66 protein-coding genes, 2 tRNA genes and 2 pseudogenes (1 of these 70 running past the window's edge) are annotated in these 53,491 nt (G+C 62.9%); 49 read left to right on the top strand and 21 right to left on the bottom strand.

The window, feature by feature from the left end; genetic code table 11:
• Positions 1-44: the start of a helix-turn-helix transcriptional regulator gene (locus LDB26_RS16115; RefSeq protein ID WP_257539165.1), read on the bottom strand. The gene continues 817 nt to the left of window position 1, outside the view; only the first 44 of its 861 coding nucleotides appear in the window; its start codon is at positions 42-44; the stop codon falls past the left edge of the window.
• Between the two features lie 340 nt (positions 45-384).
• Between LDB26_RS16115 and LDB26_RS16110 the strand changes: the two genes are divergently transcribed.
• The 4 genes and pseudogenes from LDB26_RS16110 (at position 385) to LDB26_RS16095 (ending at position 3,210) form a co-directional block, all read left to right on the top strand.
• Positions 385-1,776 carry a phosphotransferase family protein gene (locus LDB26_RS16110; protein WP_257539164.1) on the top strand — a complete coding sequence of 464 codons (1,392 nt, stop codon included), beginning with the start codon at positions 385-387 and terminating at the stop codon, positions 1,774-1,776.
• Between the two features lie 78 nt (positions 1,777-1,854).
• A pseudogene (locus LDB26_RS16105) lies at positions 1,855-2,454 on the top strand (phytanoyl-CoA dioxygenase family protein); the annotation flags it as partial.
• Between the two features lie 8 nt (positions 2,455-2,462).
• Positions 2,463-2,648, top strand: a complete 186-nt coding sequence (locus tag LDB26_RS16100; protein WP_257539163.1) for a transcriptional regulator domain-containing protein — start codon at positions 2,463-2,465, stop codon at positions 2,646-2,648.
• A 25-nt stretch (positions 2,649-2,673) separates the two neighbouring features.
• Positions 2,674-3,210 (top strand): DUF2285 domain-containing protein, encoded by a 537-nt coding sequence (locus tag LDB26_RS16095; protein WP_257539162.1) that lies wholly within the window; start codon positions 2,674-2,676, stop codon positions 3,208-3,210.
• A 19-nt stretch (positions 3,211-3,229) separates the two neighbouring features.
• On the opposite strand, the gene LDB26_RS16090 is transcribed toward LDB26_RS16095, so the two are convergent.
• Positions 3,230-3,436, bottom strand: a complete 207-nt coding sequence (locus tag LDB26_RS16090; protein ID WP_257539160.1) for a helix-turn-helix domain-containing protein — start codon at positions 3,434-3,436, stop codon at positions 3,230-3,232.
• Positions 3,437-3,525: 89 nt separating this feature from the next.
• On the opposite strand from LDB26_RS16090, the gene LDB26_RS16085 reads away from it, so the two are divergent.
• The 8 genes and pseudogenes from LDB26_RS16085 (at position 3,526) to LDB26_RS16050 (ending at position 9,799) form a co-directional block, all read left to right on the top strand.
• Positions 3,526-3,789, top strand: coding sequence for a hypothetical protein (locus LDB26_RS16085; protein WP_257539159.1), 264 nt, complete (start codon positions 3,526-3,528; stop codon positions 3,787-3,789).
• A 443-nt stretch (positions 3,790-4,232) separates the two neighbouring features.
• Positions 4,233-4,466, top strand: a pseudogene (locus LDB26_RS16080) (hypothetical protein); the annotation flags it as partial.
• 4 nt (positions 4,467-4,470) lie between these two features.
• Positions 4,471-5,226 carry a P-type conjugative transfer protein TrbJ gene (trbJ, locus tag LDB26_RS16075; RefSeq protein ID WP_257539157.1) on the top strand — a complete coding sequence of 252 codons (756 nt, stop codon included), beginning with the start codon at positions 4,471-4,473 and terminating at the stop codon, positions 5,224-5,226.
• Between the two features lie 112 nt (positions 5,227-5,338).
• Positions 5,339-6,637 (top strand): P-type conjugative transfer protein TrbL, encoded by a 1,299-nt coding sequence (gene trbL, locus LDB26_RS16070; protein ID WP_257539156.1) that lies wholly within the window; start codon positions 5,339-5,341, stop codon positions 6,635-6,637.
• 3 nt (positions 6,638-6,640) lie between these two features.
• Positions 6,641-7,453, top strand: coding sequence for a conjugal transfer protein TrbF (trbF, locus tag LDB26_RS16065; protein WP_257539155.1), 813 nt, complete (start codon positions 6,641-6,643; stop codon positions 7,451-7,453).
• On the top strand, positions 7,450-8,379 hold the full coding sequence (trbG, locus tag LDB26_RS16060; protein WP_257539154.1) for a P-type conjugative transfer protein TrbG: 930 nt from the start codon (positions 7,450-7,452) through the stop codon (positions 8,377-8,379). The genes trbF and trbG overlap by 4 nt, the downstream gene beginning before the upstream one ends.
• Positions 8,376-9,569, top strand: coding sequence for a TrbI/VirB10 family protein (locus LDB26_RS16055; RefSeq protein ID WP_257539153.1), 1,194 nt, complete (start codon positions 8,376-8,378; stop codon positions 9,567-9,569). Before trbG ends, LDB26_RS16055 begins: the two co-directional genes overlap by 4 nt.
• Positions 9,570-9,577: 8 nt before the next feature.
• Positions 9,578-9,799, top strand: a complete 222-nt coding sequence (locus LDB26_RS16050; RefSeq protein ID WP_257539152.1) for a DUF2274 domain-containing protein — start codon at positions 9,578-9,580, stop codon at positions 9,797-9,799.
• A gap of 352 nt (positions 9,800-10,151) precedes the next feature.
• On the opposite strand, the gene LDB26_RS16045 is transcribed toward LDB26_RS16050, so the two are convergent.
• Positions 10,152-10,238, bottom strand: a tRNA-Leu gene (locus LDB26_RS16045).
• A 134-nt stretch (positions 10,239-10,372) separates the two neighbouring features.
• Here LDB26_RS16045 and LDB26_RS16040 point away from each other — a divergent pair.
• Positions 10,373-10,858 (top strand): hypothetical protein, encoded by a 486-nt coding sequence (locus LDB26_RS16040; protein WP_062061274.1) that lies wholly within the window; start codon positions 10,373-10,375, stop codon positions 10,856-10,858.
• Between the two features lie 13 nt (positions 10,859-10,871).
• Here the strand turns inward: LDB26_RS16040 and gltB are convergent, their stop codons facing one another.
• From gltB to LDB26_RS16005, 7 genes are all read right to left on the bottom strand, one after another.
• The gene (gene gltB / locus LDB26_RS16035; RefSeq protein ID WP_257542166.1) at positions 10,872-15,413 is read right to left on the bottom strand and encodes a glutamate synthase large subunit; all 4,542 of its coding nucleotides are present in this window, start codon (positions 15,411-15,413) and stop codon (positions 10,872-10,874) included.
• Positions 15,413-16,162, bottom strand: coding sequence for a DUF2059 domain-containing protein (locus LDB26_RS16030; protein ID WP_257539150.1), 750 nt, complete (start codon positions 16,160-16,162; stop codon positions 15,413-15,415). Before LDB26_RS16030 ends, gltB begins: the two co-directional genes overlap by 1 nt.
• Positions 16,159-17,610, bottom strand: coding sequence for an NAD(P)-dependent oxidoreductase (locus tag LDB26_RS16025; protein WP_257539149.1), 1,452 nt, complete (start codon positions 17,608-17,610; stop codon positions 16,159-16,161). The genes LDB26_RS16030 and LDB26_RS16025 overlap by 4 nt, the downstream gene beginning before the upstream one ends.
• A gap of 166 nt (positions 17,611-17,776) precedes the next feature.
• Complete coding sequence (locus tag LDB26_RS16020) at positions 17,777-18,586, bottom strand: undecaprenyl-diphosphate phosphatase (RefSeq protein ID WP_257539148.1); 810 nt, start codon at positions 18,584-18,586, stop codon at positions 17,777-17,779.
• A 143-nt stretch (positions 18,587-18,729) separates the two neighbouring features.
• The gene (locus LDB26_RS16015; RefSeq protein ID WP_257539147.1) at positions 18,730-19,665 is read right to left on the bottom strand and encodes a complex I NDUFA9 subunit family protein; all 936 of its coding nucleotides are present in this window, start codon (positions 19,663-19,665) and stop codon (positions 18,730-18,732) included.
• 82 nt (positions 19,666-19,747) lie between these two features.
• The gene (locus tag LDB26_RS16010) at positions 19,748-20,323 is read right to left on the bottom strand and encodes a TMEM165/GDT1 family protein (protein WP_257539146.1); all 576 of its coding nucleotides are present in this window, start codon (positions 20,321-20,323) and stop codon (positions 19,748-19,750) included.
• A 288-nt stretch (positions 20,324-20,611) separates the two neighbouring features.
• A complete protein-coding gene (locus LDB26_RS16005; RefSeq protein ID WP_062061259.1) occupies positions 20,612-21,145 on the bottom strand; it encodes a DUF962 domain-containing protein in 534 nt (177 codons plus the stop codon).
• 200 nt (positions 21,146-21,345) lie between these two features.
• Between LDB26_RS16005 and LDB26_RS16000 the strand changes: the two genes are divergently transcribed.
• Positions 21,346-21,858 (top strand): hypothetical protein, encoded by a 513-nt coding sequence (locus tag LDB26_RS16000; RefSeq protein ID WP_257539145.1) that lies wholly within the window; start codon positions 21,346-21,348, stop codon positions 21,856-21,858.
• A 303-nt stretch (positions 21,859-22,161) separates the two neighbouring features.
• Positions 22,162-23,520, top strand: a complete 1,359-nt coding sequence (locus LDB26_RS15995; RefSeq protein WP_197672717.1) for a transposase — start codon at positions 22,162-22,164, stop codon at positions 23,518-23,520.
• A gap of 23 nt (positions 23,521-23,543) precedes the next feature.
• Here the strand turns inward: LDB26_RS15995 and LDB26_RS15990 are convergent, their stop codons facing one another.
• The 4 genes from LDB26_RS15990 to LDB26_RS15975 form a co-directional block, all read right to left on the bottom strand.
• Positions 23,544-23,966, bottom strand: a complete 423-nt coding sequence (locus tag LDB26_RS15990; protein WP_062061254.1) for a hypothetical protein — start codon at positions 23,964-23,966, stop codon at positions 23,544-23,546.
• 118 nt (positions 23,967-24,084) lie between these two features.
• A complete protein-coding gene (locus LDB26_RS15985; RefSeq protein WP_257539144.1) occupies positions 24,085-24,666 on the bottom strand; it encodes a hypothetical protein in 582 nt (193 codons plus the stop codon).
• 12 nt (positions 24,667-24,678) lie between these two features.
• Positions 24,679-25,239 (bottom strand): demethoxyubiquinone hydroxylase family protein, encoded by a 561-nt coding sequence (locus LDB26_RS15980; RefSeq protein ID WP_257539143.1) that lies wholly within the window; start codon positions 25,237-25,239, stop codon positions 24,679-24,681.
• Positions 25,236-25,724 carry a disulfide bond formation protein B gene (locus LDB26_RS15975; protein WP_257539141.1) on the bottom strand — a complete coding sequence of 163 codons (489 nt, stop codon included), beginning with the start codon at positions 25,722-25,724 and terminating at the stop codon, positions 25,236-25,238. The genes LDB26_RS15980 and LDB26_RS15975 overlap by 4 nt, the downstream gene beginning before the upstream one ends.
• A 189-nt stretch (positions 25,725-25,913) precedes the next feature.
• On the opposite strand from LDB26_RS15975, the gene LDB26_RS15970 reads away from it, so the two are divergent.
• The gene (locus tag LDB26_RS15970; RefSeq protein ID WP_257539139.1) at positions 25,914-26,558 is read left to right on the top strand and encodes a glutathione S-transferase family protein; all 645 of its coding nucleotides are present in this window, start codon (positions 25,914-25,916) and stop codon (positions 26,556-26,558) included.
• Positions 26,559-26,780: 222 nt separating this feature from the next.
• Positions 26,781-27,470 carry a hypothetical protein gene (locus tag LDB26_RS15965; RefSeq protein ID WP_257539138.1) on the top strand — a complete coding sequence of 230 codons (690 nt, stop codon included), beginning with the start codon at positions 26,781-26,783 and terminating at the stop codon, positions 27,468-27,470.
• Here the strand turns inward: LDB26_RS15965 and LDB26_RS21680 are convergent.
• From LDB26_RS21680 to LDB26_RS15950, 4 genes are all read right to left on the bottom strand, one after another.
• Positions 27,351-27,935: a biosynthetic peptidoglycan transglycosylase gene (locus LDB26_RS21680; protein WP_373886124.1), complete on the bottom strand. Its 585-nt coding sequence runs from the start codon at positions 27,933-27,935 to the stop codon at positions 27,351-27,353. The two genes, LDB26_RS15965 and LDB26_RS21680, sit on opposite strands and share 120 nt — an antisense overlap.
• Positions 27,936-28,255: 320 nt before the next feature.
• A complete protein-coding gene (locus LDB26_RS15960; protein ID WP_257539137.1) occupies positions 28,256-28,528 on the bottom strand; it encodes a holin family protein in 273 nt (90 codons plus the stop codon).
• 11 nt (positions 28,529-28,539) lie between these two features.
• Positions 28,540-29,079, bottom strand: a complete 540-nt coding sequence (locus LDB26_RS15955; RefSeq protein ID WP_062061233.1) for a glycoside hydrolase family 108 protein — start codon at positions 29,077-29,079, stop codon at positions 28,540-28,542.
• Positions 29,080-29,225: 146 nt separating this feature from the next.
• Positions 29,226-29,302 (bottom strand) — tRNA-Pro (locus LDB26_RS15950).
• A 187-nt stretch (positions 29,303-29,489) separates the two neighbouring features.
• Between LDB26_RS15950 and yajC the strand changes: the two genes are divergently transcribed.
• From yajC to LDB26_RS15915, 7 genes are all read left to right on the top strand, one after another.
• Positions 29,490-29,825 (top strand): preprotein translocase subunit YajC, encoded by a 336-nt coding sequence (yajC, locus tag LDB26_RS15945; RefSeq protein WP_062061230.1) that lies wholly within the window; start codon positions 29,490-29,492, stop codon positions 29,823-29,825.
• Positions 29,826-29,832: 7 nt separating this feature from the next.
• Positions 29,833-31,431 carry a protein translocase subunit SecD gene (gene secD / locus LDB26_RS15940; protein WP_257539136.1) on the top strand — a complete coding sequence of 533 codons (1,599 nt, stop codon included), beginning with the start codon at positions 29,833-29,835 and terminating at the stop codon, positions 31,429-31,431.
• Positions 31,432-31,449: 18 nt separating this feature from the next.
• Positions 31,450-32,433 (top strand): protein translocase subunit SecF, encoded by a 984-nt coding sequence (secF, locus tag LDB26_RS15935; RefSeq protein WP_257539135.1) that lies wholly within the window; start codon positions 31,450-31,452, stop codon positions 32,431-32,433.
• Between the two features lie 56 nt (positions 32,434-32,489).
• Positions 32,490-32,828, top strand: coding sequence for an Mth938-like domain-containing protein (locus LDB26_RS15930; RefSeq protein WP_082635056.1), 339 nt, complete (start codon positions 32,490-32,492; stop codon positions 32,826-32,828).
• Between the two features lie 94 nt (positions 32,829-32,922).
• Positions 32,923-34,032: a Ppx/GppA phosphatase family protein gene (locus LDB26_RS15925; RefSeq protein ID WP_257539134.1), complete on the top strand. Its 1,110-nt coding sequence runs from the start codon at positions 32,923-32,925 to the stop codon at positions 34,030-34,032.
• Positions 34,029-34,703: an RlmE family RNA methyltransferase gene (locus LDB26_RS15920; RefSeq protein WP_062061219.1), complete on the top strand. Its 675-nt coding sequence runs from the start codon at positions 34,029-34,031 to the stop codon at positions 34,701-34,703. The genes LDB26_RS15925 and LDB26_RS15920 overlap by 4 nt, the downstream gene beginning before the upstream one ends.
• A gap of 30 nt (positions 34,704-34,733) precedes the next feature.
• Positions 34,734-36,242: a YifB family Mg chelatase-like AAA ATPase gene (locus LDB26_RS15915; protein ID WP_257539133.1), complete on the top strand. Its 1,509-nt coding sequence runs from the start codon at positions 34,734-34,736 to the stop codon at positions 36,240-36,242.
• A gap of 2 nt (positions 36,243-36,244) precedes the next feature.
• On the opposite strand, the gene LDB26_RS15910 is transcribed toward LDB26_RS15915, so the two are convergent.
• The 3 genes from LDB26_RS15910 to LDB26_RS15900 form a co-directional block, all read right to left on the bottom strand.
• Positions 36,245-36,673: a polymer-forming cytoskeletal protein gene (locus LDB26_RS15910; RefSeq protein WP_257539132.1), complete on the bottom strand. Its 429-nt coding sequence runs from the start codon at positions 36,671-36,673 to the stop codon at positions 36,245-36,247.
• Entirely contained in the window at positions 36,612-37,805 is a 1,194-nt protein-coding gene (locus LDB26_RS15905) for a M23 family metallopeptidase (RefSeq protein WP_257539131.1), read from the bottom strand. The genes LDB26_RS15910 and LDB26_RS15905 overlap by 62 nt, the downstream gene beginning before the upstream one ends.
• A gap of 163 nt (positions 37,806-37,968) precedes the next feature.
• Positions 37,969-38,313, bottom strand: coding sequence for an EAL domain-containing protein (locus LDB26_RS15900; RefSeq protein ID WP_373886123.1), 345 nt, complete (start codon positions 38,311-38,313; stop codon positions 37,969-37,971).
• A gap of 366 nt (positions 38,314-38,679) precedes the next feature.
• On the opposite strand from LDB26_RS15900, the gene rpsL reads away from it, so the two are divergent.
• From rpsL to rplO, 25 genes are all read left to right on the top strand, one after another.
• Entirely contained in the window at positions 38,680-39,051 is a 372-nt protein-coding gene (gene rpsL / locus LDB26_RS15895) for a 30S ribosomal protein S12 (protein ID WP_026002556.1), read from the top strand.
• A gap of 18 nt (positions 39,052-39,069) precedes the next feature.
• Positions 39,070-39,540, top strand: a complete 471-nt coding sequence (gene rpsG / locus LDB26_RS15890; RefSeq protein ID WP_062061191.1) for a 30S ribosomal protein S7 — start codon at positions 39,070-39,072, stop codon at positions 39,538-39,540.
• Positions 39,541-39,747: 207 nt separating this feature from the next.
• The gene (gene fusA / locus LDB26_RS15885; RefSeq protein WP_062061188.1) at positions 39,748-41,820 is read left to right on the top strand and encodes an elongation factor G; all 2,073 of its coding nucleotides are present in this window, start codon (positions 39,748-39,750) and stop codon (positions 41,818-41,820) included.
• A gap of 137 nt (positions 41,821-41,957) precedes the next feature.
• Complete coding sequence (tuf, locus tag LDB26_RS15880) at positions 41,958-43,148, top strand: elongation factor Tu (protein ID WP_062061185.1); 1,191 nt, start codon at positions 41,958-41,960, stop codon at positions 43,146-43,148.
• 203 nt (positions 43,149-43,351) lie between these two features.
• On the top strand, positions 43,352-43,660 hold the full coding sequence (rpsJ, locus tag LDB26_RS15875) for a 30S ribosomal protein S10 (protein ID WP_004208724.1): 309 nt from the start codon (positions 43,352-43,354) through the stop codon (positions 43,658-43,660).
• 256 nt (positions 43,661-43,916) lie between these two features.
• A complete protein-coding gene (gene rplC / locus LDB26_RS15870) occupies positions 43,917-44,675 on the top strand; it encodes a 50S ribosomal protein L3 (RefSeq protein ID WP_062068266.1) in 759 nt (252 codons plus the stop codon).
• Between the two features lie 3 nt (positions 44,676-44,678).
• Positions 44,679-45,302, top strand: coding sequence for a 50S ribosomal protein L4 (gene rplD, locus LDB26_RS15865; RefSeq protein WP_062061183.1), 624 nt, complete (start codon positions 44,679-44,681; stop codon positions 45,300-45,302).
• Positions 45,295-45,609 (top strand): 50S ribosomal protein L23, encoded by a 315-nt coding sequence (locus tag LDB26_RS15860; RefSeq protein ID WP_021244946.1) that lies wholly within the window; start codon positions 45,295-45,297, stop codon positions 45,607-45,609. The genes rplD and LDB26_RS15860 overlap by 8 nt, the downstream gene beginning before the upstream one ends.
• Before the next feature lie 10 nt (positions 45,610-45,619).
• Entirely contained in the window at positions 45,620-46,456 is an 837-nt protein-coding gene (gene rplB, locus LDB26_RS15855) for a 50S ribosomal protein L2 (protein ID WP_062061180.1), read from the top strand.
• 5 nt (positions 46,457-46,461) lie between these two features.
• The gene (gene rpsS / locus LDB26_RS15850) at positions 46,462-46,737 is read left to right on the top strand and encodes a 30S ribosomal protein S19 (protein ID WP_021244948.1); all 276 of its coding nucleotides are present in this window, start codon (positions 46,462-46,464) and stop codon (positions 46,735-46,737) included.
• Complete coding sequence (rplV, locus tag LDB26_RS15845; RefSeq protein WP_021244949.1) at positions 46,737-47,123, top strand: 50S ribosomal protein L22; 387 nt, start codon at positions 46,737-46,739, stop codon at positions 47,121-47,123. The genes rpsS and rplV overlap by 1 nt, the downstream gene beginning before the upstream one ends.
• A 4-nt stretch (positions 47,124-47,127) precedes the next feature.
• Positions 47,128-47,823, top strand: a complete 696-nt coding sequence (gene rpsC / locus LDB26_RS15840; protein ID WP_062061177.1) for a 30S ribosomal protein S3 — start codon at positions 47,128-47,130, stop codon at positions 47,821-47,823.
• A 21-nt stretch (positions 47,824-47,844) separates the two neighbouring features.
• Positions 47,845-48,276 (top strand): 50S ribosomal protein L16, encoded by a 432-nt coding sequence (gene rplP, locus LDB26_RS15835; RefSeq protein ID WP_037472393.1) that lies wholly within the window; start codon positions 47,845-47,847, stop codon positions 48,274-48,276.
• 3 nt (positions 48,277-48,279) lie between these two features.
• Positions 48,280-48,483 carry a 50S ribosomal protein L29 gene (rpmC, locus tag LDB26_RS15830; RefSeq protein ID WP_021244952.1) on the top strand — a complete coding sequence of 68 codons (204 nt, stop codon included), beginning with the start codon at positions 48,280-48,282 and terminating at the stop codon, positions 48,481-48,483.
• Between the two features lie 14 nt (positions 48,484-48,497).
• Positions 48,498-48,761 carry a 30S ribosomal protein S17 gene (gene rpsQ, locus LDB26_RS15825; RefSeq protein WP_062061174.1) on the top strand — a complete coding sequence of 88 codons (264 nt, stop codon included), beginning with the start codon at positions 48,498-48,500 and terminating at the stop codon, positions 48,759-48,761.
• A 185-nt stretch (positions 48,762-48,946) separates the two neighbouring features.
• On the top strand, positions 48,947-49,315 hold the full coding sequence (gene rplN, locus LDB26_RS15820; protein WP_021244954.1) for a 50S ribosomal protein L14: 369 nt from the start codon (positions 48,947-48,949) through the stop codon (positions 49,313-49,315).
• The gene (rplX, locus tag LDB26_RS15815) at positions 49,315-49,626 is read left to right on the top strand and encodes a 50S ribosomal protein L24 (RefSeq protein ID WP_062061171.1); all 312 of its coding nucleotides are present in this window, start codon (positions 49,315-49,317) and stop codon (positions 49,624-49,626) included. Before rplN ends, rplX begins: the two co-directional genes overlap by 1 nt.
• A complete protein-coding gene (gene rplE / locus LDB26_RS15810) occupies positions 49,626-50,201 on the top strand; it encodes a 50S ribosomal protein L5 (protein ID WP_062061168.1) in 576 nt (191 codons plus the stop codon). The genes rplX and rplE overlap by 1 nt, the downstream gene beginning before the upstream one ends.
• 53 nt (positions 50,202-50,254) lie before the next feature.
• Complete coding sequence (rpsN, locus tag LDB26_RS15805; protein WP_007686564.1) at positions 50,255-50,560, top strand: 30S ribosomal protein S14; 306 nt, start codon at positions 50,255-50,257, stop codon at positions 50,558-50,560.
• 12 nt (positions 50,561-50,572) lie between these two features.
• Positions 50,573-50,968: a 30S ribosomal protein S8 gene (rpsH, locus tag LDB26_RS15800; RefSeq protein ID WP_062061165.1), complete on the top strand. Its 396-nt coding sequence runs from the start codon at positions 50,573-50,575 to the stop codon at positions 50,966-50,968.
• A complete protein-coding gene (rplF, locus tag LDB26_RS15795) occupies positions 50,968-51,501 on the top strand; it encodes a 50S ribosomal protein L6 (RefSeq protein ID WP_062061158.1) in 534 nt (177 codons plus the stop codon). Before rpsH ends, rplF begins: the two co-directional genes overlap by 1 nt.
• A gap of 1 nt (position 51,502) precedes the next feature.
• Complete coding sequence (gene rplR / locus LDB26_RS15790) at positions 51,503-51,856, top strand: 50S ribosomal protein L18 (RefSeq protein ID WP_062061154.1); 354 nt, start codon at positions 51,503-51,505, stop codon at positions 51,854-51,856.
• 2 nt (positions 51,857-51,858) lie between these two features.
• Complete coding sequence (gene rpsE / locus LDB26_RS15785) at positions 51,859-52,569, top strand: 30S ribosomal protein S5 (RefSeq protein ID WP_082635052.1); 711 nt, start codon at positions 51,859-51,861, stop codon at positions 52,567-52,569.
• Positions 52,570-52,574: 5 nt separating this feature from the next.
• Complete coding sequence (gene rpmD, locus LDB26_RS15780) at positions 52,575-52,766, top strand: 50S ribosomal protein L30 (protein ID WP_062061151.1); 192 nt, start codon at positions 52,575-52,577, stop codon at positions 52,764-52,766.
• A gap of 131 nt (positions 52,767-52,897) precedes the next feature.
• The gene (gene rplO / locus LDB26_RS15775; RefSeq protein ID WP_062061148.1) at positions 52,898-53,419 is read left to right on the top strand and encodes a 50S ribosomal protein L15; all 522 of its coding nucleotides are present in this window, start codon (positions 52,898-52,900) and stop codon (positions 53,417-53,419) included.
• Positions 53,420-53,491: the final 72 nt, after the last annotated feature.

Raw genomic sequence — 53,491 nt, 5'->3', positions numbered from 1 at the left:
CCGGCGTACAGCCGTTCTCCCTTAAACGCTCGCTCCTGCTCCATATGCCTGCTCCTACCTCATCACCGGAGCTTATCGTTCCGGTGAGGCGACCGCCGAACCCGCCACTCGCCATTATCGAACCTTGATAATAGGATAACGGTGTTCACTCAAGGCATTTCAAACAGGCGGGCTTTCAGCGATTTGGGCCGATGCGAGTCCCAATACGGGCCCGATCTGTCTTGCCCCACGCGACGTTCCTCAAGATCGGGCTAAACGCTGCTTCAGCGATGCCTTCTTGAGATTCACCGATACAAGTCCGGATTGCAAAGGCAGCCGAACCAAGGGGAATATCGCGCGCACTTTGCTTGTGGTCATCGGGCCGCGGAAATGAAGGACCTGGGAATGAATGCCATTACGGCCGTCGAACTTGATGCCTATGATGACGTGGGGATGGAAAGGCTTAGGAAATTTGTCGAGACCGCAACCGGCGGCGTGATTGTCGAAATGGAGCGGCAAGTGCGTTGGCGTCCGTCCTGGTATGCAAAGCTGCTGAAAGATGGACGGACGGAGCAAATTTATCTGCGGGGCGACCGCACGGGCGATGCCGCCATTTTCCCCGATCTCAAGCGCGAAGCGGACATCCTCGGCATCCTGGAGCGGCACGGCATTCCCGTGCCGCATGTCTACGGTTATTGCGCCGATCCGCCCTGCATCGTCATGGAGACGCTCCCCGGCACGCGCGATATGGCCAGCGAAGAGGATGCGGTAGCGCGAGCGGCCATCGGCCAGGAATATATTCGTGCGATCGCGGCGATGCATGATCTGCCGCTCGACCCGTTCGTGGAGGCCGGGGTGAACCGGCCGTCGAGCCCCGAAGAGATAGCGTTGGTCGGCATCAGCGCTTATATGCCGCTCTATCGACGGACAAAGGCAAAGGCCGAACCTTTGCTGGAATTTGCGATTGGGTGGATGCGCCGCAACGTGCCTGCAAACCGCACGGACGCGCGCTTCGTGCAGTTCGACTGCGGGCAGTTTCTGTTCGACAAGGGCCGCCTGACGGGCCTTTATGATTTCGAGTTCGCGATGATCGCCGATCCTATGATGGATCTCGCAACGATGTTCATGCGCGAAGCCGTTGAGCCGTTGGGAAGCCCCTTCGAGGAACTTTGCGAGGAATATGCGCGCGCGTCCGGCAAGGCGGTGGACATGCGTGTAGTGCTTTTTCACACCTTACAGTTCGCGACCCTGGGCACGATGCAGTTCGCGGGTACGGTCGCGCGAGGCATAGCTGGCGACCCTCATTCCATCTATCTGGAATGGGACATCTCCCTGCGCGAGGTGATAGTCATCGCTTTGTCAAAGCTCATGGGGCAGTCATTACCGAATGTCCCCGCACTCGAAGCATGCAATGGAGAGCAAGCCGGACTGATCGCCAAGATCAACGATACGCTATCCAGCCTCAAAGGCGCGGAACCGATCGATCAGAGCTATAAGGAGCAGTTGCAAGCTATGCTGTCATTGCTGGCGCGTGTTGACAGCGTCGGCCCTGCCGCGCGCGATCTCGACCGGAAGGAGATCGGCGCGTTGCTCGGCGCGGACTTTGCCGACTTCGCAGAGGCGGAGCAAGCGTTGGAAACCCATATTCTGCAAGCACCTCCGGAGGAGGATGCCGCATTATTCCAAATGCTTGCGTCGATGCATGCCCGCCAGTTTCAGATTGCTGCGCCGACTGCGATCGCCAAATCCGCGCACGAAGTAACCCGAAGACAAAGTGCGGCTTGGGCGGGCATATAAAACACGCATGCGGACGAACGACACCGTGGATAAATAAGGAGAATAAGGCCGTGCGAACTCATGAAACAGCGCGCGGTTGAACGCATCGCGCTCAATCTCACGCAGGCGATCGAGATCCAGCCCGGAGCATTGCCGCAGCTTCCGCACCGGGATCAGGACATGTGGCGGGGTCCCAAGGGCAGCCTCGAATATCTCGTCAATGTGATGTGGCCGCTGACGGCCTTTACGCGAGAGAACGGCGGCACGCGGCTCTGGACCGGGAGCCATGGTGAGCAGGATATGCCTGTGCTTCCGGAAGAGGAGGCGGTGGTGCCGGTAGCCATGCCGGGTGACGCTCTGATCTTCCTTGGGTCGACCTTGCATGGTGGTGGTCGCAACGCCAGCATCGCGCCGCGTCGGGGCATAGTCATCAGCTATTGCCTCGGCTGGCTCAAGCCTTTCGAGTTGCAGTGGCTGGTTTATCCGCCGCAGGTCGCACGACACTTTTCGCCGGAACTGGCGGCCTTGGTCGGCTATGCCCAGCATCGCCCCAATCTCGGCAATGTCGAAGGCCAATGTCCATCGATCCTGCTGGGTGACCATGTTCCCGACCATTTGCCGGCGATCGATGCGCTGCGTCCCGACCAGGCCGAGGCCGCCGCGACGTTCGTGCGATCCCAGTTGGGTGAGATGGACTGAGGGTGGGCATGGAATCCCCCGATCAGACGGCTCGCGAGGCCGTGCTCCGGCGGGGGCCGACCGCCCTGGCGTGGGAGGTGCTGCGGCGCGACCCTGCCTATCGCGCCGCTCATGCCGCGTTGGCGGCAGCCCCGCATCCCGAAGCTGCCGCCAGCCCCAATTTCGTTGCCCGGTGGGGGCTGCACTTTCGCTGAGGATCCGGCCCAGAACTGTGCCCTGGTGCTGCCGTGTTGGTCGGCGGTCGTCGATCCGCGTGTCCTTGCCGTCAGGGCTTTGCCTTCCGCGGCGGAGACGCGGGCTTTCGACGCGCGGGCTGAGTCGACCCGTTTCGTGCGGGGACCAGATGGTGAGCATCTGGTCATCGACCGTGGCGGCGAGCCCATGCGGCTCGATGTATCCGAGGGCACCATGCTGGCAGGACCGGTCTGCCTTCGGTTCGACGTGGCGGACGATAGCCGGCTCGCGGTGAAGCTCGAAGCGATCATGGCGTTTCGCGCGCCAGCGGGCACCGGTCGCGCTTTTGCGTCATTGGCTCAGAAGCTGCAGGCCTTACATGCGGTCGATGCCCGCAACGCTGGCGCCAGCCTCAAGGAAACCGCCGAGTTCTTGTTCGGCCAGGGCGATTGGCCGGGTGACGGCGAACATCGCAAGTCCTGCGTCCGACGTCTCGTGGAAACCGGCATGCGGCTGATCCATGCAGGCCCGCGCGGTGTCCTCGAAAAGAAACGACGGGTCCAGTCAGCACCGCGAGCCTGAGAGATCTAAGCGAAGTCCGTCAGGACTCGATGAGCCGGCACGGCGCGATGTCCAATGCTTTGGCCAGCTTTCCCAGCACGGTGACACTTGCCGATACACGTGCGCGCTCGATCGAACCGATATAGCGCGCACTCAGGCCAGTAAGGTCAGCGATGTCTTCTTGCGTCAGGTCACGCTCATGGCGAAGTCGACGTAGGTTCGTCGCCAGAACATGCTTGAGATCCATCCAGATTGGGATCAGCCAACAGGAACGAAAGTTCTAGGAACGATAGTTCCTATTCGCTATGGTGCGCTAGCATGGTAAGTAGGTCCGACATGGATGGGATTGATCAACGGGCGCCCAGTGGAACCGACGTCGTCGATTATGACCGCCGTCATCTAGCACTTTATGCAGCCCTGATCGATGCGGACGATGCCGGCGCGCCGTGGGCGGAAGCCGCGCTGCTGATGCGCCTTGACGCCGCTGATGACGATGCCGAGGCTTGCTGGCGCTCGCACCTCGAGCGTGCGCGATGGATCGTTGGCGAGGGTTTGGCAATTGCCGTGGTGGCGTTCGGCCGCGAAGGTTCAATATCCTAGCATAAGCAATTGGGCGCCTCGCACATGGTGCGATCGCGCTCTACTTCGACCGGCGCTGGGACGCCGGTCTTCGCCGAGCCCCTGGCGGGTCTCGTCCTGACGGTGACGATCGCTGGCGTGGCAATGGGCGCCGCGCATTCGCGCGGCGGCGTTACTTGTGCCTCTCCCGGTACGGCGGGTGCGGGCGGCGCTCCCCGCTAGGCCCGGCGCGGCCTGCGGCAACCCCTCCGCTTCGCTTCGGGGTGCTCCTCTTCGTTCCGCCCTGACGGTGCCGCCGGCCGCTGGAGCCGGGCCTCTTGGTCGCGTTTCGCCGCCCACCCCCGCCTTCCGGGGAGGCTTTGTGCCTTTTTGGGTGGCGATGGAGGATAGCGATGCGAGAAGCCGCCAGCCGTCGTGCCCGCCGCAAGGGTGAGGGCGAAGATCGTCAGTCCGAGAATCGGGTGAAGCGGCAATATTATCTCCAGTCTGCGCGCGGCAACCGGCTTTTCGAGCTGGGCATTGGACCGATCGCGCTGGCGCTCTGCGGCGCCTCCGATCCGGCAACCCAGGCACGGATCGACGCGATGGTCGCCGAAAGCGGCCAGGCGGATTTCGCCGCGCGCTTCCTCGACAATGCGGGTCTCGACTGGGCTGCCGACCTCCTCGCCAATTTTCCCGCCCCCCAAGCACAGGAGTAATGTGATGCGTTTCCTATCCCGCAAATATCTTATCGCAGGCGCGCTCGGCGTCGGAGCCGCCGGTTCGCTCGTCTTGGGCCTGACCGTACCCTCGACACCCGCGCAAGCGATCGTCGTGTTCGACCCCAGCAACTATAGCCAGAACCTGCTGACGGCCGCACGCACGCTTCAGCAGATCAACAACCAGATCCAATCGCTCCAGAACGAAGCGACGGGCCTGATCAATCAGGCCAAGAATCTGACCCGCATCGACTTCCCGGAGCTGGAGGCGCTGACCCAGACGCTGCAGCAGGTCGATCAATTGATGGGTCAGGCCCAGGGCATCCGATTCCAGGTCACGGGCCTCGACCAGCAGTTCCGCCAGCTGTTCCCGCAAAGCTTCTCATCCGCGCTGCGGACCAATGATCAGGTCATCGCAGCACGCGCCCGGCTCGATACCGCGATGGCCGCCTATCAGCACACCATGACGGTGCAGGCGCAGGTCGCTGAGAATGTCGCGGCCGATGCGCAAACCCTGTCGACGATCGTCGCCAAAAGCCAAGGCGCCGAAGGGGCGCTGCAGGCCCAGCAGGCCACGAACCAGCTGCTCGCGCTGACCGCCAAGCAGCAGTTCCAGATCCAGAACATGATGGCTGCGCAATATCGCGCCGAGACGATCGAACAGGCACGCCGTGCGCAAGCCCAGATCGACGCGCGCGCCGCCACCTCCCGCTTCCTCGGTTCCGGCTCTGCCTACAGCCAGTTGCCCCCTGGCCAATAGCGCCGCCGGACAGGGCGATGGCGGTGTCGCCTCCCGCCGTCGTCCGCCGCGGGGCGGGGCTTCGCTCCCCCGGTCCCGCTCCGCGGCATCTCTTTTCGCAGGAAACGCTCACGTGAACGATCTCAATGTCATCGACCGCTTCATGCAGGCTTTCATCACCTACATCGATGCCGGCTTCGGCCTGCTCGGCGGTGACGTCCGCTTCCTGACCGTCACCCTGATCGGGATCGACATCACGCTTGCCGGGCTATTCTGGGCCTTGGGGGGCGATGACAATGTCATGGGCCGGTTCATCAAGAAGATCCTATACGTCGGGGCATTCGCGTTCATCCTGAACAGCTTTTCAACGCTCTCGGACATCATCTTTCGGTCCTTTGCCCAAGCCGGCCTTACTGCTGGTGGCGGTACATTGAGCGCAGCTGATCTCCTGAAGCCCGGGCGTCTGGCGGGCACCGGCTTCTCGGCGGCGTGGCCGCTGCTGGAGCAGGTCTCCCAGCTGATGGGGTTCACGACCTTCTTCGACAATTTCCTGACGATCGCCGTGCTGCTGTTCGCGTGGGCGATCGTGATCATCACCTTCTTCATCCTCGCGGTGCAGATGTTCGTGACGATCATCGAGTTCAAGCTAACCTCGTTGGCTGGCTTCATCCTGGTTCCATTCTCACTGTGGAACCGGACAAGCTTCCTCGCCGAACGCGTTCTCGGCAACGTCGTGTCGTCCGGTATCAAGGTCATGGTGCTCGCCGTAATCGTCGGCATCGGCTCGAACTTCTTCAGCGAGTTCACCGCGGCCTTGCAAGGTCAAGAGCCCGACATCGGCCAGGCGATGAGCTTGACGCTCGCCAGCCTGACCATCTTTGGGCTCGGTATCTTCGGTCCCAGCATCGCATCGGGTCTTGTCGCCGGCGCGCCACAGCTTGGTGCGGGCGCAGCCCTCGGGACGACTGTCGGCGCGGCCGGCATTACGATGCTCGCGGGCGGTGCCGCCGTTGGCGGCGTGCGGGCGCTTGGCGGGGCAGCCCTTGGTGCGGTCCGCGCGGGCACGTCGATGGGGTCGGCCGCGTTGACCGCATACAGCCTTGGCAAGGAAAACGCGCCTGAACCAACAATGGCGGCTGGCCTTGGCGGCGTCGCGCGCGCTGCTGGGAACGCTGCCCGCGAACGGGTCTCCAGCGCCCTCGGGCTTGGCGCGGCCGCGTCCGAAGGGCGGGCTGCGGCATGGAACGCCCTCAACCGGACCAGCAGCGGGGACAATTCGCAGGTTCCCAGCAACGGCGGCGCGCCTGCATGGGCGCGCGCCATGCGCAGTCAGCAGACTGCCCGCCATCACCGCCAGATCGCGGTCCACGCCCTCCAGCAGGGCGATCGCGGCGGCGCCTCCGCCACCCCCGACATCAAGGAAAGGGATTAGCCGATGTCCTTTAAACGCGCCGTCCAGCGATACGGACGAACCCCCGAGCCGGAGACGCCCTATCAACGCGCCGGCCAAGTCTGGGACGAGCGGATCGGATCCGCCCGGGTACAGGCACGCAACTGGCGACTGATGGCGTTCGGCTGTCTGGCGCTGACGGGCGGACTTTCATCCGGTCTTGTCTGGCAATCGACCCAAAGCCGTGTCACGCCCTATGTCATTGAGGTCGATCGTCTCGGTGAAGCCAGGGCTGTCACCGAAGCCGAGGCCGGTTATCGTCCGACAGATCCGCAGATCGCATGGCACCTGTCGCGCTTCATCGCGAATGTCCGCGGCCGGTCGCTCGATCCGGTGCTGGTTCGCCAGGACTGGCTCGAAGCCTATGATTTCACGACCAAGCGCGGAAGCCAGTTCCTTGGCGACTATGCGCGCGGCGCCAATCCGTTTGCCGCCATCGGCGAACGCACCGTGTCGGTCCAGGTCACCAGCGTGGTGCGAGCATCCGACCGCTCGTTCCAGGTCAAATGGACCGAGACCGCCTATGAGCGTGGCACCGAGGCCGGGACATCACGCTGGACGGCGATCCTGACGGTTGTGCTTAAACCACCGAGCGATGCCGACACGCTCCGCCGCAACCCGCTGGGCGTTTATGTCGATGCGGTCGACTGGAGCCGGGAACTCGAGTCCGCAACGCCGCCGGGATCATCGCCGCCGCCGACTCCTTCGTCGCCGGCAGGGCCAAACCTTCCGCTCGGATCGCCCCTCGATCCCAATCTTGCCGCGCCCGCGCTGCCTGCCTCGGAGTCACGCCCATGAAATTGATCTTTGCCGTGTCAGCCGTCGCCCTTGCGAGCGCGCCAGCGTTCGCCGAAATCGCTGCTTCGCCAAAAACAGTTGGACCTCTGGCGTCGCCCATCATCTCGGATTCGAAGCCCGCAGCCGGCCGCGCCCGGTTAAAACCTTCGATCAGCCCGGAAGTGGCGCGCGTCGCCGCTGCGAACCGGGCTGCGACGCAGGAACCCCAGGCGCAGGCGTTCGTGAACGCAAAGCAGGTCTTTCCGTTCGCTGAGGGGGCCATCTACCAGGTTTACACCGCGCCGGGGGCCGTGACTGACATAGCCCTTCAGGCGGGCGAAGGCCTTGTGGCAGTTGCCGCTGGCGATACGGTGCGCTGGGTGATCGGGGACACGACGAGTGGCACCGGTTCGGAGAAGCGCACACATATATTGGTAAAGCCGTTCGCACCCGGCCTAGCAACGAATCTCATCATTACGACCGACCGGCGGAGCTACCATATCCAACTCACCGCTACGTCGCGCACCGCTATGGCGGCGTTATCGTGGACCTATCCTGCCGATCAACTGATCGCACTGCGCCGGGCCGCCGAGCAGGCGGCTGCGGCCGCACCTGTCTCGGAAGGTCTTTCGATCGAAAACCTCCATTTCAACTATGTTATCAGCGGCGATCAGGCGACCTGGCGGCCGTTCCGGGCCTTCGACGATGGCCGGCAGACATTCGTCGAATTTCCGGCGAGCATCGCTGTGGGCGAAGCGCCACCGCTCTTCATCATTGGTCCGACGGGCGACGCCGAACTGGTCAATTATCGCGTCCGCGGCCGATTCTACGTCGTCGATCGCATCTTCAATGCGGCTGAACTCAGGCTTGGGACACGCAAGCAGCAGATCGTCCGCATCAACCGCGTTGCCGAGGGCAGTGCCGCGCGGAAGGGCAAACGCTCATGAGCGAAACTGTCATTCCTCCGGCGCCGAAGCTCGATCCCGAAACCCTGGCGATCCGGGCCAAGCCCGCTCGTGCGATCCGGTTTCGCCGAGGCGTCATCATCGCCATTGCCGCTTTGGGGTCGGTCAGCTTGGTGGCGGTGGCCTGGATCGCATTGAAGCCGCGCGTATTCAGCGCGGTTGCTGATCGTCAGGAGCTGTCGGAGCCGAACAATCGGCCATCGACCGACGCCCTGAATGGATTGCCGGCGACATATGGTGACACGCCGAAACTCGGCCCACCTCTGCCGGGAGATCTCGGCCGGCCGATCCTTGAAAGCCAACGCAGGATGGCGATGGAAACCGGAACGGGCGCCGATCCCTCAGTCGACCAAGCGGCTCAGGAGCGGCAACGCGAGCTCGCAGAGCTCAAAGCTGCCCGAGAGTCCGGCGTTCTGGTTCAGGGCCGGACGCCGTCATCGATCTCGGCGGTCCCCGGGGTAGTAGATGAGCCGACCCTGACCCCCACACCTGCTGAAGGCCCAGCGGCCGTTCCCGGTCGCGATCCGAATGCGCAGGGGCGCAAGGTCCAGTTCGTTGGGACGCTCGACCGATCGAGCGACGTCAATCCTCACACATTGACCGCAGCGCCTTCACCTTATCTTCTCTCGGCTGGCAGTGTGATTTCGGCGAGCCTGATCACGGGGCTTCGGTCCGATCTGCCCGGACTGGTCACGGCGCAGGTGACCAGTCAGGTGTTCGACAGTCCCACCGGCCGGATCCTGCTCATCCCACAGGGGTCGCGTTTGATCGGCAGCTATGACAGCGTCGTGGCGTTTGGCCAGAAGCGCGCACTGATCGTTTGGCAACGGATCATGCTGCCCGATGGCAGCTCGATGCGGATCGGCAACGTGCCGGCAACCGATGCGTCGGGTTATGCCGGTTTGCAGGACAAGGTCGATTTCCACACATGGGCGCTGCTCAAGGGGGTCGCTCTCGCCACGCTGCTGGGCGTCGGCTCTGAACTGACGGTCACAGGAGAAAGCGATCTGGTTCAGGCGATCCGGGAGTCGACCCAACAGAACGTGTCGCGCGCTGGCGACCAGCTCACCTCGCGAAGCCTCGACATTCAGCCGACCATCACGATCCGCCCCGGCGCGACCGTCCGGCTCGTCGTTCACAAGGACCTCATACTCGCGCCATGGCGCGGATAGGAGCGATCATGCCCGAACTTAAACTGGCGCGGCTGCCCGACAGAACGCCGATCAAGCTGGCGATTACCGTCACCCCGGACCTGCACCAGATGCTCCAGCAATATGCGACCCTCTACGCTGAGGCCTACGGGCGGAAAGAGGCCGTCGTTGAGCTGATCCCCGCAATGCTCGCTGCTTTTCTGGAAAGCGATCGGGCATTCGCCAAGGCTCGCAAGATCGTCGAAGAGTGAACGGGCATGACGGAAGACGACCGCCTGTGGACGCCACGAGAGTTGTCGAAATTCCTCGGCTACTCGGAGAGCACGATCTGCAGGATGGTTTCGCAATGCCCGGAAAAGCTACCGCCCCGTGTCGCAGCCTTGGCTCGTCCGCGTTGGCTTCCCGAGGTCGCGCGCGAGTGGGCTAGAACGAGCAGCGACCCACCATCGACCCGACTGGGGCGCCCCCGAAACATTCGATAAAATGAGGGGTGGTGCCGGCCGATTCACCGCGATTTAGAAACGCCCTGTAGCATTTCTGGGGGCTGGCAGTGTGCCAAACTGTGCCAAACCCCCGAAAAAACCCAATGAAATCAATGGGTGTTGGTGCGGTCGAGAAGACTCGAACTTCCACGGCCTTTCGGCCACAACGACCTCAACGTTGCGCGTCTACCAATTCCGCCACGACCGCACATTTCCGGGGAACCGGCGGGGCCGGTGCCTTGGTAGGAGCCGGCCCTTAGCAAAGGCTTTTTCCCTATGCAACAACCGATCTGCATATGCGTTACGATTGACGGGAACGGGTCACGACAAGAGGAGGCGGCCATGGCAAGAACCTTCTGGATCGCCGGGGCGAGCGCCACGGGCGCGGCGGTTCTGCTGGGCATGGGGCTAGGCCATTTCGTGACCACGCCGGAAAGGGCGCCACGCGTCGCGGAAACCGAAATGTTCGACGCGCCGGAGGATGATCTGGCCGGCTTCGCGCCCACCACGCCGGAACAGGGGCCGGCCGTCATCCGATGCACCGGCTGCGGTCCGACGCTTGCCGAGCGGCAGATGGCGGCGGACCAGGGCAACTGGGATGCTGACGGCATGATCCACGGCAGCACGGACCCGGTGGTGCAGGATTATATGACGTCCGGCGATGGGACGGCCATGCCGGTCGAGACCCCGCCCGCGTCCGCGTCTCGCCTGTCGCCCTCGCCGGAAAGATTAGCGGCGGGAGAAGACCCTTCCCCCGCCGCCATACCGAAATCCGTTCCGGTGAAGGTCCGCCCGACGCTCGCGCCGGCCGTCCCCGCCCAGCCTTGAAGCCGATGTGGCCTTATTCGGCCGCGACCACCTCCGCAGGCGCATCGCTTAGCGGATAGGCCAGCCGGTTCACCATCTCCTTGGGACAGACCTGCCAGAAATAGCGCCGCCAGCGGTCCCAGTCGTCCAGCACCGTGTTCGACCATCTGCTGTCGGTGGCGACCGCATGCTGGGCGATCAGCGCCTTCAGCTCCGTTTCCCAATGCGCGCTTTCCAGCCGCTGCCAGACGATGCTCTCCGGGTTAGCCTGCGCCGGGAAACTGCCCTCCTCGTCGAGGATGAAGGCCATGCCGCCGGTCATGCCCGCGCCGAAATTGGCGCCGGTCTTGCCCAGAATCACCGCTATGCCGCCGGTCATATATTCGCAGCCATTGGCGCCGCAGCCTTCGACCACGACCTGCGCGCCCGAATTGCGAACCGCGAAGCGTTCGCCCGCCTGACCCGCCGCGAACAGCTTGCCCGCGGTCGCGCCATAAAGGACGGTGTTGCCGATGATCGTGTTGTCCTTGCTCGACAGCGGGCTGGAGACGGTCGTGCGGACCACGATGGTGCCGCCCGACAGCCCCTTGCCCACATAGTCGTTGGCGTCGCCAAAGACTTCCAGCGTGATGCCCTTGCACAGGAACGCGCCCAGCGACTGGCCCGCGCTTCCGCGCAGGCGCACCGTCAGATGCCCGTCCGCCAGCGCCGACATGCCGAACCGTTCAGTCACGGCGGCCGACAGGCGCGTGCCCACCGCACGATGCGTGTTACGCACCGTATAGGTGAGCTGCATCTTCTCGCCCCGTTCGAACACGGCCTTGGCGTCGCGCATCATCTGCGCGTCGAGGCTGTCGGGCACTTCGTTGCGCCACGCGTCGAGGCTGAAGCGCCGCTGCTCGTCGGGCGCATCCACCTTGGCGAGGATGGGATTGAGGTCGAGGTCGTCCAGATGCTCCGCGCCGCGATTGACCTGCTTCAGCAGTTCCGTCCGCCCGATCACCTCGTCCAGGCTGCGGAAGCCCAGCCGCGCCAGAACCTCGCGCACTTCCTCGGCGATGAAGGTCATGAGGTTGATGACCTTCTCGGGCGTGCCGGTGAACTTCTGCCGCAGCTTTTCGTCCTGCACGCACACGCCCACCGGGCAGGTGTTGCTGTGGCACTGACGCACCATGATGCAGCCCATGGCCACCAGCGACAGCGTGCCGATGCCGAATTCCTCCGCGCCCAGGATCGCCGCGATCACGATGTCGCGCCCGGTCTTGAGCCCGCCGTCCGTCCGCAGCTTCACCCGGTGCCGCAGGCCGTTGAGCGTCAGCACCTGATTGGCTTCCGACAGGCCCATTTCCCATGGCGTGCCCGCATATTTGATCGACGTCTGCGGCGACGCGCCCGTGCCGCCGACATGGCCCGCCACCAGGATGACGTCGGCATGGGCCTTCGCCACGCCCGCCGCGACCGTGCCGATGCCCGCCTGGCTGACGAGCTTCACGCACACCCGCGCGCGCGGGTTGATCTGCTTGCAGTCGTAGATGAGCTGCGCCAGATCCTCGATCGAATAGATGTCATGGTGCGGCGGCGGAGAGATCAGCGTCACGCCGGGCGTCGAATGGCGCAGCTTGGCGATGAACTCCGTCACCTTGAAGCCGGGAAGCTGGCCGCCTTCGCCGGGCTTGGCGCCCTGCGCGACCTTGATCTCGATCTCCTCGGCCGATCCCAGATATTCGGCATGGACGCCGAAGCGGCCTGACGCGATCTGCTTGATGACCGAGTTCGCGTTGTCGCCATTCTCATAGGGCTTGAAGCGGTTCGCATCCTCGCCGCCTTCGCCGCTCACGGCCTTCGCGCCGATGCGGTTCATGGCGATGGCCAGCGTCTCATGCGCTTCGGGGCTGAGCGCGCCCAGCGACATGCCCGGCGTCACGAAGCGCTTGCGGATTTCCGTGGTGGCTTCCACTTCGTCGATCGGCACGGCCTCGCGGGCGAAGTTGAACTCCAGCAGGTCGCGCAGATAGACCGGCGGCAAATCCCGCACCCCGCGCGAAAATTGCAGATAGGTCGAATAGCTGTCCGTCGCGACCGATGTTTGCAGCAGGTGCATGAGCTGCGCCGAATAGGCATGGCTTTCCCCGCCGTTGCGCTGGCGATAGAAGCCGCCCACCGGCAGGCGCACGATCGCGCTGTCATAAGCGGCGTCGTGCCGCATCTTCGCGCTGTAGTGCAGCGAATGATAGCCTTCGCCCGAAATCTTGGCGGGCATGCCGGGGAACAGGTCGTTCACCAGCGCGCGGGACAGGCCCACCGCCTCGAAATTATAGCCGCCGCGATAGCTGCTGATGACCGCGATGCCCATTTTGGACATGATCTTGAGCAGGCCCTCGTTGATCGCCACCCGATAACGCTCGAAGCATTGCTCCAGCGGCAGGTCGCCGAACAGGCCGCGCGCATGGCGGTCAGCGATGCTGGCTTCGGCCAGATAGGCGTTTACCGTGGTCGCGCCCACGCCGATCAGCACCGCGAAATAATGGGTGTCGAGCGCCTCGGCGCAGCGTATGTTGATCGACGCATAGCTACGCAGCCCCTTGCGGACCAGGTGCGTGTGCACCGCCGCCGCCGCCAGCACGCCCGCAATGGCGACCCGGTCGGCGCTGACATGCTCGTCCGTCAGGAAGATTTCGCTACGTCCTTCGCGTACCGCCTGTTCCGCTTCCTCGCGGATGCGGGTGATCGCCGCGCGCAACTGCTCCTGCCCGCCCTCGGCCGGGAAGGTGCAGTCGATTTCCGCGACCGCATGGCCGAAATGCGCCTTCAGCCGCGTCCATTCGGCCGATGTCAGCACCGGCGAATCCAGCACCAGCACGTTGTTCTTCTGCGCGCCTTCTTCCAGAATGTTGTTGAGGTTCGAAAAGCGCGTCTTGAGGCTCATCACATGCCGTTCGCGCAAGCTGTCGATCGGCGGGTTCGTGACCTGGCTGAAATTCTGGCGGAAGAAATGGCTGACCGTGCGCGGCTTGTCGGAAATGACGGCCAGCGGCGTATCGTCGCCCATGGAGCCGATGGCTTCCTTCGCATCCTCGACCATGGGGCTGAGGATCAGCTCCATGTCCTCCAGCGTCATGTTGGCCGCGACCTGGCGGCGCGTCAGTTCCGCCTTGTCCCATTGCGGCAGTGCGCTGGGCGCCTGCGGCAGGTCCTCGACCGACATGAAGTCCTTGATGAGTTCGCCATAGGGCGCTTCGCCCGCGATCCTGTCCTTGATTGCGCGGTCGTCATAGAGTTCGCCTTCGAGCAGATCGACGGCGATCATCTGGCCGGGGCCCATGCGGCCTTTGCGGATGATGGTGGTTTCGGGCACCACGACCATGCCGGTTTCGGACCCCACGATCAGCAGATTGTCGCCCGTCAGCGTATAGCGCAGCGGACGCAGCGCGTTGCGGTCCACGCCCGCGACGACCCAGCGGCCATCGGTCATCGCCAGCGCGGCGGGGCCGTCCCACGGCTCCATCACGGAGGCGAGATATTCATACATATCCGCATGGGGCCGGGGCAGGTCGGCCTTGTCGCTCTGCCACGCTTCGGGAACCAGCATCAGCTTGGCCGTAGGCGCGTCGCGCCCGGCGCGACAGATTGCCTCGAACACGGCGTCGAGCGCGGCGGTGTCCGAAGCGCCCGCCGGGATCACCGGCTTGATGTCCTCGCTATATTCGCCGAATGCGAGGCTGGCCATCTTGATCTCGTGGCTCTTCATCCAGTTCTGGTTGCCGCGGATCGTGTTGATCTCGCCATTATGCGCCAGCGTGCGGAAGGGCTGGGCCAGCCACCATTGCGGAAAGGTGTTGGTCGAATAACGCTGGTGGAAGATCGCGACCCGGCTTTCGAACCGCTCGTCCTGAAGGTCGGGGTAGAAAACCGACAGCGATTCCGCCAGGAACAGCCCCTTGTAGATGATCGAGCGGCAGGACAGCGAACAGACGTAGAAATCGTTGATCTGCGCGGCGATCACCTTCTTCTCGATCCGGCGGCGGATGAGGTAGAGGTCTTTTTCGAACTCGGCCTGATCGCGTTCCTCGGGCATCGGCCCGGCGATCATGATCTGCTCGATTTCCGGGCGGGTGCGCTGCGCCTTCTCGCCGATGACCGACACGTCGACCGGCACCTGGCGCCAGCCATAGATGGTGTAGCCCGCGTCGATGATCTCGCTTTCGACGATGGTGCGGCAGGTTTCCTGCGCCGACAGATCCGTGCGCGGCAGGAAGATCATGCCGACGGCGAGCCGGTTGGGCATGGGCTTGTGGCCGCTGTCGGCGATGGCGTCGTCAAAGAAGCGCACCGGCAGGTCGACATGGATGCCAGCGCCGTCGCCGGTCTTGCCGTCCGCGTCCACCGCGCCGCGATGCCACACGGCTTTCAGCGCATCGATGGCGCTCACCACCACGCGGCGGCTGGCACGGCCATCGGTGGCCGCAACCAGGCCCACGCCGCAGGCGTCGCCTTCCATCTCCGGGTGATACATGCCCTCGGCAGCGATGCGTGCGCGCTCTTCGGGGCTGGCCATGAAAGGATTCTGCTCAGTCATCATTCGGTCCCTTCGTCGCTTGTCGAAGCGGCGTTGTCATTGAGGTCGCCGGCCTTCACGCCCAACAGCTTCGCCAGCCGGTCGCGTTCGGCTGGCGACAGGTCGGCAATCTTGCGGGGGGCGGGCAGGTCTTTGGTCGCCGCCTCCGCCTTTGCCGCGATGTCGGGCATCTTCTTCATCATCTCAGGCATGAAAGCCTGCATTTCGCGCATGATTTCCGGGTCCATGAACATCATCATGGATTCGCGGGCATACAGGTCGCCGGTCGGCGTCGCGAAAAAGCCGTTCAGCTCACCAAGCTGCCGCCCGTCGAACTTGCGGGCATAGGCGCGGGTCAGCGCGTCGCGCACCTGCGGCTCGAACCCGTTCATCAGGTCCGCCATGGACGCCATCATTGCGTCCATGCCCTTCTTCGTCCGCTCGCGGAAATGCGGGTCGAGTATCGCGCCGATCTCCGCCATGGATGCATCATTGAGGGTCGCGATCTTCTCCGACGGCACACCGCCGATGCGGGCGAGCTGCGCGAGCGGCATCTTCATGACGCCGTCCATCATGCTGTCCATCATCTTGGACATGGTTTCGCCCATCATCCGGCGATAGGTGCCGACAGGAAACACCTTGTCCACCACCGGCTTCGCCGCCGCGATCCGCGCGGGATCGGCCGCCTGCTCCTGCGCCTGTGCAAGAAGGGGGGCAGGGGCGGCGAAAGCCAGCGCGGCCCCCGCCATCCAGAACAGCGCCTTCTTCACGCCGCGACCCTTTCGCCCGCCGCTGCCTTGGCCTGTGCCTTGAGGTAACGGTGCATATGCTCGGTCACGTCGCGGCCATCGCGGATCGCCCAGACGACCAGCGAAGCGCCGCGCACGATGTCGCCCGCCGCGAACACGCCGTCCATGCTGGTCATCATCGTGCGATGATCGACGCGCAGCGTGCCCCAGCGCGTGACAGACAGGTCTTCCGATCCGAACAGCCGCGGCAGTTCTTCCGGGTCATAGCCCAGCGCCTTGATGACAAGGTCCGCCTCCAGCGTGTGCTCGCTGCCGGGGTCCGGCTCCGGCGCGCGGCGGCCCGAAGCGTCGGGTGAACCCAGCCGCATCTTCGTCACCTTGACGCCGGTGACATGCTCCGTGCCTTCGAACGCCACCGGCGCGGTCAGCCACACGAACTCGACGCCTTCCTCCTCGGCATTGGCGACTTCGCGCTGCGATCCGGGCATGTTTTCCCGGTCGCGGCGATAGAGGCACTTCACCGACTTGGCGCCCTGGCGGATGGCGGTGCGGACGCAGTCCATCGCGGTGTCGCCGCCGCCGATGACGACGACATTCTTGCCCGCCGCCAGCAGTGACCCGTCCTCATGTTCCGGCACCGCGTCGCCAAAGCCCGCCTTGTTGGAAGCGGTCAGATAGTCCAGCGCCTTCACCACGCCCGGGGCGCCCACACCCGGCGCCTTGATGTCGCGCGGCTTGTAGACGCCGGTCGCGATCAGCACCGCGTCATGCTTCTGGCGCAGCTCTTCCAGCGTGGCGTCGCGTCCGACCTCGAAGCTCTGGTGAAAGACGATGCCGCCGTCCTTCAGCCGCTGGACGCGGCGCATCACCACGTCCTTTTCCAGCTTGAAGCCGGGAATGCCATAGGTCAGCAGCCCGCCCGCCCGGTCGTGCCGGTCATAGACATGCACCTCATATCCCGCGACGCGCAGATATTCCGCCGTGGTCAGGCCCGCCGGGCCCGCGCCGATCACGCCGACCGACTGGCCGGTGGGGCTGCCGGGCACCAGTGGTTCGACCCAGCCTTCCTTCCACGCCGTATCGGTGATGTATTTTTCGACGCTGCCGATGGTGACGGCGCCATGGCCGGAAAATTCGATGACGCAATTGCCTTCGCACAGGCGATCCTGCGGGCAGATGCGGCCGCAAATCTCCGGCATGGTGCTGGTGAGGTTGGACAGCTCATAGGCTTCGCGCAGCCGCCCCTCGGCGGTCAGGCGCAGCCAGTCGGGGATATGATTGTGCAGCGGGCAATGGGTCGAGCAATAGGGCACGCCGCACTGCGAACAGCGCGACGCCTGCTCTTCCGCCCGGTCCAGAATGAAGCTGCGGCTGATCTCAAGGAAATCGTCCGCGCGATCCTGCGCCGAGCGTTTTTCGGGATAGGCCTGGCCCGTCCCCACAAACTTCAGCATCGGATTGTCACCCATAAGTCGCCCCTGGAAAATATTGCAGGCGCTCACATAGGCTCAAAGATAGGCAAAGTCACGCGGATTCTGGCTATTAGGTCAGCATAAGTTACCTAAAATCTAGCATCATTCATCTTTAATGCGAATGGATTGCAGGATAAAGCGTTTATATGGTTCCGAAACGGCCCTATCTTGCCGCCAGCCAGATCAATGCCGCCGTGCCCGCCACGATTCGATACCAGGCAAAGGGCGTGAATCCCCGCCGCGACACGAGTCCCACAAACCATTTGATGACCAGCAGCGCGACGATGAAGGAAACGATAAAACCCAGCGCGATGCTGCCCCATCCCACGCTGGCGCTGGTGATCTGATCGCCCTTTTTCAGCAGCTCCAGCGTGCTCGCGCCCAGCATGGTCGGGATGGCGAGGAAGAAGCTGAACTCCGCGGCCGTCCGCCGCTCCACGCCCAACATCAAGGCGCCCATGATCGTCGCGCCCGAACGGCTCACCCCGGGGATCATCGAAATGCACTGGATGAAGCCGATACCGGCCACTTGTAGCAGCGGAATGTCGGCGATGCCGTGATATTCCGCTTTCTTGACCATCCGCTCGATCAGCAGGATGGCGATGCCGCCGACGATGAGCGCCCAGGCCACGACCTGCGGCGCGCCCAGCAGCACTTCGATATAATTATGCAGCGCCAGCCCGATGACGGCCGATGGCATGAACGCGATCAGCAGGTTCCGCAGGAAACGCCAGCTCACCGGCTCCCGCCGCAGCAGGCCCATGGCGACCGCCCAGAATGTCCGCCAATACAGCACCACCACCGCCATGATCGCGCCGAGCTGGATCACGACATTGAACATCGCCCAGGTCGATGCGTCATAGCCCAGCAGTTCGCTGGCCAATATGAGGTGGCCGGTCGAGGATACCGGCAGGAATTCGGTCAGCCCCTCGACGATGCCGAGCAGGATGACCGTCAGATAATGCATGTCCATGGGGCGCTATGGTCCTCGGGTCAGGTTTTCGTTACGGGGAAAGCACGATTGTGCGCCGCACACATTGCCGCAGACCGCGCCGCCCGCAAAGCGCCCCAGGGGCAGCCGGTCGCGAGCGGCTTTCGTCCCGTCGATGGATCGGTTCAGGCCTTTACGCGCCCGGCGAAGCGGCCATGCCGGCGATAGCGCACCAGCCAGCCTTCCGCGACCGCGCCCATCGGTGTCGGCGCGATGCCCAGCGCCGCCAGCCCTTGCGCGTCCGGCGCGACCACATTGTCCTTTTGCAGCATCGCATATTGATCCCGCGTGATCGGCGCGCACGGCAGGAAGCCGAAAGCCGCGATCAGCGAGGCGAGCGGCGCGGGCACGGCCACCAGGCTGCGCTCGCGCCCGATGGCTTTGGCGATCCAGGCGTTCAACTCCATCATGCTCAGCACCTGCGGCCCGCCCAGTTCATAGGTCTTGCCGCCATGCGCGTCCGGCTGCGCCGCCGCATTGACGATGGCCCCCGCGACATCGGTGACGAACACCGGCTGGAACTTCGTGCCCGCGCCGATCACCGGCACCACGGGAGCCATGCGGATCAGGTCGGCAAAGCGGTTGAGGAACTGGTCTTCCGGCCCGAAGATGATCGACGGCCGGATGATGGTCGCGTTCGGAAAGGCCGCCTTGACCGCCGCTTCGCCCGCCGCCTTGGACCGGCCATAGGCGGACGGGCTTTGCGCGTCCGCGCCGATGGCCGACACATGGACCAGCGCCTTGACGCCTGCGTCCGCCGCCGCCTTCGCCACATTGGCCGCGCCCTGATGGTGCACCGCGTCGAAATCGCCGCTCAATATGCCGACCAGGTTGATGACGATGTCGCTGTCCGCGACGGCCAGCGCGACGCTTTTGGGCTTGCGGATGTCCGCCACGACGAACTGCGTCTGGCCCAGGCCGCCCAGCGGCTTGATCCGCACCGCGCCCGCCAGATCGCGCTGCGCCACGCGCACTCGCGCACCGCGCTCCAGCAGCGCCTGCGCCACCTGACGGCCCAGAAAGCCGCCGCCGCCGAACAGGGTAACCAGACTGTCCTTCATCACGCGTCCCATGTCTGAATAAGGGGGAAGACTCTTGGCCTCCCCCTTGCATCAGCCGCCGCCTGCTGACAACCGCCTTATATCATATCCAGCCTTGCAGACCGGCAATCATCCACAGGCCCAGAAGCAGGAACAGCAGCGCCGCGCCGATCTGAAGCGCGCGCATCGGCACCTTTTTCGCCAGCACCTCGCCGAACAGGACCGCGGGCACATTGGCGATCATCATGCCCAGCGTCGTGCCCGCCGTCACCGCGATCAGATTGTCGAAGCGCGCGCCCAGCGCCACGGTCGCCACCTGCGTCTTGTCGCCCATCTCGACCAGGAAGAAGGCGACCAGCGTAGTCACGAACACGCCCGCCTTCGACGGCGCCTTGAGCGGCGCGTCCTCGTCGATCTTGTCGGGGATCAGCGTCCACGCCGCCATCGCGATGAAACTGGCGGCCACGGCATAGCGGAACCAGTCCCGCGTCAGCACGCCCGCGATGGAGTGTCCGACCAAAGCGGCCAGGAAGTGATTGGCGAGCGTCGCGAACAATATGCCCATGATGATCGGCACCGGCTTTCGGAAGCGGGTGGCGAGCAGCATGGCGAGCAGTTGCGTCTTGTCGCCCATTTCGGCGAGCGCGACCAGCGCGGCGGAGGTGAGGAGAGCTTCCATTCAGATTTCCGGGGCCGGGCGAAGGTGAAAGACGCAATGCCACCGCGTCCTCCCGCCCGGCCGGACTGGAAGATGCGATGCCATTGGTCTCGCCCGATGCGCTGGAACCATATGTTCCCGCCCATCCCGTCCGCCACGACCTCTCGGCCGAATATGTTGACGAACGGCCCGTTGCAGAGTGATTTCGAAGCGGCTGGAACAGCCGCCGGCTCGGAAATCACGGTACGCAGAAAGCCCGCAACGGCTGGCTACTCCCCAGATGACGGGTCCGCCTTTAGGGCAGTCGTTTCACGAAGGCAAGTCATGGCCATGATGGCCGCGTTCCGACGGTTTGGTCAGCCGCTTTTCGATCGCCTGCCGCACGTTCCGCCGCGCGCCCAGCGCAAAGACGATCTCCGTCACGATGAACAGCGGTCCGATGAGCAGGCCGCGTATATCGTCCAGAAAGGCGGGCTTGCGTCCCTCATAGCCATGGCCAACCAGTTGCAGCGCCCAGCCCGCGATGAACAGCCCCCCGCCAGCCGTCAGCCACAGGCCTGTCGGCATCTGCGCGACTTCGATGCCCATCCAGCAGCCGATCACCAGCAGCGCGGTCATGATCGCCCCCAGCATTGCGTCCAGCCCCAGATAATAAAAGGCCGCCAGCGTCGATAGGGCGATGGCCGGCGTCAGGGAGATGGGATCGGCGGGCAATATCGGGCGTGAGAGCAATATGTCGACGCCCAGCACGATCATCGGGATGCCCACCATATGCGTGGCGACATTATGGGGATTGCGGTGATAGGCCGCATAGAGCGTCAAATGGTGGACCAGCTTGCTCATCGCTCCGGCTCCTCCTCCTTGGGCGCGATCTTCCGCCGCGTCCTTTCCGAAACCGATTCTGTCCCTCTTCGCGTCCCCCCGCAAGGAAATTTTCGCGATTTTCTGCCTTTGCGGGTGGGGGGTGGGTGGGAGCGGAGTGGCGACTGTAAGCGTTAAGAAGCAAAGGGATTCGACTTGCCATTCCCAAGGAGCAACATCTTGTGTTGAAGATGGCCTTCAAACGCACAAAATCATTTTTCTTGGCTGTCTCGGCGTCCAGTGCAAGCGCAGTATTGGGATGTTCGCTGCCTTCTCCCGATTATAAAGCGCCTCCCATTATTGAACAGGCGAGGCAGGGCATCCTACAGGCCGACGCTATAGTGGATGGAAAAATTGTTCGACTTGGCGGATATGATTACAGGGCAAAAAAGCCGATTCCGGTTATCCTGAAGGTAAGCAAAGTCTTCAAAGGGCCGAGATTGTCATCATTCTCTTTGAGAATACCGGCAGGAGGTTGTGAGATTTCCTTTCATAGGAAGGAGAAGGTCAGATTACTGCTTAGCGAGGCGAACGGCAGTTGGGCGGCCATCGAGCATCTAAATCTGCCTTACCCCATTTTCGGAGAAGCAAGTGAAGGTAGGATAGACTATCGCTTGCCCTATGCCCGAGCGCTCGACGAGCAGATCGGATTTCCTCGTAGCCTTGATACTGCTTTTACGCCCGCCGGGCAGTAAAAGTCATTTTTGCGGCTGCTTTTGGACGATTTGGAAAAATCGCTGAATCTCTAACCATGGTCGATTGCATATGAGCAGACCTATAAATCCTCCCCTGCAAGGGGAGGTGGCGAGCCGGAGGGTTCTCACGCTATCGGGAAGGCGCTATCTCTCCACCACCGCTTCGCGGCGGTCCCCTTTCCCTTCATGGGAGGATTTGAGGGGCCGCAATTGGCCGCCCCCCCTTAACAGGCCGTTGACGAAGTCGGCGGTGGCTGATTCAGTGCGGCAGTGGGATTGTCTGGCGGGTTAGCGGCGATGGCGATGGGGCGTGATAGCGAGGTCCAGTCCGATTTGATCGTGACGTGGGCGGAGATACCGCGTTCACCGGGGCATGTTTTCTACGACAAGCTCCAGAAGCTGCTGGCCGAGGCGGGCTTCGATGGCTTTGTCGAGAAGACGTGCAAGCCCTATTATGCGCCGCGGATGGGAGCCCCGTCGCTGCCGCCGGGCCGCTATTTCCGCATGCTGCTGATCGGCTATTTCGAGGGCATCGACAGCGAACGCGGGATTGTCTGGCGCTGTTCGGATTCGCTGTCGCTGCGGGAGTTCCTGCGACTGTCGAGCCGCGACAAGGTCCCTGATCATAGCTGGTTGTCGAAGACGCGGAGCCGCCTGCCGCACGAGGTACATGACCAGATCTTCGGCTGGGTACTGGCCCTCGTCGCCGGGCACGATCTGGTGAAAGGCGAGCGGATCGGCGTCGATGGCTCGACCATGGAGGCGAACGCCGCGCTGCGTACCATCGTGCGGCGTGACAATGGCGAGACCTACCGCGAGATGCTGGTGCGCATGGCGCAAGAGAGCGGCATCGACACGCCGACGATCGACGACCTTGTCCGGCTCGATCGCAAACGCAAGGGCAAGAAGCTGTCGAATGCGGACTGGGCGAGCAAGACCGATCCCGACGCGAAGGTCGCGCGGATGAAGAACGGCTCGACGCGTCTGGCCTACAAGCCCGAACACGCGGTCGATCTCGACACGGGTGTTATCGTGGCAGCGCCGATCCACCCGGCCGACAAGGGCGACACGACAACGCTCGACGCCACGCTGGAGACGGCAGCACGCAACCTCGCCGACATTGGCCTGGCGCCGACGTCCGGGGATCCCTGCGATCTTGTGACCGATAAAGGCTATCATTCGCGCGAGCTCCTCAAGGGTCTCGACGGCGACATCTGGAAGACGCGCATCGCCGAGCCGGCACCGCCGAATGGATATCTGCGCTGGCACGGCGACGAGGCTGCCCAGAAGGCCGTCTACGCCAATCGGTCTCGCCTGAAATCCGCCGTCGGACGCAAGGCGATGCGCAAGCGTGGTGAGATGGTCGAGCGTAGCTTTGCCCACGTCCTGGATCGCGGCGGCATGCGCCGCGCGTGGCTGCGCGGGCGCGAGAATGTTCACAAGCGTTATTTGATCCACGTCGCCGGGTTCAATCTTGGCATTCTCATGCGCGCCCTGTTCGGTTGCGGCACTCCGAGGGGCGCCAGGGGCGCATCCAAGGCATTCTTGTTCGTAGTTCAGACCGATGTTGCGCTCGTCATCGCCCTCGTCGCCGAGTTCGACGGAGAAAGGGCCATGCTCCTCATCGTTTTTACCCCTGAAGGCGCTGACAGACCCGGCTGAAAACCGACTTCGTCACCGCGCTGTTAAGGCTCGCCCTTCGACTCCTGCATCCGCCGTTCGGCGAACCATTGTTCCAGCATCTTGGCGGTGCAGCCGGTGAAGCCGTTGCTGCCGATGGCCGAGCAGCTTCCCGGCAGGGTTTGCCGCTGGACCTGTTCCATGGTCGCGACCTGGCTGCCCCATCCGGGGCCGCCCGCCGGTTCGGGTTTTTCGCGCAGTTTCTTGGGGATGCGATAGCGTTCGGATTCGGGCTTGCGCGCGCATACGACGATCTCGTCGCCCTCGCTTTTGGGGCAGGGGTCTTCGCCATAGACCACCAGCGTCGCCACGCGCTGCGGCGGATCGGCGGGCACGGGAGGCGGGGCAGGGGCGCCCTGCGCGGCTGTCCCCGCCAGCGCAGGCAGGGCCATCACCAGCAGCGAAGGCAACAGGGCACGAAAACGCATGACGTAAATCCTTCCGTTCGCCCCTATATCCCTCATATATATCCCCCATGCGCCCAATATGGGGGAAGCGGCCTTTAAGACGCCGCGGCCGTGACGGTTCCGTCAGGCCCTTCGTTCATCAAGGCTGATCGGGCGCGCCGCCAGTCGGCTCCCCGGCCTGCTGCTGCCGTTGCTGCTCTGCGGCCTGCGCCTTTTCATCGGCCACGGCCTGCGCCTCGATCGCCTTGCTGTCGGCGTCGATGGTGGAAAGCCGCCGTGCGCGCTCCGCCTCCACCAGATCCTTCCAGCTTGCATTATCGGCCGCCCGTCGTTCCGCCTTGGCCAGCCGCGCCAGCTGCGCGAAGCAGCCGGTCGCCCCGCCGCCGCCCACCGGAGAGCAGCTTTCCGTGCCGCTGCGGCCGACATATTCCATCGACCGCACCCGCTCGCCCCATGCCTGATGGCTGGGCTGGTTCGGGTCGCCGCGCAGCGGTTCGGGGATGCGATAGCGTTCCTCCTCGCCCTTGCGCGCGCACACCACGATGTCGTTGCCGGCGCTTTGCGGGCAGGGATCGTCGCCATAGACGATGACGAGGTTCACCTTTTCATTCTCCGGCCCCGCGGCGGGCGCGGCCTGATCGGCGGGGCCGGTCTGTGCCATGGCGGGCAGGGCGGTCCCCATCATCAGCAGGGCGGCGGCGAACATCGGCGTCTTCATCATGATAGCGTCCTTTCAGATGCGCTTCGAAAGCGCGATGGCGGCACGGCAACCCAGACGGATGGCGCCCGACAGGAGGGGATAGGCCGGGGCCTGCTCCGCGCCATGGGCCAGCGCAGTGTCGCGATGCTCGACTTCCTCCGCCTGAAAATCCGCGATGAGCGTGGAGAGTTCCGGGTCGTCCTGACCCAATTCCTTGAGCTGCTCGGAATAGTGGCGGTCGATTTCCGTTTCGATGGCGGCGGTGCAGGCCATGGCGGCGCGCGGGCCGATGGCCGCCGTCACCGCGCCCAGCGCAAAGCCCGCCACGCTCCAGATCGGCGTCAGCGCCGTTGGCCGCACGCCCCTGCGCGCGATCATCGCGTCGAATGTCCTGCGGTGCCGTTCTTCCTGCGCGGCCATGCCTGCGATCAGGCGGGCGTCGGGATGGCGGTCCCCCATCACCGCAAGCTGCCCCGCATAGATGCGCGTCGCGCCGAACTCGCCCGCTTGGTCCACGCGCAGCATGGCGGCGCGCGCCGCGTCGCTCGACCGGCGGCCGGGGCGGGGGAAATCCCGGGGCATGGTCGCGCTCATGCTTTCTGTGCTCCTTTGCGGCTCAGCAGCCCCAAGATGGCGAGCGCGGACCCAAGCGACAAGAGGCCGTTATATCCCGCCAGCGAAATGCCCAGCAAACTCCACGGCGCCACGTCGCAGCGCGTGATCGGCGTCGCCATGATCTGGTCGAGTATATCGGCGGAACTGCCGCCCCCCGGACTGGTCGAACAGGCGGTCAGCCCCTGCCACCAGCCATATTCGACGCCCGCATGGAAAATGCCGATCCCCCCGCTGATCCCGATGGCGATGGCCGCCAGCGCCGTGAACGCCGCGCTCCAGCAGGGCCGTCCCCTGACCGCAAAGGCCGCCGCCGCCAGCATGATCGCCGCCATGTGCGGATAACGCTGCCACCAGCACATTTCGCACGGATGCAGCCCGCCGACATATTGCGAGGCATAGGCCCCGCCCAGCAGGACCAGCGGAACGATCAGCGCCAATGCGCGGGCAAGGGGCAAATGCTTCATGACGCCCGCTTAAACCCCTGCGCGCCTTTCGTCATGCTGAACTTGCGGCAGGATTATTTTCCCATGCCGGTCCGCCGGGCGCGCGCGGCCTCAAACCATGCAACCAAAAGGCCGATGATGATTTGACTCGACGCCAATAGCCGCATGAGAAGATGTTCCCCGCAACCGATACAGGAAGGGCGCGCCGCCATGAGCGAACTGACCATCTGGACCTATGATTGGGTTCCTCCCGGCCCGCGCGGTTTCGTGCGCGACCTGCGGCTACGCTGGGCGTGTGAGGAAGCCGGTCTTGCCTACGCGATCGGCACGGTCCCGTTCGACGGGCGCGAAACCAATCATCTGGAGCGCCAGCCCTTCGGCCAGGTTCCGTTCCTGAACGATGGAGGGCTGGAGATATTCGAAAGCGGCGCCTGCCTCCTCCATCTCGCCCGCAAAAGCGACAGGCTGATGCCGCGCGATCCGGTGGGAGAAGCGCAGACACTGCAATGGACCATCGCCGCGCTCAACTCGATGGAGATGGTGACGGTGCCATGGTGGTTCCTGAAGATGACCGGTGGGGAGAGTGACGATCTCACCGGCTGGCTCGGCCAGCGCCTCGGCCATGTGGAGAGAATATTGGGCGAGCGGCCATGGCTGGCGGCGGACCGCTTCACCATAGCGGACCTGTTGATGGCCGATGTCCTACGCATCCCGGACATCCGCGCCTATGGCGACCGGCCGGCGAGCGAAGCCTATGTAACGCGCATCACCAGCCGCCCCGCCTTCCAGAAGGCCCGGACCGAACAGATCGAGCAGTTCGAGGCAGCTGATCGGGAGCGGGGGGAAGAAGGGTAGGGTGGTGCGGGGGTGGTTATTGCCGGAGCGTCTGTTAAGCGCCAATGGCGGTCTTTCCAGTTCAATAGTTTATTGCCCAAAGCTGCCGTCATGGCAGTCAGCAAACGCTTCTATACAAGGTGACACCTGACTGGACCCGACGCAAATACGCATTAAGGAAGTCGAAGAGGAACTGCCGCTTGGAGTTTGAGGGATGTGCTTCTCGGTTAGTGAGATTCTGCAATGTCGCTAATGCTGCAATCTGTTTTTGGATTTTTCCTGACAGCCATAGTTGGGGGGTGGATTGCCAACCGTTGGCAACAAAGAGCAATCAAAGAGGCGCGCTTTTTCGACGCCTCACGTCTCAGTTACGACAGGATGACTAGGGCAGCGGAAGATCTCTCAGCACTTTCGGGACGTCGCGTTTACGCTGCACAACGTGTTTGCCTGCTGGATGGGGCGGACAACGCTTTTCCGGAAGCAGTCGCTCAGTTCAGGAAAATCAATCTTGAATGGAATGAACGACTCATGGAGATTGAGTTATCGATTCGTACTCTTTTCCGCCATAGCCAACTCACATCCTTCGAAAATATCCAGCAACAAATGGCAAATGTCACCCGTGCGGTAGGGCAGATAGCTGCTGGGGATGAATCTATTTCGCGCAAACGGATTCTAAGCGATCTAGTGAAAATCAGGCATCGGCTGTTTCAATTTATTCAAGAGATGATCCGAGAAGCCGCGTTGCTGAATCGCCAAATGCATTTTGGTGTGCGAGTGGAATACGACTCGCATGGGCTGGATCGGCTTTCCAATCTAACACTGATCAAACTTCTGTTTGTATCGAGCATAGAGAGCGATTCCATAGTCCGCCCTCCTTCTGATTTTGGCATGCCAGTCAGCGCTCGGGAAGCGCGGCTTGGGATAAACGAGTAATGCTGCGAGTTGCGCTGCTTGGTCTAAGTTCAATTTTTCCAGGTCGGGCCAATATTCGTCGTCCAGAAAAAGGTCAGGAAAAAGCGCCCTCGCTCCATCACGAGCGCCTATCAGGCTCGTCCCAAAATAAGCGACTTCCACGTAGAGGCGTAGGATTTGAACTTTTGAAAGCCTCTTTTGCATGAATAGCACGCCTACCCATTCACGCACCTTTCGCCGTATGCTCCGCTCGTAACGGTTTGAGACGGTGCGGAAGAGTTGCATGTCGATAGTGCTTGCGCCCCCATGCCGTCGAAATGTCAACAGGCGAAGAATCTCTCGAATGACCGACATCCAATCGATGCCGAGATGATTGAAAAACCTACGATCCTCTAGAAGCAATACGATCTTTTCGAACTGCGAAAGGGGATTCGTTCCATCAATCCAGTCGTGCTTTCCCTCTATCTTCAGCAGCGTGCGATGCATCCGCAAGAGAGAAGGCCTTAGCGATGGGATTTTCGGGTAGGGCAAATCGGCGTCCTTCTGCTTGATCTATGAAGCCTGGGTAACGCTCTAAATACCGTGAGCAAAGATAGCGCAATCGGTGGATTTATACCGTCTTTTCCCGAGACAAGTTTCTCCTAGGGAGTGATGTCAGTTTACGCACTTTTCTAGCCTAAACTGACCGGTCGGCTCCCGGTCACAAATGGAAAAGATAAGGCATGCCGTGAATCGATACCTCCCCACCCGAAACCGCCGCCCGCCGCATATGTCCAGCCCGCCGGGACCAAACACCGATCCGCGCCTTAACGCTCGACGCCCTTCGCCTTCCCCCACGCCCGCGCGGCGGTGTAGCCCAGATAGCCCGTGCCGAAGAGGGCATAGAGCGGTTCCGGCAGCGCCTCCAGATAGGCGCGCATCCCCTCGACCATGGCCGCCGCCATGTGCGGCCGGATGCCCGCGATCAGGCCCATCGGCACCGACCACAGCAGCAGCCCATACATCATGTAGAGAAAGGCCGGCCGCGCCCGCCTGACCCATGCGTCGTCCGTGTCCGTTGCCTGTTCCTGCCTGCTCATATGGCCTCTCCTTAACCGATCCGGTTCGCCAGCCACCCATAGAGAAAGGCTTCATTGGCAGGCCGGCTTTCCGCCAGCGCGATATAGCGCTCCCCCTGCAACGCCTCGACCGCTTTCAGCAGCACGCGTTCGCCCGCCGATCCGCGCAGGGCCATGAACGCGCCGAGCGCGCCCAGCGTCTTCGCCCCGATCATCCGGTCCACCTTCAGGTCGGGATAATCCTTCTGGTTGCGATTGAGCGCATTGAGCGCCCGCTGGAGGAAGCCCGTCGCCACCGCCGGACCCATATTCACCCCGGTGTCGAACAGCTCCGCCGCCACCTCCGGCGCGATCTCCGCGGCGAAGGCATAGCCCGGCCGTTCCCAGTAAAGCCGCCGATAGATGCTTTCCGCCACCGCGCGCGGCATTGTCCGCATGTCCCCGACATAGCCATTGTCACGCGCCACGCCCTGCGTGATGCCCCAGTTGGTCGGCCCGCCGCGATCGGCCGGGTGATGGCTATACCCGCCCTCGCGTTCGATCAGCTCGTCGATCAACGCCGCAATGTCCATGTCCGCCTGTCCCCATGTTCCCGGAAAGGCGAATCATTTATCCCATATGGTTCGCTGTAGGACAGCAAAAACCACGCGGGTTCAACAAATAGGAAAAATAGGAGGGGCAAGAAACGGCGATCCCCTCGCCATCTCTCTCTTGATTTTGGTCGGGACGAGAGGATTCGAACCTCCGACCCCCACACCCCCAGTGTGATGCGCTACCAGGCTGCGCTACGTCCCGACCGGAGCCGCGGCACATAGATGCATGTTCGATAACATGCAAGGCCCTCGGTCATCGCTTTTTACGGCTTGCCTCATTCCCTAATCATATTGCCTCGCCGGTCCCGCTGTGTTAGCCGCCCGCCCTTGATCCGTGGGTGCCGCGCGCCCGCGATTTTGGACAAGAGAACAAGGCGAAAGTCCCACCCATGCTCATAACTCCAGCTTTTGCCCAGACCGCTGGCGGGCAAGCTTCCGGCGCTTCCATGCTGGTGCAGATGCTTCCGCTGGTCCTGATCTTCGTAGTCTTCTGGTTCCTGCTGATCCGTCCGCAGCAAAAGCGGATGAAGGATCACAAGACCAAGATCGAGGCAGTGAAGAAGGGCGATCAGGTCGTCACCGGCGGCGGCCTCGTCGGCAAGGTCGTCCGTGTCGACGACGTCTATGTCGATGTCGAACTCGCGCCGGGCATGAAGGTGAAGGCCGTCAAGGGCACCCTGTCCGATGTCGTCGATCCCATGACCGCCAAGCCCGCGAACGACTGAGCGAGCGATGCTGAACTTCTCGCGCTGGGCGGTCGCCGCGATCTTGCTGCCGCTGGTCATCGGCATCCTGTGTGCCGTGCCCAGCTTCCTGCCGGACTCGGCTGCCGAAAAGCTGCCCCGGTTCATGCAGACCCGCGTGAATCTTGGCCTCGACCTTTCCGGCGGCAGCCACCTGTTGCTCGAAGCCTCCACGCAGGACGTCGCGAAACAGCGGCTCACCAATATGGAGGAGCAGGTCCGCACCGAACTGCGCCGGGGTGATCCGAAGATCGCGGTCGGCGACATTTCCAGCCGCGACGGCAAGCTCAGCTTCATGGTTCGCGATCCCGCGCAGGTCGATGCCGCCGTCGAGCGCATCCGCCCGCTGACCCAGGGCGCGGGTCTCACCGGCCAGCGCGACTTCAATGTCGAAGTGGTGAACAGCTCCACCATCGTCATCACGCCCACCGATGCAGGCATCAACAATGCGGTGAAGAGCGCGATGGAAGTCGCGACCGAGGTTATCCGCAAGCGCATCGACGAAATGGGCACCCGCGAACCTACCATCCAGCAGCAGGGCGACAATCGTATCGTCGTACAGGTGCCGGGCCTTCAGAATCCCAAGGCGCTGAAAGACCTTCTGGGCCAGACCGCGAAGCTCGAATTCAAGCTGGTCGACGCCAACGCCAACCCCGCCGAAGTGGCGCAGGGCCGCGCCCCGGTGGGCAGCGAAGTCCTGCCCTATCCGGACAATCCATCCCGCGTGCCGGTGATCGCGGTCAAGCGGCAGGTGATGGTGTCGGGCGAGGATCTGACCGACGCGACGCAGGGCTATGACCAGAACAACCAGGCGATCGTCAACATCCGCTTCAATGGTTCTGGCGGTCGCAAATTCGGGCAGGTGACGTCGCAGAATGTCAATCGGCCCTTCGCCATCATCCTGGACGGCAAAGTGCTGTCCGCGCCGAATATCAATGAGCCGATTCTGGGCGGCAGCGCGCAGATCAGCGGTAATTTCACGGTCGAGAGCGCCAACCAGCTCGCCATCGCGTTGCGTTCGGGCAAGTTGCCGGTTGCGTTGACGGTGGTCGAGGAACGCACTGTCGGGCCGCAGCTTGGCGCCGACTCCATTCGCGCGGGTCTGATCGCCTCGGTTATCGCCGTGGTCGCCGTCGCGGCCTTCATGTTCTTTAGCTATGGCCGCTTTGGCGTCTATGCCAATATCGCCGTGACCATCAACGTGTTGGTCATTCTGGGCGTGATGGGCATTCTCGGCGCGACGCTGACCCTGCCGGGCATCGCCGGTTTCGTGCTGACCATCGGCACGGCGGTGGACGCCAACGTCCTTATCTACGAGCGGATTCGCGAAGAGCGGCGACGTGGTCGGGGCGTGGTGCAGGCTATCGAATATGGCTATAAGGAAGCCAGCCGTACTATCTTCGAAGCGAACGTGACTCACGCCATTGCAGGTGGCATCATGCTGGCGCTGGGTTCGGGTCCGATCAAGGGTTTCGCCATCGTGCTGCTGATCGGCATCGCCACCAGCGTATACACCGCCGTGACCTTCACCCGTGTGCTCGCCGCGTGGTGGCTGCGTACCAAGCGCCCGACCGAAATCAACATCTGACGGGGCGGGAGAGACAATATGAAACTGCTTAAGCTCGTCCCCGACAACACCAATATCGGCTTCGTCAAGCTACGGTACTGGGCGTTCGCGCTCACGGCGCTGCTGACGGTGCTGGCCGTTGGTGCGACCCTGCATCGCGGCCTCAATCTGGGCGTCGATTTTGTCGGCGGCCTGATGATCGAAGCCCGCTTCCAGCAACCGCCCCAACTCGACAAGGTCCGCACGACCGTCGACCGTCTGGGCGTGGGCGACGGATCTCTCCAGCAATTCGGCGATCCCAGGACGGTTCAGATCCGCCTGCCGCTCCCCGAACAGGGCGGGGCGGGCGCGGCCAACGCCATTGTGGAAAAGGCGCGCAAGGCGATGACGGCGGAGTTCCCCGGCGTCACCTTTTCCCGGTATGACACGGTATCGGGCAAGGTGTCGGGTGAGTTGATCCAGAATGGCGTGCTGGCCGTCATGCTGGCGGTGATCGGTATCGCGATCTTCTCCTGGTTCCGTTACGAATGGCAGTTCGGCATATCGACCTTCGTCGCGATCATGCACGACGTGTTGATGACGCTCGGTTTCTTCGCCATCACCCAGTTGGAATTCGACCTCAATATCGTCGCCGCCGTGCTGACGATCGTGGGCTACTCCATCAACGACAAGATGGTGATCGACGACCGCATCCGCGAGAATATGCGGAAATACCGCAAGATGGACATGAAGGCTCTGATCGACCTGTCCGTCAATGAAACGCTGCCCCGCACGGTCATGACCTCGGTGACGATCATGCTGGCGCTGGGCGCGTTGCTGCTGTTCGGCGGCCATGTGTTGCGCGGCTTCACCGCCGCCATGATGCTGGGCATTGTCGTGGGTACTTATTCGTCGGTCTATGTGTCCTCCTCGCTGCTGATCACCCTTGGCCTGACGCCGCAGGCGGGCGAGCGCAAGGAGCGCAAGTCCATCGCCGCGCAGGCTGAGCGGGTGGGACCGCGCGACGATGGGGCGCGGCCCTGAACGGCAAACGCACCGGAATAGAGCTGCGCCGTGATGATGCGGGGCAGGGGCCGATCGTGACCGGCTTTTGCGGTCGCGGCTTCCGCGTGAAAGACGATGTCTTCCCGGCCGGACTGCTGCTCAGTCCTTTAAGAGCATTGGCTTGGGACGAAGCGCGCAGCCCCGATGTGCTGACGGCTGCGGCCTTGGGTGACCTGTTCGACCTTGATCCCCGCCCGGAGTTTCTCCTCCTTGGAACGGGCGCCGGTTTGCGTCAACCTTCCCGCAGCTTCGTTCGCGATCTGGAAGCCAGGGGGATCGGCGTCGAAGTCATGGACAGCCGCGCGGCGGCGCGCGCCTGGGGCGTGCTCAGGGCGGAGGAACGCTGGATTGTCGCGGCGCTCTTACCTCTCTGATTCCATGCGCCTTGCGCTTTGGCGCGCATCTGCCTAGGTTTGTCATCAAGTACCGGAGCCTCCCGGCCCGGCGTTGATGAAGTGAGATACGGCCATGGTGCAGCACAGCCGCCCATCGCCGCAGAGTTCCGGCCCAGCCGGCCGTTTTTCGGGCAACCGCGCCCGCAACGGTCCGGACAGTGGGAGCAAGGCTGCGGTCATTCCTCCCCCAACCAAACGGGGCGCCCATATATCGCACCAACGCCATGCCTATGCTGCCATCGATCTGGGTACCAACAACTGCCGTTTGCTGATCGCCAAGCCGTCGTCGGACGGTTTCATTGTCGTCGACGCTTTTTCACGGATCGTGCGTCTGGGTGAAGGGCTGGCCGCCACGGGCTGCATCAGCGACGCGGCGATCGATCGGGCCATTGCCGCTCTGTCCGTCTGCGCTGAAAAGCTGCGCCGCCGTCATGTCACCCTGGCCCGCTCGGTCGCGACGGAAGCCTGCCGTCGCGCCACCAACGGGCAGGCGTTTATCCACAGGGTCTATCGAGAAACTGGCATAGCGCTTGATATCATCAGCGCGCAGGAAGAAGCGCGGCTGGCCGTGCTGGGCTGTCATGCGCTACTGGAGCCAGGCAACGGTCCCGCGCTCATCTTCGACATTGGCGGGGGTTCGACCGAACTGGTGCTGGTGGAAGCGAGAAGAAAGGGCACCCCGCAAATAGTGGACTGGATCAGCGCCCCATGGGGCGTCGTTTCATTGACCGAAAGCGAAGCGTTCGATCACGCCGATCCCGCCGAACGTTTGGCCGCTTATGGCCGGATGCGCGCGCGGGTCGCAGATGCGTTTTCCGCCATTGCACGCCGTCTGCCCCGGGATCAGGCGGATATCCGGTTGCTGGGCACATCGGGTACGGTGACGACGCTCGCCAGCCTGCACCTCAATCTGCAACGCTATGACCGGCATGTCATAGACGGGCTCATCGTTCCCTCCACGTCGATGCGCGCCATTTCCGCGCGTCTTTCCACTATGAACCTGGCGGAGCGGCAGAAGCTGCCCTGCATCGGTACGGAACGGGCCGATCTGGTCGTGGCGGGCTGCGCGATCCTCGAATCGATATTGGACATCTGGCCCGCTGCGCGTCTGGGCGTCGCGGACCGGGGCATCCGCGAAGGCATATTGCGTAGCCTGATGGAACGCGATGGAGGCATGATGTGAGGGGCGCGGGCGCTGGCAAGATTCGGGTGAAGTCGGCGAAAGGGCGCACGGCCCAATCGACCCGCTGGCTCGAACGGCATCTGAACGACCCCTATGTCCGCCGCGCCAAGGCGGAAGGATGGCGCAGCCGCGCCGCCTTCAAGCTGATCGAACTGGATGAGAAATTCCATTTCGTGAAGGGATCGCGCGCCGTCGTCGATCTGGGCGTCGCACCCGGCGGTTGGGCGCAGGTCGTGCGGAAGCTCAGCCCCAAGGCGAAGGTGGTGGGCATCGACCTGCTGCCGACCGATCCCATTCCCGGCGTCACCCTGTTCGAAATGGACTTCATGGACGACAAGGCGCCTGACCTATTGCGGGATACGTTGGGCGAGGCGCCCGATCTTGTGATTTCCGACATGGCGGCGAACACGGTCGGCCATCCGCAGACGGACCATCTGCGGACCATGGCGCTGGTCGAGGCCGCGGCATGGTTCGCGGTCGAAAATCTCCGCAAGGGCGGCACCTTCGTCGCGAAGGTTTTCGCGGGCGGCACCGACGCCGATCTCCTTGCCGTGCTCAAGAAGCATTTCACCACGATCAAACATGCCAAGCCGCCCGCCAGCCGAAAGGGCAGCGTCGAATGGTATGTCGTCGCGCAGGGGTTCAAGGGCCAGCCTGAAAAGCAGGACTGAAACGGCCATCAGAAAAGGGCAGGGGGGCTCTTGGTTTCCACGGTATCGACAGTGGCCTATCTCGGGCTGGAGGCGCGCGGCGTCGAAGTGCAGTGCCAGCTTGTTGCGGGTCTGCCCAATTTCATCGTCGTCGGCCTGCCGGACAAGGCGGTGGCAGAAAGCCGTGAGCGCGTCCGCAATGCTATCGCTGCCATTGGCCTGTCGCTCCCGCCCAAGCGGATCACGGTCAACCTGTCGCCTGCCGGCTTGCCTAAGGAAGGATCGCATTTCGACCTTCCCATTGCGCTGGCGCTGCTTGGCGCGATGGGCGTTATCGATGCGGAAACGCTGGCGGGCTATGTCGTCGTAGGCGAACTCAGCCTTGACGGGCGGATCGCGCCGACGCCGGGCGTGCTGCTCGCCGCGCTCCACGCAGGGGAGCGGGAGATGGGCCTTGTCTGCCCCGTCGCGCAAGGATCGGAGGCCGCCTGGGCCGGACAGGTCGAAGTCATCGCCGCGCCTGATCTTCTCGGTCTTCTCAATCATTTCAAAGGCACGGCCGCCCTGTCGCCACCGCAGCCAGGCGCGGTTGAACCGCCAGCCCGCACTGCGGATCTCAAGCAGGTGAAGGGACAGGAAACAGCCAAGCGTGCCCTGGAGATCGCGGCGGCCGGCGGCCACAATCTATTGATGATGGGGCCTCCAGGCGCGGGTAAATCACTGATGGCAAGTTGCCTGCCTGGCATCCTCCCCGAACTGACCCCCGGAGAAGCGCTGGAAACCTCCATGGTCGCAAGCGTCGCGGGCACATTGCAGGGGGGGAGGATCAGCCGTGCGCGTCCCTTCCGTGCGCCCCACCACAGCGCTTCCATGGCCGCGCTGGTGGGGGGCGGACTGCGCGCCCGGCCCGGTGAGGTCAGCATGGCGCATCTGGGCATATTATTCCTCGACGAACTTCCCGAATTCCAGCGGGCCGTGCTCGATTCGCTCCGCCAACCGCTCGAAACCGGCGAAGTGACGGTCGCGCGCGCCAATGCCCATGTCACTTTCCCGGCACGGGTTCAGCTTATCGCGGCGATGAATCCCTGTCGCTGCGGGCATCTAGGCGATCCGGCCCTCGCCTGCTCACGCGCGCCGCGTTGTGCGTCGGACTATCAGGCGAAGGTATCGGGACCGCTTCTGGATCGCATCGACCTGCATGTGGAAGTGCAGGCGGTGACAGGTGCCGATCTGGTCCTGCCCCCGCCCAGCGAGGGGTCTGCCGAAGTCGCCGCCCGCGTTGCGGCCGCGCGGACGATCCAGACCGAACGCTATGCCGGTACGCGCACCCGGACCAATGCGGAGGTGGATGGCGAAAGGCTGGAAGATGTGGCGGGTCCGGACGAGGCGGGACGGGAGTTGTTGGCGCAGGCCGCCGCCGCCATGAAGCTGTCCGCGCGCGGCTACACCCGCGTTCTGCGCGTCGCCCGGACCATCGCCGACCTTGCCGGAGCCGACCGTGTGGGCCGCGTGCATGTGGCCGAAGCGCTCAGCTATCGTCGCCGCCCGCCGGTGAACTGAATTCAGGCCGCGCCGTCGCTGGTAATCAGCTTCAGTTCGGCGGCTGGGGTTTCTTCACCGTCCCGGTGCGTCAGCCTTCCGTCGATCCGGCTGCCTGGTTCGATGGAAATCCGCCTGTAGGTTACATCGCCGGTGATCCGTGCGCTGCTCTCCACCGTCAGTTCCTCTGCCGTGATCGATCCGTCGACCAGTCCGGCGAGCCGGGCGCTGCTGGCTATCACATGGCCCATGATGTGACTGTCGGGGCCCTGCACCAGCGCGGCGCAGGTGATGTCGCCTTCGATCCTGCCATCGATATGGAGGTCAACCGAGGCGCTCAGATCGCCGGTGATGTTGACATCGCCGCCGATCAGCGAAAAGGGCGTTTTCTTAGCCCCGGTTGCCGATGCCGGCGAAACGGGCCTTTGCGATTTGCTGGATTTGGAGAACATCTTGCCGGGCCTCCAGGAAACGGCGGGGGTTGATGGGTTGGCCGTCGATACGCACTTCGAAATGCAGATGCGTGCCGGTCGAACGGCCCGTCGATCCCATGCGTCCGATGGCGTCGCCGCGCGCGACGGTCTGGCCCACGCGGCTCGAAAAACCGGATAGATGAGCATAGCGGGTCATCAGACCATTGCCATGTTCGACCTCCACCACATTGCCATAGCCCTGACGCTGTCCGACATAGACCACCTTGCCCTTGGCTGCGGCCAATATGGGCTGGCCATGGCGGCCGGGGAAATCCATGCCTGCATGGAAAGCGGCATGACCGTTGAACGGGTCGCGGCGATAGCCGTATGAACTTGTTTCCATCGGCGCCGTTGTCGGCTTGCCCGAAGGGATGGCGATCAGGCCGCTTTCAAGAAATTCCAGGCGGGACAGTGCGCTGGCGAGCCGGGCGAGTTCCCTGGGCATGTCCTCCCGCTCGCCAGGCCATGGCACGAAGGGCCCGCCCTGCGCCCGCGCGGCATTGCGGCTCAGGGATTCGGGATTAAGGCCGAAGCTGCGGATGGCGGCAGCGGCTTTGTCCGCGCGCCGCTCGACTGCGGTGGCGAGCAACAGCGCAAAATGCCGTTGCCGCGCATCGATCTTCATGAGGGGAGCCGCTTCGGGCGCCATACTTGTCTTTGTGGCCGGGCCGCCCTGCTCCGCGTCCTTCTTCGTTTCCGCGTCAGGAGAGCCGATTACCCGCGCCGATAGGGCGCCGCCTTCGGCACCGAAATGCGTCCGGTAGAGATCGTCCATGAAATCCTGGCGCTCTTCCAGATCCTGCGTCAGTTCTTCGACGGATTTCCGGTAATGTTCGACCTTGCTGGCCTTGCTGGCGACGGTTTTGCCTTGCTGCGCCAGCACGGCACGGTCATGTGCGACGGCGGCGCTGCCCGCCACCATGGCTATGGTGAGCGCGGCCCATCCAATCAGCAGGATGGACAATGCCCCCGCGGCACACAGCTGTAAACGCCGGGAAATCCGGATGAATTTCACCTGGCCGCCGGAGCGTAGGAAAATTTCTCTTTCCGGGCAAAAGGCTGCAAGCCTTTCCCTGAAGGAAATCCTCCCCTTCTTGCTTCGTTGCGGCAATTTGCGACCCCGTCCGACTCTTGATTATGAGTAGCGGGCGGCTAGCAAAAAGAATCCGGTTGGCGCGAATCCATCATTACGGACTCGTGACGAGTCGAGCGCTGGGCGCGGCAAAACGAGGAAAAGGCGTTTTGGTTCCTCTGTCGGCGAGAAAAATTTGTCATCAGCCAGCGAACAGGCGGCGGTCGATTCGCTGAAGCTCAGAAATCCGGGACGCGGGGACCGCCGCGCCCAACAGGAAGCCCTGTCCATAAAGACATCCGCCGGCGCGCAGATAAGCGAGCTGATTTTCATTTTCCACACCCTCGGCCACGGTGCGGATGCCCAAACTATATGCCAGGTTCAGCACGATGCGGACGATGGCGGCGTCGTCGGGATTGGTTTCAAGATCCCGGAGGAAGCAGCGGTCGATCTTGATGATGTCGATCGGAAATTGCGTGAGGTGGGAGAACGAAGCATAGCCGGTGCCGAAATCGTCCAGCGCGATGGAAATGCCGGCGGCGCTCAATCGTTGCAGATTATACTCCACAACTTGGCACGGTCATGAATATGCGTTTCAGCGTTGCGCCATTATTTGCCAGAGCGGCACGTTGACCACGCCTCCTTGTTAATGGGGTGGAGCGCATCCGGCCCGTGCTTGACCATAAAAGCCCGCTTCGCTATAGGCGCGCCAGCCCAGCGACCTGCGGCGGAAGGACTCGTCTTTTTTCCACGTTCGCCGGGCGAATACAGAGCTGAACATTGCCGGGTGCTCTTGCGGCTCCAGGGGGCGTTTGCCCGCCGGGGGCCTTTGCTGTTTGGAGATTATCTCTTCTTTCGGCCAGGAACGCGGGAGTGCGCGCGGTAAAGTAACTGAAAAAAGGTGAAGGGCTTCATGCCAACAATCAACCAGCTGGTCCGCAAGGGCCGCGAACCGCAGAAGGCCAAGTCGAAGGTCCCTGCAATGGATGCGAACCCGCAGAAGCGCGGCGTTTGCACCCGCGTCTACACGACGACCCCGAAGAAGCCGAACTCGGCTCTCCGTAAGGTGGCGAAGGTGCGTCTGGTCAACCAGCGCGAAGTCATCACCTACATTCCGGGTGAAGGTCATAACCTTCAGGAGCATAGCGTTGTGCTGATCCGTGGCGGCCGCGTACGCGACCTTCCCGGTGTGCGCTACCATGTGCTGCGCGGCGTTCTGGATACCCAGGGCGTCAAGGACCGTAAGCAGAGCCGTTCCAAATACGGCGCGAAGCGTCCTAAGTAAGAAGGGGAGACCAATAATATGTCACGTCGTCGTCGCCCCGAAAAGCGCGTTATCCTGCCCGATCCCAAGTTCGGCGATATCGTTCTTTCCAAGTTCATGAACAGCATCATGCAGGACGGCAAGAAAGCCGTTGCCGAATCGATCGTCTATGGTGCGCTGGATACCGTCGAGGCCAAGGCCAAGAAGGACCCGATCCAGATGTTCCATGACGCGCTGAACAATGTGAAGCCCGGCATCGAGGTCCGCAGCCGCCGCGTTGGCGGTGCGACCTATCAGGTGCCCGTCGAAGTGCGCCCCGAGCGCGCCCAGGCGCTGGCCATCCGCTGGCTTATCACCGCGTCGCGCAACCGTAGCGAAACCACCATGGCCGCCCGCCTGTCGGGCGAGCTTCTGGACGCTGCCAACAACCGCGGCAATGCGGTCAAGAAGCGCGAAGACACGCACCGCATGGCGGAAGCGAACCGCGCCTTCTCGCACTATCGCTGGTAAGCACTATATTGGGAAGCGGGGGCCATGCGGTTCCCGCTTCCCTGGTTCCCGTTCGCCCTGAGCTTGTCAAAGGGCTGCACGCCTTCCCGGGAAGGAAACAGGGCTTCGATAAGCTCTCCTGAGTGCAGTCGAAGGGCCGAACGGATTGAAGTTTCAGTCCCAAGTCTCAAGGTTTGACCGCCGCATCGCGGCAACGGAGTAACGATCATGGCCCGCAGCCATCCGCTCGAACGCTATCGCAATTTCGGTATCATGGCGCATATTGACGCCGGTAAGACCACCACGACCGAGCGTATCCTTTATTATACCGGCAAGTCCTACAAGATCGGCGAAGTCCATGACGGCGCCGCCACCATGGACTGGATGGAGCAGGAGCAGGAGCGTGGCATCACCATCACGTCCGCGGCCACCACTTGCTTCTGGAACGACCACCGCCTGAACATCATCGATACGCCCGGCCACGTCGACTTCACCATCGAAGTCGAGCGTTCGCTGCGCGTGCTGGACGGCGCGGTCGCCGCGTTTGATGGCGTGGCGGGCGTTGAGCCGCAGTCGGAAACCGTGTGGCGCCAGGCGGACAAGTACAAAGTGCCGCGGATGTGCTACATCAACAAGCTCGACCGCACCGGCGCGAATTTCTACTATTGCGTGCAGACGATCATTGATCGCCTGGGCGCTATCCCGGCCGTCCTCTATCTCCCCATTGGCGCGGAGTCGGACTTTGTCGGCCTGGTCGATCTCGTGCATGACCGCGCGATCATCTGGAAGGATGAAAGCCTGGGCGCCGAGTTCGAATATAAGGAAATTCCGGCCGATCTGGCCGACAAGGCCGCCGAATATCGCGAAAGGCTGATCGAACTTGCCGTCGAGCAGGACGATGAGGCGATGGAAGCCTATCTGGAAGGCAATCTGCCTGATGTCGATACGCTCAAGAAGCTGATCCGCAAGGGTACGCTCGGGCAGGCATTCGTACCGGTGCTGTGCGGCTCCTCGTTCAAGAACAAGGGCGTGCAGCCGCTGCTCGACGCCGTTGTCGACTACCTGCCCAGTCCGCTCGACATTGAAGACGTGCAGGGCGTCAAGATGGACGGCGAAACCCCCGACAGTCGCCCGACGAGCGACGATGCGCCGTTCGCTGGCCTTGCGTTCAAGATCATGAACGATCCCTTCGTCGGCTCGCTGACCTTCCTGCGCGTTTATTCGGGCACCCTGACCAAGGGCACCTATCTGAACTCGGTCAAGGACAAGAAGGAAAAGATCGGCCGTATGCTCCTCATGCATGCGAACAGCCGTGAAGACGTCGATACGGCCTATGCCGGCGACATCGTCGCGCTGGCCGGGATGAAGGAAACGACTACCGGCGACACGCTGTGTTCGGAAAAGCAGCCGATCATTCTGGAACGGATGGAATTTCCCGAGCCGGTGATTGAACTGTCGGTCGAACCCAAGACCAAGGCCGACCAGGAAAAGATGGGCATCGCCCTCAACCGCCTGGCTGCCGAGGATCCATCCTTCCGCGTCTCGACCGATCACGAATCGGGCCAGACGATCATCAAGGGCATGGGCGAGCTTCACCTCGAAATCCTCGTCGACCGCATGAAGCGCGAGTTCAAGGTCGAGGCGAATGTCGGCGCGCCGCAGGTGGCCTATCGCGAATATCTCGCGAAAAAGGTCGACATCGACTATACCCACAAGAAGCAGTCGGGCGGCTCGGGCCAGTTTGGCCGCGTCAAGGTGACCGTGGTCCCCGGCGAGCGCGGTTCGGGCTTCCAGTTCTTCGACGAGATCAAGGGCGGCAACATTCCGCGCGAATATATCCCGTCGGTGGAAAAGGGTTTCCGCGAAACGGCTCTGACCGGTCAGCTCATCGGTTTCCCGATCATCGACTTCGAAGTTCACCTGACGGACGGCGCGTACCACGACGTCGATTCGTCGGCGCTGGCCTTTGAAATCTGTGCCCGCGGCGCGATGCGCGAGGCGGCGCAGAAGTCCGGGATCAAGCTGCTCGAACCGATCATGAAGGTCGAAGTCGTGACCCCGGAAGAATATCTGGGCGACGTCATCGGCGACATGAACAGCCGTCGCGGACAGATCCAGGGCACGGACAGCCGCGGCAACGCTCAGACTGTCGATGCACTGGTGCCGCTGGCCAACATGTTCGGTTATGTCAACCAGCTGCGCTCCTTCACGCAGGGACGCGCGCAGTACAGCATGCAGTTTTCGCACTATGATGAAGTGCCGCAAAATGTCGCGGACGAAGTCAAGGCGAAGATGGCCTGACGATTTTCCCGACCGGCCTGCGCGAGCGGGTCGGTTTGGGGCTGGTAATCTAGAAATTTGCTGCTATGGACGCGCCTTCGCAAGGCGCGGCCGAGCGGTCAAACCACACAGCGGATTTGATTAGAAGGTAGGAAAAAATGGCGAAAGCTAAGTTTGAGCGGACGAAGCCGCACTGCAATATCGGCACCATCGGTCACGTCGACCATGGCAAGACCTCGCTGACCGCGGCAATCACCAAGGTTCTCGCCGAAACCGGCGGCGCGACCTTTGTCGACTATGCCAATATCGACAAGGCGCCTGAAGAGCGCGAGCGCGGCATCACCATTTCGACCGCGCACGTCGAATATGAAACCGAAGCGCGTCACTACGCGCACGTCGACTGCCCGGGTCACGCTGACTATGTGAAGAACATGATCACCGGTGCCGCCCAGATGGATGGCGCGATTCTGGTCGTGTCGGCCACTGACGGCCCGATGCCGCAGACCCGTGAGCACATCCTGCTCGCCAAGCAGGTCGGCGTTCCCCAGCTGGTCGTGTTCATGAACAAGGTCGACCTCGTCGACGACGCGGAAATCCTCGAGCTTGTTGAGCTGGAAATCCGCGAGCTGCTGTCGTCCTACGACTTCGACGGCGACAATATTCCGATCATCGCCGGTTCGGCCGTGAAGGCTCTGGACGGTTCCAACGACGAAATCGGTCGTGAAGCCGTTCTGAAGCTGATGGCTGCCGTCGACAGCTGGATCCCGCAGCCGGAGCGTCCGGTTGACAAGCCTTTCCTGATGCCGATCGAAGACGTGTTCTCGATCTCGGGTCGCGGCACCGTCGTCACCGGCCGCGTCGAGACCGGCATCGTCAAGGTTGGCGAGGAAGTCGAGATCGTCGGTATCAAGGATACCCGCAAGACCACCGTCACCGGCGTCGAAATGTTCCGCAAGCTGCTCGACGAGGGCCGCGCGGGCGACAATATCGGCGCGCTGGTTCGTGGCGTGGGTCGTGAAGATGTCGAGCGTGGCCAGGTTCTGGCTAAGCCCGGTTCGGTTACGCCGCACACCGAGTTCGATGCGGAAGTCTATGTGTTGTCGAAGGAAGAAGGTGGCCGTCACACGCCGTTCTTCGCCAACTATCGTCCGCAGTTCTACTTCCGCACCACGGACGTCACTGGTGAGGTTGTCCTGCCCGAGGGCACCGAGATGGTCATGCCCGGCGACAATGTGAAGCTCGGCGTGAAGCTGATTGCTCCCATCGCCATGGACTCCGGTCTGCGCTTCGCGATCCGCGAAGGTGGCCGCACGGTTGGCGCAGGGGTTGTCGGCACGATCTCGAAGTAATATAGGCACCAAGCGGCGCGAATCGCCTGATTCGCGCCGCTTGGAATTTTCGCCGCCTCGGATCGCCTTTCTCCGGCTCGCAGGAGCTAGAAGGGCAATGTTGAGGCGGTATATTTTTGGTTTGGCGCATTTTCTGAATCGTCAGCTGTTCCAGCTGACTGGAAAATGCTCTGGTTTTTGGCTCTTTCGCATCGGTTAGGGATATGGACAGCAACATCCGCATTCGCCTTAAGGCGTTCGATCATCGCGTGCTCGATCAGGCGACCGGCGACATCGCCGAAACCGCCCGTCGCACGGGCGCCCTCATTCGCGGTCCGATTCCTTTGCCGACGCGCATCGAGAAGTTCACGGTCAACCGTGGCCCGCATATCGACAAGAAGTCGCGCGAGCAGTTCGAGGTCCGCACCTACAAGCGTATGCTTGACATTGTGCAGCCGACGCCGCAGACGGTCGACGCGCTGATGAAGCTGGATCTGGCTGCCGGCGTGAACGTAGAGATCAAGTTGGCCTGAGCCGACAAGTCCCTGCTTTCCGAAAGGAGGGCAGGGTATCGGGCGTTTCGGGGTATCCCGAGGCTCAAACGACACAAGGGATACCGCGCGACTCATGTCGCGGTCCTGGTCCCCCGTCGCTGTTCCCGAGTAGGGGGTGGCATCCAACCCGGACGGGGTGATCTACACATTGGGTTGGCCGCGAAGGAGGAATCCGGAGCGGTTTTTTCGTTGGATACGCCCGCTGCTAAGGCGGGCCTCTATGGGAGTAATGGTGATGCGCACTGGCGTTATCGCTAAGAAAGTCGGGATGACCCGTCTGTTCCAAGAGGACGGACGTCATGTTCCGGTTACGGTTCTTGCCCTTGAGGGCAATCAGGTCGTGGCCCGCAAGGAAGTCGATCGTGACGGTTATGTCGCGGTCCAGCTCGGCGCGGGCGTCGCGAAGGTCAAGAATGTCGCCAAGCCGCAGCGCGGCCACTTCGCCAAGGCGGAAGTGGAGCCGAAGGCGCGTCTGGTCGAATTCCGCGTCGCCGAGGATGCGCTCCTCGATGTCGGTGCCGAGATCGCGGCCGATCATTTCATCACCGGTCAGCTGGTCGATGTTGCCGGTCACACCCAGGGCAAGGGCTTTGCCGGCGCTATGAAGCGCTGGGGCTTCGGCGGCATGCGCGCCACCCACGGCGTGTCGATCAGCCACCGTGCTCATGGTTCGACGGGTAACCGGCAGGATCCGGGCCGCGTCTTCAAGAACAAGAAGATGGCCGGCCACATGGGTGATCGTGAGCGGACCCAGCAGAACCTCGAAATCGTCCGCACGGACGTCGAGCGCGGCCTGCTGTTCGTGAAGGGCAGCGTTCCGGGCGCCAAGGGCACCTGGCTGACTGTCAGCGACGCCGTTAAGGTCGCCCGTCCGGCGGATGCGCCTTATCCCGCCAGCCTGAAGAAGGCTGACAACAGCAACGACAGCGCTCCTGCTGATACCCCGGCTGAAGAAGTCGTGGCAGTGGAAGCCACCGAAGGCCAGGAGGGCTAAACCATGAAGGTCAAGGTACAGACCCTCGACGCGCAGGCCGCCGGCGACCTGGAGCTCAACGATGCCGTGTTCGGCCTCGAGCCCCGCGCCGACATCCTGCATCGCGTCGTCACCTGGCAGCTCGAAAAGCGTCGCGGCACCGCCCGTGGCACCCGCGAGCGTAGCGACGTCGCCCGCACCGGCAAGAAGTTCGGCCGCCAGAAGGGTGGCGGCACCGCTCGTCACGGTGATCGCCGCGCTCCGGTGTTCATCGGTGGTGGTAAGGCTCATGGCGCCCGCGTCCGCGACTTCAACCCCTCGCTGAACAAGAAGGTTCGCGCGCTGGGCCTGAAGATGGCGCTGTCGTCGAAGGTCAAGAGCGGTTCGCTCACCATCATCGACACTCTCGACGTCAAGGACGGCAAGACCCGGGAACTGGTCGCCAGCCTCGCCAAGCTGAACCTCTCCAAGGCGCTGTTCATCGACGGCGACGCGGTCAACATCAGCTTTGCCAAGGCCTCGGCCAACATCGTCGGCGTAAACCTGTTGCCCGCCGTGGGCGCCAATGTTTACGACATCCTGAAGGCCGACTCGCTGGTGCTCACCCGCGCCGCGGTCGAAAAGCTGGAGGCCCGTTTCAATGGCTAAGAAGCAAGCCGCAACGGTTGACAACCGTCATTATGACGTCGTGGTCGCCCCGCACATCACCGAGAAGTCGACCCTTCTCAGCGAGAACAACGCCGTGGTTTTCAAGGTGGCGGGCGATGCGTCCAAGCCGGAAATCAAGGCAGCTGTGGAAGCGCTGTTCGGCGTGACCGTGAAGGCGGTCAACACGCTGGTGCAGAAGGGCAAGACGAAGCGCTGGAAGGGCAAGCCCTACAAGCGTTCGGACGTCAAGAAGGCGATCGTCACGCTGGCCGAAGGCCAGTCCATCGACGTCACCACCGGTATTTGAGGCAGGATAGATGGCACTCAAGCACTATAATCCGACGAGCCCGGCCCAGCGCGGCCTGATCCTCGTCGACAAATCCAGCCTGCATAAGGGCAAGCCCGTCAAGGCGCTGACCGAAGGCAAGCGCAAGACCGGTGGCCGTAACAACAAGGGCCATGTGACCTCGCGCGGTATCGCGGGCGGTCACAAGCAGCGTTACCGCATCATCGACTTCAAGCGTCGGCTGTGGGACGTGGAAGGCACGGTCGAGCGTCTGGAATATGACCCCAACCGCACCGCCTTCATCGCGCTGGTCAATTATCCCGACGGCACCCAGGCGTATATCCTGGCGCCGCAGCGTCTTGCTCCCGGTGACAAGGTCATCGCAGGCAAGAAGACCGACGTGAAGCCGGGCAACGCGATGGAACTGGGTCAGATGCCGGTCGGTACCATCATCCACAATATCGAGATGAAGCCCGGCAAGGGCGGTCAGCTCTGCCGTTCGGCGGGCACTTACGCCCAGCTGGTCGGTCGCGATCGTGGCATGGTGATGGTTCGCCTGTCTTCGGGCGAACAGCGCTACATCCGCTCGGATTGCATGGGCACCGTTGGCGCCGTGTCGAACCCCGACAACGCGAACACCAATCTCGCCAAGGCGGGCCGCAGTCGCTGGCTCGGCCGCCGTCCGCTGACGCGCGGCGTGGCGAAGAACCCGGTCGATCACCCGCATGGTGGTGGTGAAGGCCGCACCTCGGGCGGCCGTCATCCGGTCACGCCCTGGGGCAAGCCGACCAAGGGTGCGCGCACCCGCCACAACAAGGCGACGGACAAGTTCATCATCCGTAGCCGCCACGCCAAGAAGAAGAGGTAAGCGAGATGGCTCGTTCCGTCTGGAAAGGTCCGTTCGTGGACCTCAGCCTTCTGAAGAAGGCGGAAGCCGCGCAGGACGCCGGTGGCCGTGCGCCGATCAAGACCTGGTCGCGCCGCTCCACCATCCTGCCGCAGTTCGTCGGCCTGACGTTCAACGTCTATAACGGCCGCAAGCATGTTCCGGTGTCCGTCAACGAGGATATGGTGGGTCACAAGCTGGGCGAATTCGCTCCGACCCGCTACTTCCCCGGCCACGCCGCCGACAAGAAGGGCAAGCGCTAATGAGCAAGGAAAAAGCTCCCCGTCGCGTCGCCGACAATGAGGCGCTGGCCGTTGGCACGCAGATTCGCGGTTCGGCCCAGAAGCTGAACCTGGTCGCCGCGCTGATCCGTGGCCGGAAGGTCGAGGACGCGCTCAATGTGCTCACCTTCTCGAAGAAGGCGATGGCCGTCGACGTGCGCAAGGTGCTGGCCTCGGCCATCGCCAATGCGGAAAACAACCACAATCTGGACGTCGACGCGCTGGTCGTCGCGGAAGCATCGGTGGGCAAGAGCTTCACCCTGAAGCGCTTCCACGCTCGCGGCCGCGGCAAATCGACCCGGATCCTCAAGCCCTTCAGCCGCGTACGCATTGTCGTGCGTGAAGCTGGCGAAGAAGCGGAGGCGTAAGCACATGGGTCACAAGAGCAATCCGATCGGTCTGCGTCTTCAGATCAACCGCACCTGGGACAGCCGCTGGTTCGCCGAAGGCGCCGACTATGGCCGTCTGCTGCTGGAAGATCTCAAGATCCGCAAGTTCATCATGAAGTCGCTGCCGCAGGCTGCGATCTCCAAGGTGGTGATCGAACGTCCCGCCAAGCTGTGCCGCGTATCGATCTACGCTGCCCGTCCCGGTGTCATCATCGGCAAGAAGGGCGCGGACATCGAGAAGCTGCGTAAGAAGCTGAGCGCGCTCACGTCGTCGGACGTGTCGCTGAACATCGTCGAGATCCGCAAGCCGGAAATCGATAGCAAGCTCGTCGCACAGGGCATCGCCGATCAGCTCGAACGCCGCGTGGCGTTCCGCCGGGCGATGAAGCGGGCGGTGCAGTCGGCCCTGCGTCTGGGCGCTGAAGGCATCAAGATCACCTGCGGCGGCCGTCTGGGCGGCGCGGAGATCGCGCGCGTCGAATGGTATCGCGAAGGCCGCGTTCCGCTGCACACGCTGCGTGCGAACGTCGATTATGCCGAAGCCGAAGCCCACACCGCTTATGGCGTCTGCGGCATCAAGGTCTGGATCTTCAAGGGTGAGATCCTGGGCCACGATCCGATGGCCACCGACCGGCTGATGCTGGAGGCTCAGACCTCCGGCGTGCGCCCGGCGCGCTGAGAATAAGGTAGGTATAGCGTCATGCTGCAACCGAAGAAAATGAAGTTCCGCAAGACCTTCAAGGGTCGGATCAAGGGCGACGCCAAGGGCGGTTCGGCTCTGAACTTCGGCTCCTATGGTCTCAAGGCCATGGAGCCTGAGCGGATCACCGCGCGTCAGATCGAAGCGGCTCGCCGCGCGATCACCCGCCACATCCGCCGTCAGGGCCGTCTGTGGATCCGCGTGTTCCCCGACGTTCCGGTGTCGAAGAAGCCGGCCGAAGTCCGTCAGGGCAAGGGCAAGGGTTCGGTCGAATATTGGGCTGCTCGCGTGAAGCCCGGCCGCATCCTGTTCGAACTGGACGGTGTGCCCGGCCCGCTCGCAGCAGAGGCATTCTCGCGCGCCGCGATGAAGCTGCCCATCAAGACCAAGGTTGTTGCCCGCCTCGGCGACACCTCGCACCTGGAGGGTTAAGCCGTGGCGAACGTTGCCGACCTCAAGACCAAGACGGACGACGAACTGTCGACCGAACTGAACAACCTGAAGCGTGAGCAGTTCAACCTGCGCTTCCAGGCGGCCACCAACCAGCTGGAAAAGCCCAGCCGGGTAAAGGAAGTCCGCCGGTCGATCGCGCAGATCAAGACGCTGCAGACCGAGCGTTCGCGCTCGGCCGCGAAGTAAGAAGGAAACACACGATGCCCAAGCGCGTGCTGACGGGAACGGTGGTTTCCGACAAGACCGACAAGACGGTGGTGGTTCGCGTAGAGCGCAAGGTGAAACATGCGCTCTACGGTAAGATCATTCGCCGTTCGAAAAAATATCATGCCCATGACGAAGGCAACGCCTACAAGGAAGGCGAGACGGTCCGCATCGAGGAGACCGCCCCGATTTCCAAGCTCAAGACCTGGAAGGTCATCGAGCGGGTGGACACGCACAAGTCGCCTGAACAGGCGGCGTGAGGCTTAGTCACTGACCTATTGAGGTCGCAGGCGCAACGCGGGGCTGGCCTTTTCCCTGAGAAGAGGCTACAGGCCCGCGCTTCGTGCTTTCGAATCTTCCGGGTCGAGGCAGAAAAAATTCGGAACCGCCGGGCCAGAATCGTTCTGGGCTTTCCCGGTAGGCCAAATGAGAAGGAACCGGATCCATGATCCAGATGCAATCCAATCTTGACGTCGCGGACAACAGCGGCGCCAAGCGCGTCCAGTGCATCAAGGTGCTGGGCGGGTCGAAGCGGCGCTTCGCCAGCGTGGGCGACATCATCGTCGTCTCCGTCAAGGAAGCCCAGCCGCGCGGCAAGGTGAAGAAGGGGGACGTGCACCGCGCCGTCATCGTTCGCACCGCCAAGGACGTGCGTCGCGCTGACGGCAGCGTGATTCGCTTCGACGGCAATGCCGCTGTGCTTATCAACAAGAACGAGGAGCCGATCGGCACCCGTATCTTTGGCCCGGTCGTTCGCGAACTGCGCGCCAAGAAGCACATGAAGATCATTTCGCTTGCTCCCGAGGTGCTGTAATGAGCGCTGCCAAGATCAAGAAGGGCGATAAGGTCGTCGTCCTGGCTGGCAAGGACAAGGGCCGCAGTGGCGCTGTGCTCCAGGTGCTTCCGAAGGACGACAAGGTCCTGGTGGAAGGCATCAACGTGCATGCGCGTCACCGCAAGCCCGACCAGTCGAACCCGCAGGGTGGCATCGAGCGCAAGCCCGCGCCGCTCCACATTTCGAACGTGGCGGTCGCCGACAAGGACGGCAAGCCGACCCGCGTCCGCTTCGAGGATCGCGACGGCAAGAAGGTCCGCGTCGCCGTCAAGTCCGGTGAGGTGCTGTAATGGCCGATAAGTACATTCCGCGCTCCAAGGCGCAGTATGACGAATCCATCGTCAAGGCGATGACCGAGAAATTCGGTTACAAGAACGTCATGGAAGTGCCCAGGATCGAAAAGATCACGCTCAACATGGGCGTGGGCGAAGCGACCCAGGACAAGAAGAAGGTCACTTCGGCCGCCGAGGAAATGGAACTGATCGCGGGCCAGAAGCCCGTCATCACCAAGGCGAAGAAGTCGATCGCGCAGTTCAAGCTGCGTGAAGGCATGCCGATCGGCGCCAAGGTCACGCTGCGCCGCGAGCGCATGTATGAATTCCTGGATCGCCTGATCAACATCGCCCTGCCCCGCGTGCGCGACTTTCGTGGTCTCAATCCGAAGAGCTTCGACGGCCGTGGCAACTATGCCTTCGGCATCAAGGAGCAGATCATCTTCCCCGAGATCAACTATGACCGCATCGACAAGGTGCGCGGCATGGACATCATCGTGACCACCACCGCGAAGACGGACGAGGAAGCGCGCGAATTGCTGCGTCTCTTCGGCTTCCCCTTCCCGCAGGAAGAAGAGAAGCAGGCGGCCTGAATGCAGGCCCCGCTTCTCTCCCAACGCTTTAGCTAAGGAAGAGAACTTAAGTCATGGCGAAACTGAGTTCGATCAACAAGAACGAGCGCCGCAAGAAGCTGGTGAAGAAATATGCCGGCCGCTATGCGAAGCTCAAGGCGATCGCGAATGATACGACCGCTGATGACAGCGATCGTCTGATCGCGCGTCTGAAGATGGCGGAAATCCCCCGCAACGGCAATCCGACCCGCGTGCGTAACCGCTGCGAACTGACGGGCCGTCCCCGGGCTTATTACCGCAAATTCCGTCTCTGCCGCGTGCAGCTTCGTGATCTGGCCAACAAGGGCCTGATCCCCGGCGTCACCAAGTCGAGCTGGTAAGGATCATTTGAGATGGCATTGACCGATCCCCTGGGTGATATGCTCACCCGCATCCGCAACGGGCAGCAGGCGAAGAAGGACAGTGTTGTGTCCCCCGCCTCGAAGCTCCGTGCCCGCGTGCTCGACGTGCTTCAGCGCGAAGGCTATATCCGTGGCTATTCCGAAGAAGCTCTCGGCAAGCACCCCGGCCTGCGGATCGAACTGAAATATTTCGAGGGCCAGCCGGCGATCAAGCATGTCGCCCGCGTGTCCAAGCCTGGCCGCCGCGTCTATTCGGGTTCCAAGGAACTGCCGATCGTGCGCAATGGCCTGGGCATCACCATTGTCTCAACGCCCCGTGGCGTTCTGTCCGACGCCGAAGCGCGTGAGCAGAATGTCGGCGGCGAAGTGCTGGCGGAGGTGTTCTGATGAGCCGCATCGGTAAAAAGCCGGTCGCGATCCCCGCAGGGGTGACTGCGACCATCGAGGGCGGGCAGCTCTCGGTAAAGGGTCCGAAGGGCACCCTCGCCATGCCGCTGCGTGAAGAGATCAGCTACACGCTCGAAAATGACGGCATTTCCGTGCAGCCTGCGAACAAGACCAAAGCAGCGCGGGCCTTCTGGGGCATGCAACGCACGCTGGTGCAGAACCTGATCACCGGCGTGACGGAGGGCTTCTCCAAGAAGCTGCTGATCACCGGTGTCGGCTACCGCGCCAACGCGCAGGGCAAAAACCTGAAGCTGCAGCTTGGCTATAGCCATGATGTTGATTTCCCGGTGCCCGAGGGCATTGAGATCAAGACCCCGGATAACACCACGGTCGAGATCAGCGGTATCGACAAGCAGAAGGTCGGCCAGGTGGCTGCCGAGATCCGTCGCTGGCGTAAGCCTGAACCCTATAAGGGCAAGGGCATCAAATATGACGGCGAGTTCATCTTCCGCAAGGAAGGGAAGAAGAAGTAAGATGGCAAAGCTTTCCCTCTTCGAGCGGCGTCGCCGCCGCGTTCGCACCGCCCTCAAGGCGGTATCGGGGGCCAAACCCCGTCTCAGCGTCCATCGTTCGGGCCGGCACATCTATGCCCAGGTCATTGACGACGCGCAGGGCCGCACCGTTGCTGCCGCTTCGACCCTGGAAAAGGATGTTCGCGGCAAGACCGGTGCGAACGCCGAAGCCGCGGCCGAAGTCGGCAAGCGCGTTGCGGCTGCCGCGACCGCCGCTGGCGTCACCCAGGTCGTGTTCGACCGCGGTGGCTTCCTGTTCCATGGCCGCGTCAAGGCGCTGGCCGATGCCGCCCGCGAAGGCGGGCTGGAGTTCTGATCATGGCTGACGAAAACACCAATGAAGTCGTCGCGCCCGTCGAGGGCGTCGAGGCTGCACCGACCGAAGGTCGCGGCCCCGGCCGTGGCCGTGGCCGTGGCGGCGATCGCAACCGTGGCGAACGCGGCGGCCGTGGACGCCGCGACGACCGTCGCGGCAACCGCGACGAGGAGCAGGGCGAAGAGCTGATCGAGAAGCTGGTTCACATCAACCGTGTCTCCAAGACCGTGAAGGGCGGCAAGCGCTTCGGTTTCGCGGCTCTGGTCGTCGTCGGCGACGGCAAGGGCCGTGCGGGCTTTGGCCATGGCAAGGCGCGCGAAGTGCCCGAAGCCATCAGCAAGGCGACCGCCTCGGCCAAGAAGGCGATGGTCCGCATTCCGCTCAAGGAAGGCCGCACCCTGCACCATGATGGCCTCGGCCATTTCGGCGCGGGCAAGGTGACCGTCCGTTCTGCACCCGCCGGTACGGGCATCATCGCCGGTGGTCCGATGCGCGCCGTGTTCGAAAGCCTGGGCGTCGCGGACGTCGTGACCAAGTCCAACGGCACGTCGAACCCCTATAACATGATCCGTGCGACCTTCGAGGCGCTGGGCGAACAGACCAGCCCCAAGTCGGTGGCGCAGCGTCGTGGCAAGAAGGTCGCGGACCTTCTGCGTCGCGGTGGCGCCTCGGCCGAAGTCGCGCAGGCTGACGCCGAAGCGATTGCGGAGTAATCGATATGGCCCAAGAGAAAAAGACCATCAAGATCAAGCAGATCGGTTCGCCGATCCGCCGTCCCGCAGACCAGAAGAAGATTCTGATCGGCCTGGGCCTTGGCAAGATGCATCGCGTGGTGGAGCTGGAAGACACGGCGGAAGTCCGCGGTGCGATCAAGAAGCTGCCCCACATGGTGGAAGTGGTCGAAGGCTAAGCCTTCCGATCCGAAGAAATAGGACGGGAGAGGGGGAAACCCCTCTTTCGTTTTTTCGGCGGTTGCGCTAACGGCGCGGCCTCATTGGTCCCTTGGGGACAGCGCGAACATAGCGAAAGCGAGTGCACGATATGAAGCTCAACGAAATCAACGATAATGCCGGTGCCCGCAAGGGCCGGATGCGCGTCGGCCGTGGTATCGGCTCGGGCAAGGGCAAGACCGCCGGTCGCGGCCAGAAGGGCGCGAAGGCACGCTCGGGCGTCAGCATCAACGGCTTCGAGGGTGGCCAGATGCCGCTCCACATGCGGATACCGAAGCGCGGCTTCAACAACATCTTCGCCAAGGATTACGCGATCGTGAACTTGGGCGCGGTGCAGAAGGCGATCGACGCTGGTAAGCTTGACGCGAAGGCCACCATCGATCAGGCCGCGCTGAAGGCTGCGAGCCTCGCCCGTGGCGGCAAGGACGGCATCCGTCTGCTGGGCAAGGGCGAACTGACCGCCAAGGTCAGCTTCCTGGTCGCTGGTGCGTCGAAGGGCGCGATCGAAGCGGTCGAGAAGGCCGGTGGCAAGGTCGAAGTGATCGAGCTGGTGTCTGCCGCCGAAAAGGCGAAGGCCAAGAAAGGCACCGCCAAGGCCGCAAAGAAGGCCTGAGGCGCAGCCAAGACTTGCAAGCACGGCCCCGCTGCCCGATATGGGTCGGCGGGGCTATGCGTATCGGGGGAA

Source organism: Sphingobium sp. CFD-1, assembly GCF_024611115.1.
Classification (GTDB): Bacteria; Pseudomonadota; Alphaproteobacteria; order Sphingomonadales; family Sphingomonadaceae; genus Sphingobium; species Sphingobium baderi_A.
The sequence above is the reverse complement of the archived record's forward strand: the minus strand, read 5'-3'. Positions and strand labels throughout refer to the sequence as shown.

Coding starts and splice junctions, on each gene's coding strand:
- rpsC (WP_062061177.1), top strand. CDS start 47,128: ATGGGTCACAAGAGCAATCCGATCGGTCTGCGTCTTCAGATCAACCGC.
- LDB26_RS15970 (WP_257539139.1), top strand. CDS start 25,914: ATGAGCGAACTGACCATCTGGACCTATGATTGGGTTCCTCCCGGCCCG.
- trbJ (WP_257539157.1), top strand. CDS start 4,471: ATGCGTTTCCTATCCCGCAAATATCTTATCGCAGGCGCGCTCGGCGTC.
- tuf (WP_062061185.1), top strand. CDS start 41,958: ATGGCGAAAGCTAAGTTTGAGCGGACGAAGCCGCACTGCAATATCGGC.
- rpsL (WP_026002556.1), top strand. CDS start 38,680: ATGCCAACAATCAACCAGCTGGTCCGCAAGGGCCGCGAACCGCAGAAG.
- rpsE (WP_082635052.1), top strand. CDS start 51,859: ATGGCTGACGAAAACACCAATGAAGTCGTCGCGCCCGTCGAGGGCGTC.
- LDB26_RS16090 (WP_257539160.1), bottom strand. CDS start 3,436: ATGGATCTCAAGCATGTTCTGGCGACGAACCTACGTCGACTTCGCCAT.
- rplR (WP_062061154.1), top strand. CDS start 51,503: ATGGCAAAGCTTTCCCTCTTCGAGCGGCGTCGCCGCCGCGTTCGCACC.
- LDB26_RS16110 (WP_257539164.1), top strand. CDS start 385: ATGAATGCCATTACGGCCGTCGAACTTGATGCCTATGATGACGTGGGG.
- rpsH (WP_062061165.1), top strand. CDS start 50,573: ATGGCATTGACCGATCCCCTGGGTGATATGCTCACCCGCATCCGCAAC.
- LDB26_RS16100 (WP_257539163.1), top strand. CDS start 2,463: ATGGAATCCCCCGATCAGACGGCTCGCGAGGCCGTGCTCCGGCGGGGG.
- yajC (WP_062061230.1), top strand. CDS start 29,490: ATGCTCATAACTCCAGCTTTTGCCCAGACCGCTGGCGGGCAAGCTTCC.
- LDB26_RS16085 (WP_257539159.1), top strand. CDS start 3,526: ATGGATGGGATTGATCAACGGGCGCCCAGTGGAACCGACGTCGTCGAT.
- LDB26_RS16025 (WP_257539149.1), bottom strand. CDS start 17,610: ATGGGTGACAATCCGATGCTGAAGTTTGTGGGGACGGGCCAGGCCTAT.
- rplF (WP_062061158.1), top strand. CDS start 50,968: ATGAGCCGCATCGGTAAAAAGCCGGTCGCGATCCCCGCAGGGGTGACT.
- secF (WP_257539135.1), top strand. CDS start 31,450: ATGAAACTGCTTAAGCTCGTCCCCGACAACACCAATATCGGCTTCGTC.
- LDB26_RS15975 (WP_257539141.1), bottom strand. CDS start 25,724: ATGAAGCATTTGCCCCTTGCCCGCGCATTGGCGCTGATCGTTCCGCTG.
- LDB26_RS15860 (WP_021244946.1), top strand. CDS start 45,295: ATGGCTAAGAAGCAAGCCGCAACGGTTGACAACCGTCATTATGACGTC.
- rpsQ (WP_062061174.1), top strand. CDS start 48,498: ATGCCCAAGCGCGTGCTGACGGGAACGGTGGTTTCCGACAAGACCGAC.
- LDB26_RS15965 (WP_257539138.1), top strand. CDS start 26,781: ATGTCGCTAATGCTGCAATCTGTTTTTGGATTTTTCCTGACAGCCATA.
- LDB26_RS15925 (WP_257539134.1), top strand. CDS start 32,923: ATGGTGCAGCACAGCCGCCCATCGCCGCAGAGTTCCGGCCCAGCCGGC.
- LDB26_RS16050 (WP_257539152.1), top strand. CDS start 9,578: ATGCCCGAACTTAAACTGGCGCGGCTGCCCGACAGAACGCCGATCAAG.
- trbG (WP_257539154.1), top strand. CDS start 7,450: ATGAAATTGATCTTTGCCGTGTCAGCCGTCGCCCTTGCGAGCGCGCCA.
- rpsN (WP_007686564.1), top strand. CDS start 50,255: ATGGCGAAACTGAGTTCGATCAACAAGAACGAGCGCCGCAAGAAGCTG.
- fusA (WP_062061188.1), top strand. CDS start 39,748: ATGGCCCGCAGCCATCCGCTCGAACGCTATCGCAATTTCGGTATCATG.
- LDB26_RS21680 (WP_373886124.1), bottom strand. CDS start 27,935: ATGCATCGCACGCTGCTGAAGATAGAGGGAAAGCACGACTGGATTGAT.
- trbF (WP_257539155.1), top strand. CDS start 6,641: ATGTCCTTTAAACGCGCCGTCCAGCGATACGGACGAACCCCCGAGCCG.
- LDB26_RS15960 (WP_257539137.1), bottom strand. CDS start 28,528: ATGAGCAGGCAGGAACAGGCAACGGACACGGACGACGCATGGGTCAGG.
- rplV (WP_021244949.1), top strand. CDS start 46,737: ATGAGCAAGGAAAAAGCTCCCCGTCGCGTCGCCGACAATGAGGCGCTG.
- LDB26_RS16020 (WP_257539148.1), bottom strand. CDS start 18,586: ATGGACATGCATTATCTGACGGTCATCCTGCTCGGCATCGTCGAGGGG.
- rplE (WP_062061168.1), top strand. CDS start 49,626: ATGGCCGATAAGTACATTCCGCGCTCCAAGGCGCAGTATGACGAATCC.
- LDB26_RS15990 (WP_062061254.1), bottom strand. CDS start 23,966: ATGCGTTTTCGTGCCCTGTTGCCTTCGCTGCTGGTGATGGCCCTGCCT.
- rplO (WP_062061148.1), top strand. CDS start 52,898: ATGAAGCTCAACGAAATCAACGATAATGCCGGTGCCCGCAAGGGCCGG.
- rplP (WP_037472393.1), top strand. CDS start 47,845: ATGCTGCAACCGAAGAAAATGAAGTTCCGCAAGACCTTCAAGGGTCGG.
- LDB26_RS16055 (WP_257539153.1), top strand. CDS start 8,376: ATGAGCGAAACTGTCATTCCTCCGGCGCCGAAGCTCGATCCCGAAACC.
- LDB26_RS16040 (WP_062061274.1), top strand. CDS start 10,373: ATGGCAAGAACCTTCTGGATCGCCGGGGCGAGCGCCACGGGCGCGGCG.
- rplC (WP_062068266.1), top strand. CDS start 43,917: ATGCGCACTGGCGTTATCGCTAAGAAAGTCGGGATGACCCGTCTGTTC.
- LDB26_RS16015 (WP_257539147.1), bottom strand. CDS start 19,665: ATGAAGGACAGTCTGGTTACCCTGTTCGGCGGCGGCGGCTTTCTGGGC.
- rpmD (WP_062061151.1), top strand. CDS start 52,575: ATGGCCCAAGAGAAAAAGACCATCAAGATCAAGCAGATCGGTTCGCCG.
- rplX (WP_062061171.1), top strand. CDS start 49,315: ATGAGCGCTGCCAAGATCAAGAAGGGCGATAAGGTCGTCGTCCTGGCT.
- LDB26_RS15995 (WP_197672717.1), top strand. CDS start 22,162: ATGGGGCGTGATAGCGAGGTCCAGTCCGATTTGATCGTGACGTGGGCG.
- rpsG (WP_062061191.1), top strand. CDS start 39,070: ATGTCACGTCGTCGTCGCCCCGAAAAGCGCGTTATCCTGCCCGATCCC.
- rplN (WP_021244954.1), top strand. CDS start 48,947: ATGATCCAGATGCAATCCAATCTTGACGTCGCGGACAACAGCGGCGCC.
- LDB26_RS15985 (WP_257539144.1), bottom strand. CDS start 24,666: ATGATGAAGACGCCGATGTTCGCCGCCGCCCTGCTGATGATGGGGACC.
- rplB (WP_062061180.1), top strand. CDS start 45,620: ATGGCACTCAAGCACTATAATCCGACGAGCCCGGCCCAGCGCGGCCTG.
- LDB26_RS15955 (WP_062061233.1), bottom strand. CDS start 29,079: ATGGACATTGCGGCGTTGATCGACGAGCTGATCGAACGCGAGGGCGGG.
- LDB26_RS16005 (WP_062061259.1), bottom strand. CDS start 21,145: ATGAGCAAGCTGGTCCACCATTTGACGCTCTATGCGGCCTATCACCGC.
- rpsJ (WP_004208724.1), top strand. CDS start 43,352: ATGGACAGCAACATCCGCATTCGCCTTAAGGCGTTCGATCATCGCGTG.
- gltB (WP_257542166.1), bottom strand. CDS start 15,413: ATGACTGAGCAGAATCCTTTCATGGCCAGCCCCGAAGAGCGCGCACGC.
- LDB26_RS16010 (WP_257539146.1), bottom strand. CDS start 20,323: ATGGAAGCTCTCCTCACCTCCGCCGCGCTGGTCGCGCTCGCCGAAATG.
- LDB26_RS15980 (WP_257539143.1), bottom strand. CDS start 25,239: ATGAGCGCGACCATGCCCCGGGATTTCCCCCGCCCCGGCCGCCGGTCG.
- rpsS (WP_021244948.1), top strand. CDS start 46,462: ATGGCTCGTTCCGTCTGGAAAGGTCCGTTCGTGGACCTCAGCCTTCTG.
- rplD (WP_062061183.1), top strand. CDS start 44,679: ATGAAGGTCAAGGTACAGACCCTCGACGCGCAGGCCGCCGGCGACCTG.
- LDB26_RS15910 (WP_257539132.1), bottom strand. CDS start 36,673: ATGTTCTCCAAATCCAGCAAATCGCAAAGGCCCGTTTCGCCGGCATCG.
- secD (WP_257539136.1), top strand. CDS start 29,833: ATGCTGAACTTCTCGCGCTGGGCGGTCGCCGCGATCTTGCTGCCGCTG.